We start from the raw sequence: 57,671 nt of genomic DNA, 5'->3' as shown, positions 1-57,671 counted from the left end.
ATTCTGGTGCCTCTCCTTTTAGAGCAGCACTGTAGGAACCCGTCACCATGAGAATACCTGTTCGGCTGGCTACCTCAGCTAGTTTTCGATTGACTGCACCACCTTTGGCAGAACCACCTGTCATGGCATTGATATAAAAAGGAAATTTCCAATCTCGTCCTGCAAAATGTGTGGACAAGTCAATCTGATCTAAATCATAAGTTGGTAGAGACTTGTGGATAAGTTCCATATCGTCAAAACTATTGTAGGGCGACTCGTACTTGAGGGCATAATGGATGTGATCGTCTTTACGATTTGTCATAGGCTACTTCTTTACTTTCTTGCGTGATTATATCTACTAAGCTGACCCTAAATCTCATACAAGAGCTCTATGCCTGCCTGTTTCCAGCGCTCAACTAGAGCATCTCGGCTAGCTTGGTCAAAGGCAAAAGCGATACCACAGTCACCACCTCCAGCTCCAGAGGATTTAGCGATAACATCAAGCCCTTGTTCAGCTTCTTTGAGTTTTTTCAGCTTGTCCACATAAATATTTGGACTCAATGATTCTAGCTGGTCACTGACAGTTTGAAGGCTGTTCTTAAGCAAATTCTTATTTCCTGTTTCCAGTGCCTTGATGGCATCTTGGACGGCAATTTCTGTTTCACTTAGATACTTGCTTGATATACGAGATTTGGCCATCTTAACCATGTCTTTTGAGATAGCAGCTTGCTTGGTCCACCCCACCAAAAAATGAGCTTTGAGGGCTGGCACTACAGGTATGATACAATATCCCCAGTCTTTCTCCAAAAGCTCTGATAGAGTCATTTGGTCTATAAGCTCTGCTATTTTTGCACGGTCAAAAGAGCGATAGGAAACCAGGTCCTCGTATACGATACAAGCTAGATCCCCCATAGAACCGTTGTCTCCCTGTTTGAGGAGGGTGTAACTAGCTAATTTAAAGAGACTGTCTTTGGATAAATCTTTCTGAAGGGCTGCTGCCAAGGCCTTGAGGGTCAATACCACAACTGAACCAGATGAGCCAATGCCAAATTTAACCCCATCTCGTTCCAACTTTCCAGTGATTGAAAGGTCCAGAGCGGGCAAGTTCTCACCACAATAGGCTTCAAAAGTATTCAAGGACTCTTGAATGAGGGCATAATTTTCGTCTGGCTCACGACCCACACTGTAGTCAAACATGTCTGAGTTCAGCTGGGTAGTTTGGGCTTTCTTGACCTCTGCTGTCATGAAGATAGGGATAAACTGAATGAAGGCTGTCTGTCCATGTGTTAAGACAGAATATTCTCCAGCAATGTAGAGTTTTCCACCGGTTTTTACTCTGGCCTGATTGACCGACTGCTTAAGCATCTGGCAACTCCTTGGTGCGTGAAACGATGACCTGATAGTCCTTACGGAAGTGGTCTGCCAGACGGTCCAGGTCTTCTTCCAGACAGAGCACCTTAACATTTGGTCCTGCATCCATAGTGAAGTAACATTGCTCACCAGAGGCTCGGAGAGCCTTAACCTTATCCATAGCCTGATAGGAAGCATCCGTCAGATATGAAAATGGAGGGTTGGCCGTACTTGTGGTTTGGTGCATACGAAGGGCATTGGCTTCAGTGAGCTCACCGACCGCTTGGAAATCATTAGCCTTGAGGTAGCCTAACATATCCTTGTAATCCTGCTCGGACTGTTTAATCCACTCTGGGAAGGATGTCGATGTTTCGGTACACAACTTCATACCATCACGACTTGATACGGGTTTCTTTTGATCTGTCAAAACCAGCATAATCATGGCTAATTTGAGGTCTGTTTCAACTTGATAAACCTCACCACTATCCTTGTCCCAAGCTGCCAATGGACCAAAGAAAGACCGTGATGATGAGCCTGAGGCAAACTTGGCAATTTGAGCTAATTCAGACTGCGTTTTTCCTACTTGGAAGAGTTCGTTAGACGCCTTAACTAGGGCAGAAAGACCTGAGGAACTTGATGATAAACCTGCAGCTGTTGGCATGTTGTTCCAAGTTTCAATCTTGACATGTTGGTTTGGATTGGTACGGAAGAGATCTAAGACCTTACTGGCCTTGGTTGTTTCTTTTTCCCCTTGGAGCTCATCATCGATATACATGACATCACTAGTCGCATCCTCAGGCAGAAAAGACAACTTGGTTTCCGTATACATATTTTCCAAAGTCAATGAAATACTACTAGTTGAAGGAATCATACGCTTGGCATCTGCCTTACCCCAGTATTTGACAATAGCAATATTTGCGTACGATTTGACGCTTACAGGCTTTCTATCCACGTGTTTACCGCTCCTTTTTCTTGAAGTTTTTTAGCAATCGTTTGGGCTTGATTCTTAGTACTTGTTAGGGCAATAATACAGCCACCCAGTCCTCCACCTGACATCTTGGCCCCGAGCGCACCCTGTTCCAGAGCAGTTGCTACTAGAAGGTCCGACAAATCACAGGACACCCCTAAAGATTTAAGATGATTATGGGCTTGCGACATAAGCTGACCAAGAAGCTCTTGATCCTTGGCCTTGAGGGCTCCTTCCGCCCTCTGACTTAATTCGCCTAGCTGATTTAGGTCTGATAAAGCATCTAGTCCGATAGCCTCAACCTTTTCCACGGCCTCACGGGTGTTTCCATGAATGCCCGTGTCTGCGATAACTAGATAGGCACCTAGATCAACCTCGATTCCCTTGAAGCCAATATTACGGGTGAAGCTGATGGCTCGGTCACTCAAGCAGGTCTTGGCATCTAAACCACTAGGTTTACTATGGGCAATGGTCTCCGCCTGATGGACCAGCATTTCCAAGGTCTCCTGGCTAAGCTCCTGGTCGAAATAATCAAAAACCGCACGAATAGCCGCAATGGCAACCGCTGCAGACGACCCCATGCCACGCTTTTCAGGGACGCTAGACGAAATATCATAGCTGATAGGCTGATTCTTGATTTCCAGATAATTAAGCGCTGAAAAAATCGCTGTCGTCAAGGGATCCTGAGCCTTGAGCGTCAAAGGAGTATCAGCCGCCTGAATCTGACAGACAACCTCAATATCCTTAAGAGGGAGAGCAAGGGCAGGATGGCCATAAACAACCGAGTGTTCCCCCATCAAAATAATCTTACTGTGGGCCTTGCCCACTCCTACTTTCTTAGTCATAAGTTACACACACTCACAGACCAACTGGCCAGCGAGTGTCTTTCTATGTTTTTCATACAGTTTCTAGCGGTTGCTCAAGGTCTATCAACCTCCCTGAGTGGATTAAGAGCACCAATCTAAAGAATTTTCTTATAGCACTTCTATCTTATCATCAAAGCGCAAAAAAAGCGACATCTAACCTAGAGTGTCGCTTTGCATTTGAGATATGGTACTAAATTGATATTTCTTTCTTAAACTAGTACAATGCCAATGAGGTTTTAAAATGTATGATGTCAAAAAACTAATTAAACAGAACTCCGAACTAATGGCACTATTAAAGATTATTCACTCTTTCCAACTTAATGACTGTTGGCTTTGTGCTGGAACTATACGCAATTATATTTGGGACTACTTAAGTACTGGAAATACATCTTCAAATATCAATTTCTCAGATATCGATGTCATTTTCTTTGATAAAAACATATCATATGAGCAAACTGTTGAAATAGAAAATCAAATAAAGAGAAGATATCCTAAATACAATTGGGAAATAAAAAATCAGTATTATATGAATATACATAGCCCTAATACTGAAAAATATATCAGCTCTACAGATGCTGTTTCAAAATTTCCCGAAAAATGTACTGCCATAGCTGCTAGACTAAATGACAATCAGGAACTAGAGGTATTTATTCCTTATGGAACAAACGATTTGATTAACTTCAGAATCTCACCCACACCACATTACTTTTCAGACAAGGACCGACAAAAGGTCTATAACGAGAGAGTAAAGAAGAAAAAGTGGAACACAATCTGGCCAAACATTTCTATAGAATTTATCGAATAGATTATCCTATGATTTGAGATCTACTTTTTATAAGACTTTCCGCCGTGGGAAAAGTGCCTGAGGTAATTTCAAGCACTCGGAATTTTTGAGAGTAAAACAGCTCGGGGAACTGTTTTAGCCTGAGCCTAGAAATTAAAAAGTGAAGGGGCTCAAAAATTAGTCATGAAACTTCTAAGAAGGTCGCTGACGACCGAACTCGCCTAAGGAAAGTCTTAAAAAAATTTTGCTACGTTAAAAAAGAGCCTCTCGGCTCTTTTCATTTTAAATCGCAAACAAATCGTTTAGGTTCTCAGCCATAGTTGGGTGAGTAAAGATTTGTTTAGCCAAATCTGTGTATGGAATATGATGGTTCATAGCAAGGGTAATTAGATTAATAATTTCATGAGATTCTTGACCAAAGAGGGTCACACCCAAGATTTCCTTAGTTTCAGGATTTACCACAGCTTTGAAGGCACCACGCAAATCGCCATTAACATGGCCACGAGGCATGCCAGCAACTGGAAGTTCCTTGACAGCAACCGGTCCACCTGCTAATCTGGCTTGATCTTCAGTAAGACCAACTTGAGCCAAAGGTGGGTTGAGGAACATAGCAGTTGGAACAGCTCCACGTGTTTCAAGGTTATAGCTGCCATCACCAGTTAGGTAATTAAAGACAATACGGAAATCATCTAGTGAGATGTAGGTAAATTGAAGACCACCATTAACATCACCCACTGCAAAGACACCAGGAACACTTGTTTCCAAATGTTTATTGACTTGGATACCACCGCGCTCAGTCAAGGCAATATCAGTATTTTCCAAGTGAAGAGGTTCGATATTAGGCTTGCGTCCTGTCGCATAGAGGAGTGCATCAAAACGGAACTCACCTTTGTCAGTAACAACGACAACTTCATCACCGTCATTTTTCACTTCGGAAGTTTTAACACCTTGCTCAAAGACAATGCCGTCCTCTTCCATGTATTCCTTGGCCAACTTAGCAATAGATGGCTCCACACGTGGCAAGAAGCTAGTCGCTGCATCTAAAACAGTCACTTGGCTTCCCAAACGGTTATAAAGGCCAGCAAATTCAAGACCGATATTACCACCACCTAAGACACCCAAACGTTTTGGCAAGGCTTCAAGGGTCTGAATACCAGTTGAATCGTAGACATGCTTAGTTGTTGTCAAGCCAGGAATAGGCAAGACATTAGACACAGCACCTGTATTAATGACAATAGTCTCAGCTGTAAGCTCTTGACGGTCATCACCAGCCACCACTTCGATAACCTTATTTGACACGAAATGTGCTTCTGCATCAATGACATCAACGCCATTGTCTGCCAACATTTTATAATTCTTAGCATTAAGACGACCAGTCACTGCACCACGTTCTTTCATGGTATCGTCAAATGACCAGCCCTTCTCAGCCGCAACAATCATAGTCTTGGTTGGAATACACGCAATATTGATGCAAGTACCACCATACATAGCTTTACTGCGCTCGATGACAGCAACTTTCTTACCAGCCGCATTCATCTTAGCAGCCAAAGTTTTACCGGCTTTACCAAAACCGATAACAATCAAATCATAGTTTAACATTTCTGTATCCTCCTATCTACTGCCATTCTATCATTTAATTTTTCAGACTGCACATATCTGAACTGGAAATAAAAAAAAGCTACAGCTTTTGCCATAACCGTTTTCATATCTTATGTTAATGGAGATATAAGCACCCTTTGAAAATTAGTTTTCTAACAAACTTATTACAGAAATTCTAATAAAAGTTTGTTGAATCATCTACTTCCAACATAAGCTGCGTGCACCAGCCCATCAAATTTATAATAGGAAGCACGGGGAATGTTGTTGGCAAGTTCTCTCGCACCATCCACTCATAGAACCAGATCTTTTTTTAGCTCCCATAATAAGAGTCGGACAAGCGATTGCGTTTTTCTTTACTCACAGACTTTAAAAGTAACCTATTAATCAGATATCATTTCTTTAAAACGGGATTTGACATGATGGCGCTTTCATTTTATCTAAAAAGCTCAAAAATAGCAAGTTAAAAATCTTCCCTCCTTTTTAAATCCTGAAATCTCGCTCCTAAAATACGACAAAAGAACCCAACCAAGCGGCTGGGTTCTTAAGTGTAAACTAAATGATCAAAAGAATATTTTTACTTAAGCACATCCTCCTTTTTATTTTCAAAAGCAGCACCAATTTAAAATCCTTAAGCTTTATGAAAGACTCTTAACAAAATAATCTAAGAGGCCTTGATCTGCTAATTGCTTATGCCCCAAGAGAAACTCTGGATGATTGGACTTCCTTCCGCAACAGCTTTTTCATTACTGGTAATACCAATTAAGGGAATAGTCATTTTTCTTGTTCCTTAAAATAATCAAGTAAGAAAAGAGCGTTTTCCACATAGTAATTGACAGCTACAGGCAAGGCTTCATCTTTCACAAGGAAATCATCATGATGCCAGTCTGGGGCATTTTCTTCACCATTTGAGCCGACAAAGGCAAAGACTCCTGGTATTTCCTTTTGATAAGCCGCAAAGTCTTCTCCACCTGTTGATGGCAAGGTTTCAATCACTTCTGCGAAGGCCTTAGAATTTTCAAATATGAAAGGTGTGAGCGTCTGGTCATTGTAGGTCACGTAAGGTGAATTGCCCCAAGTAATGTCAACTTGAGCACCGAACTGGTCTGCTGTCGCCTGAACAACCTTTTCAAAACGTGAAATGACATCTTCACGAACCTTAGGCTCAAAGGTACGAATCGTTCCTTCGAAAAAGCCGGCTGCCGGAAGGACATTCCAGGTATTTCCAACTTCGATATGAGTAACTGACAATACTGCTGATTCAAAGGGCGATACCGTACGAGCTACAATCTGCTGTAAATTGTTGATGATAGTCGTAGTGACCAAGACCGTATCTACGCCCAAATCAGGACGGGCAGCATGGGAAGAAACTCCCTTAACATCAACCCTAAACTGCTCCACACCAGCCATGATAGCCCCCGAACGAAGACCAATCTGACCAGGTTTCAAGTGAGGATTATTGTGATAACCGATGATAGCTGACACACCCACAAGACCACCCGCTTCGATGACCTGATAGGCCCCTTGGAAATTTTCCTCGGCTGGTTGGAAAATCAATCGAACGGTCCCCTTAAGCTCTGCTTCTCTTTCTTTTAAAAGCTGAGCAGCTCCAAGAAGAGAGGTCTGGTGAAAGTCATGACCACAGGCATGCATAGCCCCATTGTCGCTGGCATAAGGAAGTCCTGTCTTTTCCTTAATGGGTAGGGCATCAATATCAGCACGCAAAGCAATAATCGGATGACCTGACCCAATCTCAGCGATGAGTCCCGTCTTCAAGGGATAATTTAAAGGCTCAATACCTAGATTTTTCAAATAACCTTTCAAAAAGACTGTCGTCTCATGCTCCTCCTCAGAAACCTCTGGATGTTGGTGAATCTGATGACGCGTCTTTGCTAAATGATCATAAAATGCTTCTGTCATAATGAACCTCCCTCTCTGATTAGACCTGCTCATTGCTCCTAACTTGCTTAAGCTCTCAACCGAATTGATACCATCATACCACCAGAAACAAGGCTTGAGAAATTAAAAAAACTTATAGAATGTCATAAGTTTTACTTATACCCCTAGAAAAGACCGTCGTTATGGGCCTTAAAGTATTAAGCCTAGTGATAGGATGGACCTATCAGGAGATTGAAAGTTCCTATCATACTTTAGTAGGAAGAAATGACTAGCCCAGATAAGTACGCAAAATCACTTTTTCTGTTTCCGTTAACGCTCGGTAGGATCCTACTGCTATCCCTTCATCAAGCTTAAACGCTCCAAAAGAAATCCGCTTAAGATAGGTCACCTTGACCCCATAAGCCAAGAACATCTTTTTCACTTGATGAAATTTCCCTTCCGAAATCGTAATGTGAGCACAACTCTTGTCGCTCGCAGAACTTAGAATTGCTAGCTGAGCTGATTTACAAATAGTACCATCCTCAAAGACAACACCTGACTCAAAAAATGCAGGTGCATCAGGCCCAAGAATATCGTTGACCTCAACATAATAAGTCTTAGCCACATGATAGCGGGGGTGAAGCATGGCAAAGCCCAGAGGCCCATTGTTAGTAATCAGTACCAAACCCTCCGTGTCTCTATCCAATCGGCCCACAGGATAAAGACCGTCTCGCTGATCTTCAGGCTTAATCAAATCAATGACTGTCTGGTGCTCCTTGTCACTTCGAGCTGATACTACCCCTACTGGCTTATTCATGAGATAATAAACTTCTGGCGTATGCTCCAGTTCCTTACCAGAAACCGTGATAGTTTGAAGACTAGCATCCACATTAAGATTATCTCGATCCGCCAAGATACCATCCACATAAACTTGACGACTACGAATGAGCTTCTTAACCTGATTTCGAGAACCATAGCCTGCCTGTCCTAATAATTTGTCTAAACGCATAACCTTATTGTACCACGGATAAGCGTCGTCTAGCAGACTAAAACGAGAAGAAAGGTCTCAAAAGAATTCTGGATAAAACAAAAAGTCTACCTCAAAAGATAGACTTTTTCCATTATTAACACTTACACATTCACATGGAAAACATGACCGACCAAGAAAGTCACAAGCATAGTCAAGAGTCCTACTGTCAAGTTACGCAACATCGCTTGTTTTACAGGTGCTTTTCCAAGCTTAGCACTGATATAACCTGTCAAGAGCAAAGTAAGGGCAACCACGACCACTGTTACAGGAATACGGTAAGGCTCTGGAAAAAGCATGATGGCTAGTGTTGGTGGCAAGGAACCTACTGAAAAAGCAAAGAAACTAGAGATGGCAGCATGCCATGGATTGGTAATTTCATCCAAGTCCACCCCATATTTTTCTTCAACTAAGACCTTGATAGGATTCTTACTAAAGGCTTGATTAACCTTTACTTCGGCCGCCGTTTCGCAATCCCCCTGACTGAGGAAGGTTTGATACAAACTCTCTCTAGCTACCTCAGGAGAACGGTCCAAGAGGGCTTGTTCTTTAGCGATAGCAGCTTCTTCGGTATCTTTTTGCGTTGACACACTGACATATTCACCACCTGCCATCGAAAAGGCACCGGCAAAAATAGCTGACAAGGCAGAAATCAAAATAAACCAGATGTTAGATGTCGCACTGGCCACACCGATAACCACTCCCGCAATGGAAATAATACCATCATTGGCCCCCAAAACACCGGCTCTCAAAATATTCAAACGTTCTGCAAAATTCTTATCTTCCAATTCTCTTGCTCCTTATTTAGAATGATTCTAAAAAGTATTATATCAGTTATTTAGAATGATTACAAATAAGAAGTTTGAAAAAGCCGAGATTTCTCTCAGCTTCTTCACTATTTAAACTTAAGCAGGTGTTACATCCAAGCTTTCACCAATTGCCGCAAGACGTTCGACAACTTCTTCTTGGCTCAAACCATTTTCAGAGACATAACGGTTGCGTGGGTGAACACGGCATTCATGTGAGCAGCCACGGAGGTATTTATCTTCATTCTCCTCTGAAGCAAGGATACGACGGTTACAGAATGGGTTACCGCAATTGACATAGCGTTCGCAAGGCGTCCCATCGAACCAATCCTTACCGACAACGACAGGATCTACATGGTTGATGTCAACGGCAATACGCTCGTCAAAGACATACATCTTACCATCCCAAAGCTCCCCTTGAACCTCTGGATCTTTTCCGTAAGTTGCGATACCACCGTGCAATTGGCCAACATCTTTGTAGCCTTCACGAACCATCCACCCTGAGAATTTCTCACAGCGGACACCACCAGTACAGTAAACAACCACGCGCTTGTCCATGAACTCTTCTTTATGGTCGCGGACCCATTGTGGCAATTCACGAAAGTTGCGAATGTCTGGACGAATGGCTCCACGGAAGTGACCAAGGTCATATTCATAGTCGTTACGTGTGTCGAGGACAACAGTGTCCTCATCTAAGAGGGCGTCTTTAAACTCTTTTGGTGACAAGTAAGCACCCGTTGTTTCAAGTGGATTGATGTCGCTGTCAAAGTTATCATCCTCTAATCCAAGGTGAACGATTTCCTTCTTGTAGCGAACAAACATCTTCTTGAAAGCTTGCTCTTCTTCCTCATCAATCTTGAACCAAAGGTCCTCCATCCCTGGAAGGCTGTGAACATAGTCCATGTATTTTTGAGTGGTTTCATAGTCCCCAGAAACCGTTCCATTGATTCCCTCGTCAGCGACCAAGATGCGTCCTTTCAGACCGATTGACTTACAGAAAGCCAAGTGGTCTGCCGCAAATTGCTCAGCGTTTTCGATGGGAAGGTATTTATAATAAAGCAATACTCGAATAGGTTTTGCCATTGTATGTCCTCTTTCTTTATGAAATATCTATATCTGTTGTTTGATAGTCAAAGTCAACTTAACTATTATAGCGCTATCAAAGAGGGCTAGGCAATTGATTTGCTTGGAAGTGACTTTTCACAAAAGAAAAAGGCTGAGTGACAAATGACTCAACCTCTGTTTCGTGTGATTGTTTTTCCACAAGATAGTATTACAATTTCGCAGCAGCTGCCTCATCCAAGATAAGAGTCACATCTGGATGATTTTGTAGGACACTAGCTGGTACTTCCTCTGTTACTGGACCCTTGACCATCTTGAAGATAGCATCTGCCTTCTTGTCGCCATAGGCAAATAAAATAATCTTTTTGGCAGCCATAATGGAAGCAATCCCCATCGAAATAGCCTTCGTAGGAACTTGATCACGACTGGCAAAGAAACGGCTATTGGCTTCAATGGTGCTATCCGTCAAGTCGACCACATGAGTTTGACTATCAAAAGGCGTACCTGGCTCATTAAAACCAATATGCCCATTACTTCCGATGCCTAGGATTTGCAGGTCAATGATATGGTGTGCCAAGACATCATCGTAATCCTTAGCCGCCTGCTCCAAGTCCTCAGCCATGCCGTCAGGCAAGAAACTTTCCTTAAATGGCTTGGCATCAAAGAGTTGGGCCTTCATAAAGGCATGGTAGCTCTGCTCATGGTCTGGTGTTAGTCCGACATACTCATCTAAATTGACGCTGTAAAGTTCCGAAAAATCCACGTCACTCTCAACCATCTCTTGGTAAAGGGCGATAGGGGAACTACCTGTCGCCAATCCCAATGTCTGAGCACCCGCTGCAAGGCTCTCTTTTAGAAGTTCAAAGGCAACTTGGCCTCCCTCAACTTGATTCTTAACTAAAATCTTTTTCATTCTATTCACCTCGATATTGGTATATACCATTTTCTTTATTATCTCCTTTTTTATCTTTTTTGTCAAGCGCTTTCACTCAACTCCTTTAATGACTGTCATCCTATATCGTGCTATAATAAAAAGGCTGAAAATTTTTAAACGAGGAAAGAAATGAATACAAACGATTTTGATTTTGAACTACCAGAAGAACTGATTGCCCAAACCCCATTGGAACAACGTGACGCCTCTAAACTCTTGGTCATTGATCCTGTAACCAAGGAAATGACTGATACCCACTTCGACCACATCATTGACCAGCTTAACCCTGGCGATGCCTTGGTCATGAACAATACGCGCGTGCTTCCTGCCCGTCTCTACGGTGAAAAACCTGATACCCACGGCCATGTGGAATTTCTCCTTTTGAAAAATACACATGGTGATCAATGGGAAGTTTTAGCTAAGCCAGCCAAACGCCTTAAAGTAGGCGCTAAAGTCAGTTTTGGGGATGGACGCTTGGTTGCCACTGTCACTGAGGAACTAGATCACGGTGGACGAATCGTAGAATTTAGCTACGACGGTATCTTCCTTGAGGTTTTGGAAAGCTTAGGTGAGATGCCATTGCCACCTTATATCCATGAAAAATTGGAAGACCGCGACCGTTACCAAACGGTCTATGCCAAGGAAAATGGCTCTGCCGCTGCTCCAACAGCTGGCCTCCATTTCACACCTGAGTTACTTCAAAAAATTGAAGCTAAAGGCGTAAAATTGGTCTACCTCACCCTCCACGTTGGACTGGGAACCTTCCGACCTGTTTCTGTCGATAATGTCGACGAACATGAGATGCACTCAGAATTTTACACCCTCAGCCAAGACGCTGCCGATACACTCAATAGTGTCAAAGCCACTGGAGGACGCATTGTTGCAGTGGGAACAACTTCTATCCGAACTCTGGAAACAATCGGCAATAAATATGATGGCCAACTCCAAGCCGACTCAGGCTGGACCAATATCTTTATCAAACCAGGTTATCAATTCACAGTCGTAGACGCCTTCTCAACTAACTTCCACCTTCCAAAATCAACCTTGGTGATGTTGGTTTCAGCCTTTGCTGGTCGTGAATTTGTCCTTGATGCCTATAAACACGCCGTCCAAGAACGCTACCGCTTCTTCAGTTTCGGAGATGCCATGTTTGTCACACGACGTGCTGAGAAATAATATTGATTTTGAGACTTCTCTTTCCGGAGAAGTCTCTTTTATTGCTCGTCACATTCAGAAAAAATCCACCAGTTGTGAACCGATGGATTATTTTGTTTATTTCTCTGCAAACTGGCTATTGTACAAGTCGTAATAGAAACCTTTATCTGCAAGGAGGGATTCATGGTCCCCTTGTTCGATGATTTGACCATCTTTAAGGACCAAAATCTTGTCTGCTTCTTGAATAGTCGACAGACGGTGAGCAATGACAAAGCTTGTTCGACCTTGCATGAGGGTCTTCATAGCTTTTTGAATCAAGAGTTCCAGACGGGTATCAACCGATGAGGTCGCCTCGTCCAAAATCAAGATTTTAGGATCAGCCAAAAGCGCACGGGCAATGGTCAAAAGTTGCTTTTGTCCCAGTGAAATGTTACTTGATTCCTGGTTCATTTCCATGTTGTAACCACCAGGTTGTGTACGGATAAAGTGATCCACATTGGCTGCCTTAGCAGCTTCAACAATTTCTTCATCAGTCGCATCAAGATTACCAAAACGAAGATTTTCCTTGATAGTTCCTTCAAAGAGCCAAGCATCCTGAAGCACCATACCAAACTGTTTACGATAATCCTGACGAGACAGATTACGGATATCGTGACCATCAACTGAAATAGAACCAGCAGTCACATCATAGAAACGCATGAGGAGGTTGATAATAGTTGATTTTCCGGCACCGGTAGGACCGACAATGGCCACCATTTCACCAGGATTAACCTCAAGATTAAAGTCACGAATCAAAGGTTTATCAGCCACATACTGGAAGTCCACATGCTTGAAACTAACTTGGCCAGTCAAATCTCCCTCTAGCACTTCAGTAGCATCATTAGCCTCGTCTGGTTCATCCATCAGTTGGAAAATACGGTCCAAGGAAGATTTAGCACTCTGCAATTGCCCAGCCAACTGAGTCAAGTTCTGAATGGGTTGGTTAATCTGCCAAACATACTGAACAAAGGCCTGCATATTACCAATCGTCAAGCGACCAGCCAAAACTTGCAAACCACCTAGAACAGCAACAATGAGATAGGTCAAGTCAGATAAACCGTTAAGAACCGGCATCATGAGTCCTGAAATGAAATTAGCCTTAAAACCTACCTTCTGAAGGTCTTCTGTGATTTCTTTAAAATCATCCAAGGATCTATCCTCACGGCCAAATAGCTTAAGCACATTGAAGCCAGTCAGATTTTCCTGAACAAAACCATTAAGAGTACCTAGGGCATCAGCCTGTTGTTTAAAGTAAGGCTGAGACTTACTCATGATAAAGCGGGCACCAAAGAAAGTAACCGGAATAGTGATGACAACTATAGCTCCTAATTGAAGATTAAGGTAAAGCACTGTTCCAATAACCAAGGCTAGAGTAAAAACGGCATTAACAACCTGCAAGAATGACTGCTGCAAGGCATTAGATACTGTCTCGACGTCACTGGTAAAGCGTCCCAAGAGGTCCCCAAACTGGTGCTTATCAAAGTATGACACTGAAGTACGATTGATTTTCTCAGTCATCTCATTTCGCATATCTTGAACTGTTGCTTGCACGGCATTGGTCATAAAATAGTTGGAATAATAAGCAGCCAACTCATAAATGAGACCACGCAAGAGATAAAAGATCAGAACTACACCAACATAGGAAACGTTGATATGGGCACCTTCCACACCCTTGAACATGTCCAGTGTATTTTTAGTCAGTTCCGTAATGGCTAAACCAATGACCACAGGTTCGAGAACGCTCATGACGACACTAACAATTTTCAGGAAAATGGCTAGGTAAAGTGGCAAACGATAGGCCTGCAAGTAGGACCAAAGGCGGCCAAAACTTGAGGAATGATTTGTTTTCATTTTATTGTTCTTCATTTCGACCTCCTTCTAGTCTTCTGTAAGACACTTTTGATTTAGTTGAGAATTGGCAATTTCACGGTAAATCTCATTGGTTTCCATAAGCTCTTCGTGACGGCCACGACCAACGATTTCACCCTTTTCAAGAACGATAATCTGATCGGCATCCATGATAGTCCCCACACGTTGGGCCACAATCAAGACTGTCGCGTCCTGGGTCACTTCTTTCAGACGACGGCGCAAGGTCGCATCAGTCTTGTAGTCCAAGGCAGAGAAGGAATCATCAAAGATGTAAAGGGCAGGACGTTTGACCACCGCACGAGCAATTGACAAACGCTGCTTCTGTCCCCCAGAAAGATTGCTACCACCCTCAGCCAAGTGAGAATCATAGCGTTCTTCCTTACTTTCGATAAATTCCTTGGCTTGAGCGACATCCGTAGCTTGATTCAATTCTTCATGACTGGCATTTTCCTTACCATAACGGATATTTTCACCGATAGTTCCAGTAAAGAGCAGGGCTTTTTGTGGAATAAAGCCAATCTTACGACGCAGAGCCTTAAGATTATAGTCACGGACATCCACACCATCTACAAGAATGCGTCCAAGTGTTACATCATAAAAACGTGGAATCAACTGCACAAGTGATGATTTTCCTGAGCCCGTAGACCCAATAAAAGCAATGGTTTCACCAGGTTTAGCCTTGAAGGAAATATTGTGTAGAACAGGACTCTCAGTTTCACCAGGATAGGCAAAGGTCACATTGTCAAACTCCAAATATCCCTTAGTCTCGGTTTCTGTCACCCCATCTTCATTTGGATTGATAGAAATAGGCATATCCATAATTTCCTGCAGACGTTCACTAGATACCGCCGTACGAGGATACATGGTAAAGAGGTTGGCTAGGAAAAGGAAAGACAATAGCGCATGGAAACTGTACTCAATAAAGGCAACCAAATCCCCGATTGCCAACGTCCCAGAACCTAGTGGCTCAAGGGCAAACCAAACAATAGCCACAATCATGGCAATGATGATTTGCACAAAAAGTGGCTCGGTCAAACCAGTCAATTTAAAGAGCTTGCTTGAATTATCCGCATAGACAGCATTTTCAGAAGCAAACTTCTTCTCTTGGAAATCTTCTCTAGTAAAAGCACGAATGACACGAAGTCCAGTCAGATTTTCACGAGCATACTGGTTAATCTTGTCGAGAGTTGCCTGTTGCTTCTCAGAAAGCGGACGCGTTTTTACCGCCACATACCAGACAACTACGGCTAGGAAAGGCAAGGAAATTGCCACAATCCAAGCCAGAGATGGACTTGTCGTCAAAATCAAAAAGATACTGGAAACCATCATCAAAGGAGTGATAACACCCAACTTGAGAACTTGATCTGCAAACTGCATGAGAACAAAAGCATCCGACGTGATACGAGTCACCAAAGAAGATACCCCAATTTGTTCGTACTCATGGTGTGAATACTCCTGAAGCTTAGCATAAATGTCATTACGCATGACCTGCACCATAGTAGTCGTCAACTTACCAACCGCATAGGCCAGAAGCACACGACCAACAATACCAGTTAAGACCACACCAAACATGACCCAAGCATAGGTATAAAGCTTGTCCGCATCCCCACGGTTAATTCCCTCATCAATCATTCTGGCAAGTACCGTCGGCAAACCCAAGTTAGCAATAACAAATAAAATGGCTGCCGTAAAATTCATTGCTAACCACTTAGGATAACGTCTGAGATAAGACCAAATATAAGCCATAAATTTCTCCTTTTCTTTTTAGCATTTACCATGCCTTTAGGATTTTTATAGTTATTGACAACCACTAAAGCTGAAAAAGACACAGAAAAAGGGCGTGACAAGCACGCACATTACCTACATTCTAACAAATGAGAATATTAAAAGCAATAGGAAAAACCAGAGCTTTTGCCCTGGTTTCTTTATTAAGCGACTTGAGTCGTTACCTTATTATTTAAGAGTAACTGAAGCAGGTTTATGCTAACTACTGATATTATCTAGTTTATTTAGTTGATTTACATTTGGGCAGTTTTTTTGGCAGGATACTAAAAAATTTTTGATTGTAAAATATTCTGAGTGATTTTGTCAGAAATCCCGATTACATCATTATGATACCAATGACTGTAAACATTTAAAGTCGTTGATCTATCAGCATGACCTAGTCTATGTGAAACATACAGGGGATATATCTTAAGAACATTAAGAAGATAAGATGAATGACTATGACTCAAGCCTTTTCCAGTAATCCTGGGAACATCCACAATCTCAGCCTGTCGTTTAATAATACGGCAAATAATTGATTTAAATAACGGATTGCCAAATCGAGCTAAAACATAATCATCTTCGTCATTTTCCACTTGCACTCACGCCAATTAGTTAATACTTCTAAAGTTACATCGTCTAAATCAATTTTACGCAATCCAACAACCATCTTTGCTGGCTACTTAGAATACTAATTTTCATATTCAACTTTTTAAAGTGTTTCATGGGCGTTGAGAAGCTGTTTATAAGGACGGATTTCGTCCTTTCGAAAACTTAGCTTTTCGTCACCCACTATAGTTGACAAAGAGATCAAAAAACTGATGAATCATTCGATTCATCAGTTTTAAGGAAGATATGTTCATTGCAAACAAATCGTATCAATTAGAAAGATTAGTCTTCTTTCTTCTTACGAGCTACAAGACCAAATCCACTCAATACTCCGAGAAGTCCAAGTGCTGCTAGGCTAGCATTGTCTTCTGTACCTGTATTTGGCAACTCTTTTTGACCTTCAATATATTTTGGTGTTGCTGGTTTAGCAGCTGTATCAGTTGCTACTGTTGCACTTGCTTGAGTTTGTGGAGTTGGTTTGTAGTTGCTACCACCATTGTTCTGTTGTGAATCAGAATCACGTTTAGGTGTAACTTTTACTGGTACTTCTAGTTCAACTACTTCTCCAGTTGGTAATTTCACCTTAACTTTAACAGCTGTTTTATCACCTGGTGTTTCTGTTGTTGGAATTTCTCCAACTTCAACAATTTCCCATCCTGATTCATTAGGAATATCAACGTGTTTCTTAACATCATCTGGTGTAATTGTTGTTCCTTGAGGTACAACGATTGGTGTTCCAGTTGGGGTAGCAATTACTGGTACTTGTACTTTCATTGTTTTACCATTTGGCAATTTAACTGTAACTGTTGCTGATGGTCTTACACCTGCAGGGAATGTTTCAGGAAGTTCTGGTTCCCCTACGATTTCCCATCCATCTACTCCTGGAATTTCGATGTGTTTTTGTACATCTTCCTTAGTAAGTTTAGTTCTTTCTGGAACGATAATTGGTGTAACTTTTGGTTCTACCACATTTACTACTACAGGAACTCGTACAATTTCGTTACCATCTTTATCTTTAACGATGACAACAGCTTCTTTTTTACCTGGTTTAGAAGTATCTACTGGTGTATCGTATTCGAATGTAGCTCCTTCTGGGTAATCTCCTGGTGTAATGTTATCTTTTGGATCTGGAGTATCACCTTTTGGTACAAGTTGTTCTTTACCTTCAACAACTGTTACTGGTACCTTAACTGTTGTTTTGTACTCTTTACCATTGACAGTGTAAATAACTGGTACTTCTACTTCTCCAGCTTTTCCTGGTGTTGAAGTTTTCGGTAATGTAACATTTGTTAAATCAACTTTAACAGTTGCTCCTTCAGGAAGTTTCTTCTTAAATTCTTCGTTGTTGATTGCATTTTCTGCATCTTTACCAACTTTATCTTTCAATTCTTTCTCTGAAAGGTCTTTTGGTACAATAACTGAATCTGCTGTTGGTTTTGGTAATACTGTTACTGGAACTTTAACGTTTTCTTTGAATTTACCATTTTCGTAAGTTACTGGCACTTCAACTTCAACGTCTTTGTCCCCTGCTTTTCCTACTGTAGATGGAACGTTTGTAGGATCTCCTACTGTTCCACCTTCACCTGGTGTAATACCTTTCTTAACGTCTTCAGAATTTGGTGTATCACCTTCAAATACTACTACTTCTGGTGGAGTTGAAGATACAACATTTACTGGTACTTCAATCACTTTAGTGATTTTGTTTCCATCTTTATCTTTATATTCAACTATTACAGTTGCTGGCGTTTGTACACCTGTTTTATCAGTTCCAGGAGTTGTTTCAACACTTGTTACTGTAACTGTTACACCGTCTGGAAGTCCTTCAAGTTTTTTAGCTGCTTCTTCTGCTTTTTCTTTAACAACTTTTGCTAATTCAGTCTTATCAGCATCTTTTGGTACTACAACACCTTCTGGTTTAACTTTTGGTAATACTGTTACTGGGACTGTTACTTTTTCTTCAACGTTGTTAGGATATGTTACTTTTGTCGTAACAGTAACATCGCTTGATCCAACTTTTCCTTCAGTTGTTGGGATAGCATTGTTGATGTCATCCTCAGTTACAGGTGTTGTAGTTCCATCTGTATCAGGAGTGATTGATTTATTGACATCATCAGCTGTTGGTTTGTCGCCTTCTACAACGTATACAGGTTTAACATCTGAAGCTTTAACATTTACTGTTACTGGGATTGTAGTTGTGTAGTCTTTTCCATCAACTGTGTATGTTACTGGTACATTAACAGTTCCTGTGTTTGTACCTTTATCAGCTGTTAATTTAGCTAATACTTCTTCAGTTACATCACCAACAGTTACTGTTGCACCTTTTGGTAATTTAGATGTGAAGTCTGTTGCTTGAACTGCTTCTTTAGCTTTATCTTTTGCTAATTCTTTCAGTTTATCTGGAGTAGTATTTTTAGCTACTGTTACTTCACCTTTTGCTACTGGTAATACTGTTACTGGTACTTTAACTGTTTCAGTTACTTTTCCATTATCGTAAGTTACTGGTACATCCACTGATACATCTGTAGCTCCAGCTTTATCTTTTGTAGATGGAACTGATGTTGGTTCTCCAACTGTTCCACCTTCACCTGGTGTCACTGAATCTTTGTCTAATTTTGGTGTTTCACCTTCAAACACTACTACTGGTTTAGGTGTTGAGCTTACTACTTTAACTGGTACTTTAATTGTATCTTCACCAACTACATTACCTTTAGCATCTTTATATAATACTTTTACAGGAACTTCATCTTTGTCCCCATTTGAATCTGTTTTTGGTAATGTGTAAGAAGTTTCTGTCTCATCTAGTGAAGCAGTAATTCCATCTGGTAAGTTTGTTAATTTACTTACTGCTTCATTTGCTTTTTCTTTTACAGCGTTTGTTAGAGCTGTATCATCAGTATCTTTCAATACTGTCACACCTGTTGGTGTTGCTTTTGGTAATACTTTCACTGGAACATCTACAGTTTCATCACCTGTTGGATATTTAACAGTTGCTTTAACAGTTAAATCAGTTGCTCCTACTTTAACTTTATCTGCAGGAACATCTTTATTGATGTCAGCTTCAGTTACAGGAGTTAAATCTCCACCTTTATCAGGTGTAATTGCTTCATTAACATCTTCAGGTTTTGGTTGATTTCCTTCCACAACGTATACAGGTTTCACTTCTGAACCTTTTACGTTAACTGTTACTGGAATGTATGAAGTATAAGTGTCACCTTCTGGAGATGTAAATGTTACTGGAACTTTTACAACTACTGGTTCACCGTTTTTACTTGCTACATCTTTTGGTAATTCTGGAATCTCACCTACAGTAACTTTATATCCTGCCGGTACTTCTGCAGGGAAGTCAGGAGTTTCAATTAACTTTTCTGCTTTAGCTTTTAGAGTATCTTTAACTTTGTCTGGAGTAGTTCCTTTTGGTACTTCAACTTCTCCGCTTGTTCTAGGAAGAACAATAACTGGTACTGTTACATTTTCTGTAACTTCAGTTCCGTCTACATTGTGAGTAACTGTTGTTGGAATAGTTAATCCTGTTTGACCTGCTTTTCCATCAGTTTTGAAGATATCACTTGCTTTTGGTTCATTTGCTGTACCATTAGTAGTAGCTGGTACTACTTTTTCTTTAACGCTAGCTGGTGTAATTTCATCACCTTCAAATACTACAATTGGTTTAGTCTTAGATTTAACAACGTTTACTTCGATGTCAACTGTTGTTTCATAAGTTTTACCATCTACTGTATAAGTTACAGGTACTTTAACAACCCCACGATTATCTTCAGCAACTTTTGTAATTGCGATGTCATCTCTATTAACAAAAGTTGAACCATTAGTGTCACCTAATGTAGCTGTACCAGTAACGTCGTTTAATAATTTAGTAAACTCTGGAGATTTAATAGCTTCTTGAGCTTTTGCATAAGCAATTGCTTTTAATTGTTCATCAGTTGTGTTAATTGGTACTGTAATAACTGAGTCAGTTTGTAAACTATTAATAAAGATTACTTTACCATATTTGTAGTCAGGATCATCTGAATTTGCTAAACCATTACGGTTAAATTCATTTTCATAAGCTGGTTTTGGTCCATTGGCAGTATAAGAGTACAGTCTGTTACCTTCTGCATCTGTATCTCCAAATCCACTTTTAACCGTTACTTTAAAGTCAGCTGGTCCTACGAAGTTATCTGCCGCTGTAAATGGAATACTTGTTGTACGAGAGTTTGTCTCTGCAGCAGCCATACGGTTTCCTGCTGGTACGTTATAAGTTAATTTTCCACCTTTTGAGTTATCACTTGGATCGTTTGGAACCCATTTGATCGTATTTGCCCAAACATTTCCTAACCAGTTTGATCCACCATTTGCATTGTAGATTTTATCTTCTAATACTACACCTTTAGGAACTTCTACTGTTACTTCAACATTTGATGCAGCATAGTAGTCAATATTCATCCCACCAGTGTCTTTAATTGTAATGTCGAAATTACCTTTTTGACCTTTTTTGTAGATAGTATCTTTTGTATAACCATATTCACCAGTTCTGTTTTCTGAACGAACATTTGTAATAACTTCTGCCGCTGGTGCAGTTGCAATACCAATACCACCGATTAAGTAACCATCTTTAATATTGATCTTGTTATCATTAATTAAAGTATTTGTTCCTTGACTTCCTGCTTCAATTAACACTTTAATTTTAGTTGTTTCCGCTGGAATATCATAAATACGGTCTAGGTGGTTCCATCCATTAGCAGCTAAAGCCGGTTGTTCAGTTGCTAATGGACCATTTGTACCTTCAACTGGTTTAATCTCTTTACCAGTGAACGCATCAACAATTGTTAATTTGACTCTTTCACCTGCAGAAGTAGATGTACTACCACCATACGCTGCACTGTGAATTAAGTTAACGTTTAGACGAGAATTTCCATTTACATCGAATTCTTTAGAAAGTGTTGTACCTTTGCTTCCTAATTCAAGGTAGTAATCACGGTTTTTAACTTCACCAAACGCATTTGTTCTCATTACGTCAATAGTAGGAGTTACTGAAGGAACAACACCACTACCATTAACATAACTATTTTCACCTGATGTTTGGTATTTTTTCAATTCTCCATCGTTTGAATAGATTTTTGATTTTGGAACTTCACGTGTACTTGGTTGTCCATCTTTATCTGTAACATTAGTTACATCAAGAGGTTTAACCGCATTAACTTTGTCCCCTTTTTCAATTTTCCAGCCATTCAACATACCAGCTTCTGCATCAGCTTTTGTGATAGTTTTTTCTTGCCAGTTGTATGTTGCACTACCGATTGGATCTTTTGCGTCCGGTTTGTTATTTACTTTATTAGTAATGTCACGTCCATTTTCATATTGAGTGGCAATTGTTTCTGATTTTTTATCAGCATCAGTGAAAGTAACTTTATCTCCAAAACCTTCTTTTAAGCTTTCGAATACACCATTCTTAGGGTTGTTACCATAAGCAACGTGGTTTTCACTGACAGGAGCGCCTAATTCAGTTTTTCCTGCTAAGTAGAAAGCTAATAAGTCGCGTTCAGATTTAACTGCTTCTGCTTGTTGGCTCATTGCTTGAGCTGATGTTGCATCCGCAGCATTTGCAGTTGTAATAACATTTTCTGCTTTTTGTTTAATACCTTTTAAAACATCAATTTTAAATTGATCTTTTTTATTCGCAGGTAGCGCTTCTTGTTTTGCTATTTCAGCTTGAATTTTATCAATATTTGCTTGTAATTCAGGTAAAGCTTTATCTCTTTCACCTTTATATTTAGTTGCTTCTTCTGCTGAGTTAGCTGCACTTGTATCTACTGCTCTAAATCCACTTTCACCTTGTCCAGGAATCGCTTTACCATTACGAGGATCTTGGTTTTTGTTTTCTTTCTTATTAGTAGATGCTTTTGGCATGCTTTCTAACACGAAAGCTCTGTTTTTCAATGAACTTGTTGAATAATCAACTTCTAATTGTTTTTCTTTGTCGGTTAACAGAAGAGCTTGAGCCTTAGCAAGTTCTGCTTTTGCTGCTTCAATGGCTGAGGCAGTCTTTTCAGTTAGACCTGCTTTCTTAAGAGCTGCTTCCATACGAGTAATAGCTGCTTCCAACTTACTTGTATCAGCCTTTGCAGATGGTGCTTCTGCTGGTGCTGTTGGTTGTTCTACAGCTTTTGGTGCTTCTGCTGGTGCTGTTGGTTGCTCTACAGCTTTTGGTGCTTCTGCAGCTTTTGGTGCTTCTGCAGCTTTTGGTGCTTCTGCAGCCTTTGGTGCTTCTGCAGCTTTTGGTGTTTCTGCAGCTTTTGGTGCTTCTGCTGGTGCTGTTGGTTGCTCTGCAGCTTTTGGTGTTTCTGTAGCTTTTGGTGCTTCTGCTGGTGCTGTTGGTTGCTCTACAGCTTTTGGTGTTTCTGCTGGTGCTGTTGGTTGCTCAGTTGTTGGTGTAGCACTAGTTGATGACACTTGAGCATCCGCCTGAACAGTTGCTGCTCCGCCAAGCATCATATAGGCTGCTACAGCTACTGATGCTGCACCAAAACTATACTTACGGATTGAAAAGCGTTGAACCTTTTGTCCGTGGTACTTATCCATTCTTGAATACATATTATCTCCTTTTTAAACAAATGTTAATTGCGGAATTACGCCCAAGCAACTGAAAAATAGCATCCCTAACCTAATTTATAAATTAAAACGCTTACACTTAGGTGCTTAACTCCAATAATAATTATAACATTATTTACATTATAGTGTCTACTATTACATGCGTAATATGTAGTTATATATATATTAATCTGTATTTTGGGTAATATCATCCAAAAAAATAAAGCTCTTTAATATTTGTAGTGGGTAAAATTCTATAGATCTTATGGACCCTATTTGCTTGTAGGAAAAAGTCCCATAAGAACTATAATGAAAAGCGACAAAAACACCCATTAGACAGAATCATATGAAAGAATTACACTTTATCACAAAACCACTCGATATTTAAGACTCTAATATCCAGATTATAGACATCATCAAGAAGGATACACACAAGGAGATCATCGTTTAACTGGACTACGGCGCCCCATCTTGTCCTGATTGCGAAAGTCAAATGAAGAAATAGGATTTTCAAAAACCGTCTAAGATTCCTTACCTTGAAATGACTGCTATGCCCACTAGAATTCTGCTGAAAAAAGCGTCGTTTTAAGTGCTACTATTGTTCGAAAATGATGGTCGCTGAGACATCTTTCATCAAAAAAATCACCAAATTCCTCGTATCATCAATCAAAATATTGCCCAAAAGTTAATTGAAAAGAATTCTATGACCGATATTGCACATCAGCTTCTTAACTTTTCGTCACCCACTACAGTTGACATAGAGACCAAAAAACTGATGAATCATTCGATTCATCAGTTTTAAGGAAGATATGTTCATTGCAAACAAATCGTATCAATTAGAAAGATTAGTCTTCTTTCTTCTTACGAGCTACAAGACCAAATCCACTCAATACTCCGAGAAGTCCAAGTGCTGCTAGGCTAGCATTGTCTTCTGTACCTGTATTTGGAAGTTCACGTTGGCCATCCATATATTGAGGTGTAGAAGCTGCTGGTTGAGCTGGAGTTGTTGGAGTTCCATTATTATTTCCGTTGTTATCTCCATTATCTGTAGGTGTTACAGGTTGTGGAGTTTCTGGTTTTGGTTCCGGCTTAGGCTCTGGTTTAGGAGTTGGTGCTGGAGTTGGTTTTGGCGCTGGTTGTGGTACTGGAACGTAGTTGATAGGTGTGTCCTTAGTTGGATCGTTCGGCACGTTTGGTACTTCATATCCTTTAGTTGGATCATTTGGATCAACTGGTTTCAGTGGGTTTCCGTTTGGATCTACCGGAGTGAATCCTGGTACATAAGGTACATGTGGTTTATCACTTCCTGGTTTTGTCGGATCTTGTGGATCGTTTGGATATGGAATTGGATCTGTTGGTGTTCCTGGGATATTTGGTACCCATGAACCTAACTTATCGTAAACAACTGTTTCGTTGATATCTTTGATTGTATCAGGTGTTACTTTAACATCTTTAGTTGATGATTCTAGATCACCAGCTTTAGCAATGTATCCTTTAACTACTGGTACTGGATATCCGTTGAAGATATCGTCATTACGATCTGTTGTCCATTCTCCATATGTGATTTCTCCTGTTACTAAGTTAACTTTAGCATCACGAGTGAATTTGATTGTTTCTGTACGAGTTTCAGATACTTCTTTTCCGTTACGATCTACATACTTGATAGTACGTGTAGATGATTTCTCAGTTACAAGATCTTTCACAGTATTTGGCCATACTGGACTGTTTGGATCGTTAGGGAATACTGGTTTACCTGGTTCTGGTGTAGATGGTGTTACTGGAGTTCCATCTGGGTTCTTCGGTAAGTTTGGATCATTTGGATCTACTGGTTTACCTGGTGTAACTGGAATAATTCTTTCAGCTACTGTTACATTGAAGATTTGATCTACAGATTTATCTTTGTCAAATACTCTGTCTGTATCTTTAGATGGGAACTCGTTCTTAACTACTCTGTATCCAGCTTTTTCAAGTTTTTCAATAGTCTTAGTTACTTCATCAACTTTAGACTTAGTGAAGTTAGCTCCTGAATCACCTTCATCTACTACTGGAGTTGATACTACTTTACCAGTTTCAGTTACGAAGTTTGTGATAGCTTTTTGTTTATCAGTTACGTAAGTGATTGGTGTATCTGTACTTGGGTCTGTTGGTACCGGTGGTACTTCATATCCTTTAGTTGGATCATTTGGATCAACTGGTGTTAATGGAACTAGTGGGTTAGTATTTGGATCAACTGGTTTAGTTGGATCTTTTGGTACCACTGGTGTAGTCCCTGGTACGTAAGGAACGATTGGTCTATCATTTCCTGGTTTAGTTGGATCGTTCGGATCGTTTGGATATGGGATTGGATCGATTGGTGTTTCACCTTTCGGTACATTTGGTACCCATGAACCAAGTTTAGTGTATACAACTTCGATGTTTTCATCTTTAGAATCTGCAGTTAAGTTTTCTGTAGCTGCTACTTCTTTTTGTTGAGCATCTTTCAGGATGTAGCCTTTAACGACTGGTGATTCAACTTTATCGAATGTTGTATCTCCATCTTTAGCTGTCCAGTTACCGTAAGTGATTTCACCTGTTACAGAATTGATCTTAGCTTCACGAGTGAATGTAACTTTATCTGTTACTTTCTTAGCTACTTCCTCACCTTTTTCGTTAACGTATGTGATTGTACGGTTCACGTGGCGAGTTGTATCAATCTTCTTAATTAGATCTTCAGTCCATTTTGGTCCATCAGGGTTCTTAGGATCGATTGGATCACCTGGTTTTGGTTTATTTGGATCATTTGGATTTTCTGGATCTACTGGGTTGATTGGCTCAACGTGTGGTTTAACCGTTACTACGAAGCTTTGATCTACTGTCGTATCTTTATCGTAGTTCTTATCTGTAGCTGTTGTGAATCCGTCAGTTACTAGATCATACCCTAGAGCTTTAAGTTCAGCAAGTTTAGCTACTGTACTGTACTCGATTGGTTCTCCAGATTTACCTTCTAGGTTATCTGTATGAAGTACAGTTCCAGTTCCTTCTACCACATAAGTTACTTTCGCTTTTTGAGTATCTTTCTCATAAGTGATTTCAGTATCTTCTGTTGGGTTTTCAGGTGTTGGTGGAACATATCCTTTAGTTGGATCATTTGGATCTACTGGTTTCAGTGGGTTTCCATTTGGATCTTTTGGCGTTGTTCCTGGAACGTGAGGAATCACTGTTGTTGGTGTTCCTGGTTTTGTTGGATCTGTTGGATCGTTTGGATATTGAGGTTTGTCAAGTTTTGGCTCTTCAAATCCTTCTGGTACTTTTGGTACATATTTTCCAAGTGGTGAGTAAACTACGTTTACTACTGAGTCAGCCGCATCGTGAGCAACGTTCTCTACTTTTTCAGCTGCTTTAATATCTGCAACATATCCTTCGATTACTGGAGATGTTACTTCAGCTAATGTTTGTGGTTCTGTCCAATCAGAAGTATAAGTGATTTCACCTGTTACTTTGTTTAGATCACCTTTACGAGAGTAACGAAGTTTTTGTTCTACAGTAGCTGCAGCTTCTTGACCACGTTTAGCTTCTTCTACTTTATCAGTATTAGCGTATCTGTAGTTGATTGTACGATTTACTTCATCTAATAATCCAAGTTGTTCGTAAGTACGTTGTTTTGGATCTCCAGGTACTTTGTCTCCTGGTTTTGGAGTTGTGTTTGGATTGTTTGGATCTAGCGGTTTATCTGGATCGATTGGTGTAACACCTTCTTTAACGATCACATAGTAAACTTGGCTAACTCCACTTTCACCTTTATCATCTTTATCATCGTATGTACGGTTTGCATCAGCGTAGAATGCTACACGTTCTGCTGTATAAGCTGGATCAGTTGGTGCAACAACTTCATAACCTTTAGCTTCTAATTCAGCTTTAACGTTATCAATGTTTGTTGTCTTGATTGCTTTACCTGTGTCTCCTGCTTCCGCAACTGATACGTGAACTGCCGTTCCATCCTCTTTAATGAAGTGAACTAGAGCTACTTGAGAACCATCTTTAACATACGTAATTGTAGTGTTTTGAGTTGGGTCTTCTGGTACTTTCGGTACTTCATATCCTTTCGTTGGATCGTTTGGATCTTTCGGAGTTAATGGTTTACCGTCTGGCCCTACTGGTGTTGTTCCAGGGATGTATGGTACTACTGGAGTTTCAGTAGGTGTTCCTGGTTTTGTTGGATCTTCATTAGTTGGGTTTTCATATGGTTTTGGTGTGAGATCAGTTCCTTCTGGAGGTGTCACTCCTTCTGGAATTACCGGTACATATGAACCAAGTTTACGGTAGATAATTGTTTCTTCACTATCTTTATCCGTAGCTTTAACATTTTCACGAGCTGTAGATGTCGCAGCTGAAGCTACATATCCCGCTTTGTTTGGTGTTGTTACAGCATCGATTGTTGTATCATCACCTTTAGCTTTCCAGTCAGAGAAGTTAGAGATTGCTCCTGTTACAGGATCTAGGTCAGCTGTACGAGTGAACGTTAATGTTTGTACATTATCAGGGATACCTGCATCTGATCCGTCAGCTAGTTTGTAGTGAACTGTATGCGTTACTTCTTCGATTAATCCTAATTCTTTGTAAGTACGTCCTTTTGGATCGTTTGGTACTTTATCATCAGGTTTTGGAGTAACATCTGGTGTGTTTGGATCAACTGGCTTATTTGGATCAACATTCGTTGGTTTTGTAGTATAGATTACTGTTTCATTAATGTCTTCAGCAGTTGCTGTTACTTCTGCCGCTGGTACAGACTCTTTATCTGGAGTGAAGTTTGTAACTTTTGGTGAAGTTACAGCTTCAAATGTTTGAGCTGGTGACCAGTCTCCGAATGTAATCTTACCAGTTACTGGGTTGATTGTTGCTGAACGTTTGAATTCTTTAGTTTCTTGAACTGTATCAGCAGCTTTTGATCCATCTGCGTAAATATACTTGATGGTACGTTTAACTTCTTCTTTACGTCCATCTTCTAACTCTTTGATTAACTCTGGAGTCCATTTTGGTCCTGTTGGATTATTTGGATCGATTGGTTGATCTTTAGTTGGAGTTGGATCGTTTGGATTTACAGTAATTGGCTTAGCAGTTACTAAAACTTTGTATACTTGGTTAGTCTTAGCGTCTGCATCAAATTTACCATCTGTTGGATAGTTATTTTCAACAACTGTGTATCCTTTAGCTTTAAGTGCTTCAATTGTTGATGTTACATCAGCAGCCTTAGTGAATGCTTTACCTGTATCACCTGTATCTACTACTGATTCTGCTACTGCACCTTTTTCAGTCTTATCAGTTTCACTGTTTACTTCGATGAAGTGTGTAACAGCTACTTGTGATCCATCTTTAACATAGGTAATTGTAGTGTTTTGAGTTGGATCTGTTGGTAAGTCTGGTACTTCATATCCTTTAGTTGGATCGTTAGGATCTTTCGGTGTTAATGGTTTTCCGTTTGGTCCTACTGGTGTTGTTCCAGGGATATATGGTACTACTGGTTTTTCAGTAGGAGTTCCTGGTTTTGTAGGATCTGCTGGAGTTGTATTTGGATATGGTTTTGGATTTAGATCAGCATCTGCTGGAGGTGTGATTCCTTCTGGTACTACTGGTACATATGATCCAAGTTTACGGTAGATAATTGTTTCTTCACTATCTTTATCCGTAGCCACTACATTTGTACGTTCTGTAGATGTTTTCGCTGAAGCCACATATCCATCTTTATTTGGTGTTGTTACAGCATCAATTGTTGTGTCTCCACCTTTAGCTTTCCATGTACCGTAGTTAGAGATTGCTCCTGTTACTAGATCTACTTCTGCAGTACGTGTGAATGTTAATGTTTGTACATTATCAGCGATACCTGCATCTGATCCATCTTCAAGTTTGTAGTGAACTGTGTGTGTTACTTCCTCAATTAATCCTAATTCTCTGTAAGTACGTCCTTTTGGATCGTTAGGTACTACATCATCAGGTTGTGGAGTAACATTTGGATTTGTTGGATCTGTTGGTTTGTTAGGGTCTACAGTTGTTGGTTTTGTAGAGTAGATTACTGTCTCTTCAAAGTCTTTATCTGTAGCCGCTACAGTTTTCGCTGGTACATCTGCAACTGTTGGAGTTACACCTGCAACTACAGCAGTGTATTTCTCAAGTGTTGGAGAAGTTACAGCTTCGAATGATTGATCAGCTGACCAGTCTCCGTATGTGATTTCTCCTGTCGCTACATTAATCTTACCAGAACGAGTGAATTTAAGTGTTTTTACTTTCTTATCAGCTACACTTGTTAAATCAGATTCTGCTACTGGAGTACCATCTTCGTATACATACTTAATTGTACGTGTTACTTCTTCTTGTACTTTTACAGCATTGATTAATGCTTCAGTCCATTTTGGTCCATCCGGATTATTTGGATCGATTGGCGTTACACCTGGAGTTGGTTTTGGATTATCGTTGCTTGATGGTTTAGTTGGATCGAATGATGGAATATCAACTACTTTAGCTTTGAATTTCACAACATATTCTTGATCAACTGCAGCATCTTTATCGAATTTATCTGTTGATACAAATCCGTTATTTACAAGTTCATAACCTTTCTTAACAAGCTCAGCAATCTTATCAGTTACTGAAGTTGCTGTTGTAGCTGGGTAAGCTGCTTCTGATTTACCTGTTACTGTGATTGGATCTGCAAGACCTGGAGTAATGACTTTATCTGTATTAGTAGGATCTACTTCTACGAATTTAACTACAGCTTTTTGAGCAACTGGAGTGTAAAGTACTGTAATCTTGTAGTCATCTGCTTCTGCATCGATTGCTGCAGTCGCTTCTACAGTAGCGTTATCTGGAGTGTATCCAGTCACTTCTGGAGAGTTAACAAGGTTGAATTTATCATCTTTTGCTTTTTCTGCATCAGATAATGTAATTGCATCGTTAGATGTTCCACCTAATGGAGTCCATGGTCCAAATGTAACGATTGCTTTTTGAGCAGCTGTTGCATCTGCTGCAATTGCTTTGTTTGTGATGTGATCGTAGTAAACTGTACGAGCTTTGTACTCTTCAGGAGAATCATATCCGCTCTTATCTAACACTGCTTTATAAGTAGCGTATTCTGTTGGATATTCTTTAGCTGCTAATGTGTAGTCAATTGTACGGTCACGTTCAAAGTGAAGTGTTTCAGTCACTGTTGGTGCCGCTGTTGTTCCACGTTTATCTGCTGGTACATCATCTGTACTTGCATATTTGTACTCAATTGTACGTGTTACTTCTTGAGTATCTTTAATTTGACGAATAACTTTCTTGTGACGTAGGTAAACATTGAATGCTTGGTCTACTTCTTTATCATCATCAAACTTACGTCCACCTTCTATAGCTGTACCTTGAGAAGTATTTGTATAGTCGTCTGTTACTAGTTCATACCCTTGGTCTTCATATTTCTTGATTGTTTCAGCTGTTAAGTAAGGAATCGTCGTATGAGATTTACCTTGAAGTGTTGTAACCCCGTAAGTTGTTTTCGCATCCGCACCTGTTGTAGGAGCAGTTGCTGCCGTTTGAACTTCAAGAATACGAGCATCACCTGTAGCGTCTAAGTCAATGTATGTGACTTTAGCTTTTTGAGTATCAGCTTTGTAAACAACATACATATCGAAGTCATCTTTATCGTCTGAACGAACTTCTGATACTAATGGTTCGTATGCACCAACATCTCTAGTATTGTCAGCTACTGGAGTATACAATCCAACAGGTTGTTTACCATTTAGGATGTGTCCCATCTTACCGTCAGTACCAGGACTTGTGAAGTCAGCTGTCACTACTTCAGCAGTGTATCCTTTAACTGTAGGTGAGATAATTTCTTTGAATTTAGAATTTTCATCACTTGAAGCTGTCCATTTACCGATGATAATTGAACCTTGATTGAACTTAGTTCCTGCCGGGATAGTATCTCCAACTTTATAAACATGTCCTGAGGCATCTGTAACTTGGTTGGTAGTTACCATTTCTTTATCAGTCGTACCGGCTTCAGAGAAAATCTTATAATCACGAGTATAATCAATCGTTTGTGTACGAGTAACTGGCGTATTATCGATTGCTAGGATTGGATTATTATCTTTATAAGAATCTTGACTTGATGGATTGTCATTATCGTTTTCGTATACATAATGAATGGTACGAGTGATTGAAGCTTTTGATTGAGGTTTTACGATTGGTGTATACGTTGCTTTACCGTAATCTGTACCATATTTACTTGTTACAGAATCCCCTGCTACTTTATCGTTATAGTCGACATCCGGTTGTTGTTTTGTTACACCTGTACCTGTTCCTACGAACTTAGGATCTGGTGTGAATGTAATTTCACCAGTATCTTGGTTTAATGTGTAGGTACCTTCATTTTCAATGACGATTTCTGTGTCAGTTACTTTAGTATAACGACGAGGAACACTTGTCACTTCTCCTGTTTGTGGATCTATATGAACTGCATTTGGAAGAGTTACATTCATTAAATCTTCATATGTCGAAGCAGTACGAGTTCCTTTTGGAATCACATCATTATTTGCGGTGTAAGTTGTTCCATTAAGTGTAATACTTTCACCTTTTGGAACTAACTGATCTGCAGAAGTTTCATTTACAACTGATGCTTCAAATCTTGCTTGAGTCCCTGCTGGAATAGTATCTCCCTTAGCAAAAGTTGTTTTCCAAGTTGTGACTTGGGCTCCACCTGCTATTTTAAGCGGTGTAACAAGCTCATCTCCTACTTGAAGTTTACTTCCTGCTGGTACAACTACAGTAGCCCCATTACGAATTACTGTTGTATCCTCTGTTGCTGTTGGCTGGGCTCCTTCTAATACTGAACCTGCTGGTACTGAACCACTTGTAAATCTTGCATTACTTACAGTCACGTTTCCTGTACCATTTACAGTAATTGGTGATGAAACATTCCCTAACTTAGTTCCTGCTGGAATCTTATCTGCTGGTTTATAAGTAACAGTTGTTCCATCTGTTAATGTTAGAGTTGTTTCTTTATCAACTGTTGTATCTTCTGTATATAATTTTCCAGGAGTTTCTTTTCTTGTTGCAAAAGTTGGCTTCTTCGTTTTATCTAGTATTACATAGTCAGCTGTATATCTGACATCTTCAACTTTGTCATTTGTTGCTGTTTCTACAGTACCATAAACAGGGATTGTTGGATTAGATTTTTGTGTAGCACCTTGAACGTCCTCTGTAATAGTATCTTCTCCTACAGGTCGTACATCGATGACTGTTGGAATGTATACGGCATCCATAGTACGATTACCATTATATTCCTTATTAACATTTTCTGTTAATTTATCCTTATCGGCTAGTCGATCTGATGCTAATGCTTCTTTAAGAGTTGCATCTGTCAAGTCCCAACCAGTTGAGTTACGGTTTTGGTCCCAACCACGAATAACAGCCCCACGTGCAGTACCTACATAACCTGGCTCTGGATGGAAATCAACTGTTGTTCTATAATTACCGGTAGCATCTTTAATATTTTGGCCATTCTGACCATTTTTATTTAAAGTATATTCCCCTACTTTGTTTCCAGCTGTATCATACTCTGCATATTGAGACAAGTAGTACTCAGTTTTACCTGTTGCAGGGTTAACTACTTTAACCGCTGTTCCTAGAGTATTACCTCTTTTATCTTTTACTACTACTTCTGCTCCTTTATAAACAGTTGTTCCTTCTGGATCGGTAACATTAACAGTTGTATTAGCTGTTGGTTCTTCACTAGCAACTATTGAATCTGTTAATACAAACTTTGGAGCTACAGTAGGTTCCATTTGGTTCCATGCTGAATATTTAGATGACTCTGTTTTACCTGTTGCAGTAAATAACTCAGTGGTTCGGATATCTAATTTTTGATCTCTTCCTTGGAAGTCTTTAGATTCATTTCTTGTTCCACGAGGTGGATGAATTACGTGCGTTTGGAAGTCTTCTACTTCCCCAGATGCTGCAACACCTGTTGGTAAATCAAGATCTCCTTTATCTAGCGCAATACGTAAACGTACACCCAAACTATCTACAGACGTATCTAATAATTGAGGTGTATTTTTCCATTTCAAAGTGTAAGTTCCTTCTTTTGAAACTTCTACTAATTCAGAAGCTTCATAAAGGTCAAATTTACCATTATTATTAAAATCAACCCATCCACGAACATAAGCCTTCTCATTGTTTGTTCCTGGATTTGCACGAACTCCCTTCAATTCATATTCGTTTGCACCACCTTGTCGTAATGAATAACTCGTCGCTACAGCCGGATCTAGTAGTTGGCCTTCTCCTTCATCGGCTAATACACCAACACCAATAACGCCTTCAGCTTTGTTGAAAATACCCTTGATTGGTAAATGTGAAGTAGGATCCGAAATAGTTAAAATATCATCTTGGCGAAGAGCCACGGTTGTTCCATCTGTTTTACGGATAACAGTATTACCATTCTTTTGAACTTCGTAAATACCTGTGTCACCTTTTTCATTTGTAACAGTAGAAGTGCCACTCTTAAGTTCAACCTTTTCGTATTTATCTGTATTGACTAAATCATCTAATACCCAAGCACCACTTGGCTCTTTTTCAGTAGTACGGAAGTCAGGGTCACCTTTTTGTGAACCTAAATATGGTTGAGTAGCTACTGTACTACTTCCGTCAGAATTCGTTCTCACAAGATTTCCAATGAAGTGTTGAGCTGAACCATATGAAGCTGGAGCATCCCCACCGTCATAAATAACAAAACCTATCGTACCAGCTTGAGAACCTTGAGTATTCATATAAATAGATAAATTAGAAACATTTTGACTTAACCCTACCGGCAAATCATTTCCACTATTAATAGTAGTCCATGCTGGACCAAATAATTTTGTTCCATACATAGAAACATTTCCGTTTTTATCTGTACTTAACCATTCATTTCTCTTATATCCAGGTTTCTCAAATGAATTACTATTTCTTCCTAATAATTCTGAATTAATTGGTACAACACCATTTCCACCTTTAGGGTTTTTATTCAATGTTAAAAATTGTTCCCAATTTGTTCCATCCGTTTCAAATTGAAGTACTTCAATTTCCCCAGCTTCCTCAGCATCTACCGCAATTGCATTTACTGCAACAGGACGGCTATTGTATGTAGCCGAAAGGGAGAAATTCACCCCTACATTAGCACTATCATATGCTGCTGTGAAAGCAGTCATCTGAGGAGTTCCATCTGCATTATCAGTAGATAGACCCACATGCTTCATATGAGAATAATTTTTATCTTGATAGGCCAAGACAACATCAACGGGATCACCAGCTTTTCTACCTGTAGCTGATTGATCTTGATTCATTACGTTATAAGCTTTACCATTTGAATCTTTGAATGGATTTGTTGCTACATTTTTAGGTGCTAATGATGTTACAGTAGCTGTTAATTCGTACCCTTCTACTGAAGTTTTAACTGTAAACTTCATTCCTTCTTGAAGAGCTTCAAAAAATTCTCCCTTAGAGCTATCAACACGTCCATCCCTACTCTGTGCATTACCACCACTATAGAAGTGTTTTGAATAACGAGCTGGACCATTCGCTAACCATTCATCATCTAAAGTTGTTCCTTTACGACCATCAGGATATGTTACTTCTCGATAGTATGTAAACACCCCTGTTTGAGCAACTCCATAACGGTCTTTAACTACTTTAGTAACTGGCGAAGATAAGTGTTTAACCTCACCTACTTTAGTCCCATCCGGATATGTAATTTTAGATGAGCCAAAGTCAAACCAGTTAATAGATTTCTTCAATTGTTCAGTATTACGATTAGCTGTATACCCTTTAATTACTTCTGATGTTGGAAATGTAAATTTTTGACCATTTGCCAGAGTAACTGTTGTTTCTCCAACTAAGTTACCATTAACATTTACTTGAATTTTATCAGCATCTGTCAAATCAGGGTTCGCAATACGGAATTGACGGATGATTTCTGCTATTTCTTCTTCTGTAACATGTTTATAATTTGCTACTGGCGTAACTTGAGCAGGTTTAACGACTAATTTGTTATTATTTGCAGCAACATCATCTAATACTGCCTCAACTTTACCTACGTGTCCTGCACGTTTCATCTCTGCGTAGACTGCTTCGATGGCAGATGAAATACGTTGGACTTGGGCATCCAATTCCTCTTTAGTGATTTCTCCTGCTAATAAAGCTATCTTAGAAGCTTTGATTTGAACCTTAGCTGAAGCTACTGCACTTGCGATAGCTTCCTTTCCAGCTTTTTCTTCTACTTTTTTATCCGCAAAATTTGAGGCTGTTGTGTTCAACACTTCTGCTTCAGATGTCAACTGTTCAAGGACAGTTTTAGTTGCAGCAACTGGATCTTCTGCTTTCTTTTCATCCTCTTTGGCAGCTTTTTCATCAACTGCTTTATCAGCTTTTTTGTCTGTTGAAGGAGTAGTTAGTGTTGATTTTTCTTTGTCAGCTGCTTCTGTTTTTTCAGTTGTAGCTGGTTTAGATGCTTTTTCATCTTTCTTAGATGCTTCAGCAGCTAATTTTGCAATTTCATCATCACTCAAGGTTGGCTTTTCTACTACAGTAGCTTCTGTCGTAGCAGAAAGGGCTGGTGTCGTCACATTTGCGACATTCTTATTAGTCTTATCATCTTTTGGAGTAGTTGCAACAGCTTCTGTTTTATTTTCAGCTGTTACTTCTTCTGCTTTAGCAGTCGTTTGGGCAGCACCCACAATCAAGGCTGTCCCCAACAACACACTCGTAGCACCAAAATGATACTTACGAATAGAGAAACGTTGGCTTAAGCCATACCAATTGAAAGACTTCCTATGTTTAGGTCTTTGTTGTCTCGTCATACAATCCACCTTTTAACTTTTTTTCTCATTATATCAAATATATTGATGAGGTCAAATAAAAATGTACTTTTTTAACTCAATTATTTATATTATTTTTGTTCTCTAGATACTTATGATATAAACAGTTTTCACCCAAATTAATCGAATTTTTATGCAATATATATATATATATATTGCATAAAAATTCAAAAAAGGGCGGACTTCCTCCTTTCGAAAACTTAGCTTTTCTTCAACCCACTACAGTTGACAAAGAGCCCATAGAAACCAAAAAAACTGATGAATCATTCGATTCATCAGTTTTAAGGAAGATATGTTCATTGCAAACAAATCGTATCAATTAGAAAGATTAGTCTTCTTTCTTCTTACGAGCTACAAGACCAAATCCACTCAATACTCCGAGAAGTCCAAGTGCTGCTAGGCTAGCATTGTCTTCTGTACCTGTATTTGGAAGTTCACGTTGGCCATCCATATATTGAGGTGTAGAAGCTGCTGGTTGAGCTGGAGTTGTTGGAGTTCCATTATTATTTCCGTTGTTATCTCCATTATCTGTAGGTGTTACAGGTTGTGGAGTTTCTGGTTTTGGTTCCGGCTTAGGCTCTGGTTTAGGAGTTGGTTGTTCTGGAATCTTAAGTTCTGGTTTTTCCACAGTTGGCGGATCCAACGGAACTACTCCACCATCAAATTCTGGGACTTCCACTTTTGGAGCATCAATTTGCATTACATATTGGTAAACAATAGTGGTAACACCTTCTTTAACCAATCCTTTTTCTTCCACAGTATTTTTAAACTTATCTCCTGCTGGAAGAACACGTTTTAATCTAAATGTCACTCCATCCACTTCAATCGTTTCTGGTGGTGTAACAGCATACTCTTCTCCAGTAGCTTTGTAAGTCGTTTCTTCTTTATCACCAGTAATTGTAGTTGTTGCTTCAGCTACAATGACATTGTTCTTAGCAATTACATCATCCGCAAGGAAGTTTTCATTAATATCTACAAATTTAACGATAACTGTTCCTTTTTTATCTTTTGCGTAATCACGTTCGCTTACTGAAGAAACTTGAGAATACTTAACAACAACCGCTGAATCTTTTGATTCATGTGTTACGGCTAACTCATCTACTTTAGCTTTGTCTACAGTGTAGTCTTTTATTTCTGGTGATACTACTTCGGCAAGTTTTTGTTCTGGAGTCCAGTCACTTGTGTACGTCACTTCACCAGTTCTAGAGTTGATTTCAGCAGTTCTTGTAAAGCGTGCTTTTTGTTCAACTGGTGCACTTGCTTCTTGCCCTGCTTTTGGTCCATTTTCATAAACATAAGTAATGTTACGTTTCACTTCTGTTAGTAGACCTAGGTCTTTGTAGGTACGACCTTTTGGATCGTTAGGGATTTTATCTTCTGGTTTTGGAGGATTTTGATCACCATCGTTAGGTTTAGTTGGATCTACTGGAATTAAGTAGTCGTATTGATATACTACCGTCGTAGTTCCTTCTTTCACCTTACCTGTTTCTTCTAGTACGTTGTTGTATTTATCAGAAACTTCGTATACACCACTGTATTTATATTTCTTACCACTAACTTCGATAACATCTTTACGACTTGCTACAGTGCTGTATTCTTCATTTGTCGCTGTATAAGTAGTTTCTTCACGATCAGCGTAGACTTTTGTTGTAGCTTTTTCTACTACTACATTATCTTTAACCGTAACTGCTGTATCGATTTCATTTCCTTGACCATCAACATACTTAACAACTACAGACCCTTTTTTGTCTTTCGCTGCATCATGTTCGATAATTTCAGGATTTTCACGATATTTAACAACTTCACTACTGTCTGTAGATTCATGTGTTACTGGTAATTCAGCTACTTTCTCTTTATCAACTACATATTTATCGATTTTCGGTGATACTACTTCGGCAAGTGTTTGCTCTTTAGTCCAGTCACTTGTGTACGTCACTTCACCAGTTCTAGAGTTGATTTCAGCAGTTCTTGTAAAGCGTGCTTTTTGTTCAACTGGTGCACTTGCTTCTTGCCCTGCCTTTGGTCCATTTTCGTATACATAAGTGATGTTACGTTTAACTTCTGTTAAGAGACCTAAATCTTTGTATGTACGACCTTTTGGATCGTTAGGGATTTTATCCTCTGGTTTTGGAGGATTTTGTTCTCCTTCGTTAGGTTTAGTTGGATCTACTGGGATAACGTAGTCGTATTGGTAAACAACTGTTGTAGTTCCTTCTTTGACCTTACCTGTTTCTTCAATTGTATTGTTGAATTTGTCCGAAACTGCATACACACCACGGAAGGCATATTTCTTACCATCTTTAGTGATTGTATCAACTTTCTTCTCAGCAGCATTATAGTTTACATCATTTTCCGTTACTTCATCACGTGTTGATAAAACAACATCACCTGATTTTGTAGCGTATGTTTTCGTTGTTTTGACAACCGCATCTGTTATTACATTTTCTGCGTCTTTGATTTCATTACCGTCAGCATCAACGTACTTAACAACTACTGAACCTTTTGTTTCAACTACTTTGGACGGTGTTGTTTCCTCTTGTTTATCCAGAGTATAGCTGTAGATAACGTGTTTTTCACCTTCAGTTACGTCACCTGTTGCTGGAGCTGAATCAGATGTTTGCCCTACATATTTATAAACTAAACCTGTAGCTTCGTCTTTTAGAGTTGGGTATTGTTTATCAGTAGTGTCGTATTTTTCTGTAACGGTACGTTTTTCTTTACGTTCAGATACTTTTACACCTTTTGAGTAAGTTACGTACGTATCTTCATACTCTAGAGGAACATTGTTCTTCACTACTTCTGTTTCTTTTAATGTTTTTAACGTTCCATCTTCGTTGATCACAACGTGTTTCACATCAACAGAACCTGTTTTCGTCACTTCTGATTTAGACGGTGTTTTCTCTTCTTCACTTACTAGACGGTATTCATAAACAACTTCTGTTGTTCCTTCTACTACTTTACCACTAGCTGCTGGAGAACCTTGTTTTAGACCTACATACTCATATGTAAATCCAGTATCAGTATCTACTAATGTTGGATATTGTTTTGGAGTTGTATCATAGTTTTGTTCTACAGTCGCGATATCTGTACGTTCATCAACTTTTGTTTCTCCTGAATACAAGCTTACGATAGTTTTTGTTTCAAGTGTTACGTTGTCTTTATCAGTTTCTGATTTTAATTGTTTTCCATCAGTTGTGACGTACTTAATAACGACGCTACCTTGTTTAGTAGCTGTTGCAGTACCAGCTTCTTCTTTTGTGATTTTTAAGTTGTAGTAATGGGTTACAACTGGTTTTTCTTCACCCATTACTTTGTAAGCACGGATTGGCGTGATGATTTCTTTTTTAGTTACTGTAGCAGTATCCGTTGTTGTTTCATCAGAAGCTTCCCATTCATTTACTTCACGTTTAGATTTAGTCAACGTAGCTTGTGATTTATCATCTGATACTGTAACACCCCATGTTCCATTAGTTGTCACATTCGAAATATTAATTTTTTCTTCTGTATTTACCGGGTATTTATTCCAAATGACATCATGTCCATCATTTCTATCATACTTAGTATTTGTTGTTACTACTAAACCACCTACAGTTGTAAATTCATAAGTTTCAATAACATCTTTAGAAACAGGAAACAAATCACCGTCAACTGCTCCGTATTTTTGAGCTTCTTCTTTTGAAGCAACACCAGAAGTTTTTACTTTATCAATAATAGGTAAAGCATCTAAAACCGTACTTACTTCTCTAACTTTTGTTTCAAATTGATCTAGTTTAGATGAGTCATTGTCAGCTGAAGCGTCATTTACATAGAACCCAACTTTATTATTAGATAAACCAACTCGAATATTATTTTCTTTCATATAATTAACGAGTTCGTCTACTTTGTTATCTAAATTAGTTTTGACGCTATTAATTGCTTCAATATCCGTAGGTTTTGACGCATTACTAGTAAAGAAATCAACAAGTCGATATCCAGTTGCAAAAACATCTTTCAATATATCTTTCACTGAAGCATTTGACGTGTTTAAATCTGGTGTTTTTTGAAGATATTTAGAATATTTATCCTCTCTTCCTGACACATCGAAAACATCCATTGATTTTCTTGTTTGCGTACCATTCGAAGTTGCATTTCTTTCATTATCATCAGCAGTACCAAAGACGTTATCATCCCCTATATCTTTAATAGCTGTATAATTCTCTCTAAGAATTGCATAGGTCATACCCCAAATATCAGTAGAAGTTCCGTCATAAATATTTTCTTTTACGGCAACATAAGTGACAGGTGTTCCTGTTTTTTTACTTTTTCTTTCTACAGCATCTGTGATCGCATACGTATCTTTATCAAGGACAAGGACTGTATCTCCTTCTTGAAGTGTTACATTAGCTTTAGTGAAATCTTTAGCTGTAGCTTGACCAGCCTTCCATTTTGTTACTGCATCTTCATCACTAGTTACCCCACTCGCTTCTACGAATTTACCATATTGTCCATCGGCTGTTTCTTCTACTAGATAAACTTTACCTGTTGTTTTTGTATAGTCGATTTCTCCTAGTTTATTGTGCATTCCTTCTGGAGATACTGGAGCTTCGATATCATTGAAATGTGTTTTGTCATAAGTTGGTTTGTCAGTACCTTCAACTTCTGAACGTACATATTCATAAACTTTATTATTCGCTTCTACTGTATCTTTTTTCCCAGTAGCTTCACTAATAGCATCTCCAGTTTTAGCCACTGTTGATTCACGGTAGTCTTTACCATCTGTGTCATAAGCAAGACCTTTTTTATCATAAGGTGTTGTAACCGTACCTTTTCCAGCTTCTACTGTTTCTGTTTTTAGTAATGACTTATCAGAATCCAGTTTGTAATTTACAGTTGCTTCTGATTTGAAGTTCACTGTGTCATCACCGTCTTTATCACCAGTGTTGATATTAGCTTTTGTTGGCTCAGTTGCTCCTCCATCTAAAACTGCATCAACTTTGAAAGTTTTAGATGTATCTTTATCATCTGTAAAAGTTGTAGCCTTTGCAGATTCAACTTTAGATGTGTCGGTCACTACTGTAGGTTCATTTGTACCATTAGACACAACATCAGCTGACACAGTATTGATACCTGCCATTGATAAAATACCTGCTGCCAAAATCGTTGCCCCAATTAACTTAGAATCAGTTCGACCATCCTTGTACTTACGAAGTGAAAATTTCTCTTGTCGATCAGTATGAAACATAAAACATTACCTTCCTAAAACTTCTTTGTTGTTTATATTTTGAATCTATAAAATTTGCGATAAGAACTATAAAACTAGGACTGTTCTATACCTTCAATTATATCATTGTTCTAAGGATAATACATCCTTATACACTTTAATTGTTTCTTTTTTTTGATAAGCCTTAGCAAAGGTTGCAGATGCGTAACGGCCTTCTTTGTGATAAGTATTAAGCCACAAGATTAACTCTCCAATATCACCAAATGTTGTGACTCCTTTGGATTGGCTCTTATAGTACCTATGAGCTAAATCTGTATCAGACAAGAGACAGACCAAGCCCTTAGCAGATGCTTCCACGGCCGCATTGGCAAAGCATTCACTCATAGAACAAGAGAGATAGCCTTGGTGCTTCTCATAAGGAACCTCTTCTAGAAAGCCTGCATAGTGGACATTTGACGGCAAGTCTTTCTGGCTATAACCATCTGGCAAATTGCCATAAATCGTCAACTGACTATCTGACACTTGTCGAAAAGCCTCAATCGCCCAGGCACACCGTTTGATCATCGTCATATTGCCAACGATACACCAATCGGTAACTCTTGCATATTCTTTTTCCAAAACGCCATCCACAAACATTGGAGGTAAAAAGCGAACCTTATCTTTCCCTATTAGTTGTTCCAAAACTGGACTTGCAACGATATTTTGACACCACCCTTGTAAGACAAACTTCATCATCGGATCTAAGATATTGTAATGGGTATAAGCAAATAGCTTTCTTCCCGTATTTTGGAAAAACTTTCTCAATTGAAGAGGATATTCATTGACCATATCAATGATAAAGCAATCTTCCACTGTAGACTTGTTCGCTAGATAGAGACTAACCAGCTGCCATTGAGTGTAGGTTTCCCCACTTCTTAGATTTTGGTAAGAATGGTAATTTTCACTCACATCACCCTTCAGCAACTCCCCTTTACTGTCAAAAAGAGTAAAGAGATTTTCTTGATATTGGAAACGATACAGTAATTGAGAGGTATAGCATTCTACATCCCCATTTTGATAATGAACGAGACCTACATATCCCTCTTTTGTGTACTCGACTTCACTGACATGATCTAGTTCTTGAATAAATTTTTTGTCTACACTCGGCTTTTGTCTAGCCAGATCTGACTGGTCAAAAATAACATGATAGAAGTTTTCAAAACCAAGTTTTTCTAAGGTTTCTACAAAATTCGGTACAAAATTATCCAGATTTGTTATAACGAGTTTCTGTTCTAGGGATAGACTTTTAAAAATTTCTTGACGTGCCAATTGACTTCTTTCAAAGCCATAAGTGCTTACAGGAACGCCTTCCTTTATTGTAAATACTTTCACCATAGTTTAGTCCAATACATCTTCCAATCTTAATCCACGACTTCTTGCTAGTCTTGCTCGGAAAACCATCTGTCGTTTATAACGCTCCGATAAGCGATAGTAAGTTGTCATAACATTCAATACTAAAGCATTATCCTTTGTGACCATGCGAGACCACAAATGCCAATCTTCAAACCCATCACACTTAGCATCATAACCTCCTGCTTCATCATAGGCAGAGCGTTTAAAGATAACAGTTGAATGGTTAAATACATTTTGATAAGCAAGCTCTAACCACAATTTTTCTCCTGATAAATGATGAGATTGATTCCGTTTAATTTTATCTGTTACGGCATCTTCTTCTGCGACAACTCTAGCCCCGATAAGGTCTAATTGAGGATTTTTCTCTAACTCCTGCAAGAGAAAATCAAGATGCCAAGGCATCCATACATCATCTGCATCTTGTCTGGCTACATAAGCCGTTTGAGACAAACTAACTCCACGATTTAACGTTTCTGAAATACCTTTATGGCCTTCCCTGATATACTGTACTCGTTTGTCTACTAGATATGGCTTACAAACTTCCTCTGTATTATCTGTTGAACCATCATCCACAATTAGCAGTCGAAAAGATTGGTGGGTCTGATTTAAAACAGAGTCAATCGTTTGGCTAATGGTTTCAGCGCCATTATAGACAGGCATGACAATATCAACAGGTGTGTCCGATTGGGACACATTTTGATAGGGCACACCTCGTTTTGCAAAAACATTTGATTCATGAGTTGTTAAAAAAGTCCGATACCCCTGAACTGACACGCCCTCTATATTTTTGACCAACAAAAGCGAAGTTGAGTAAAAACCATGTACCTCAACAAACTCATATTCTTCTAACAAAAGATAAATTTCTTCTTCAAAGCAAAATCTAGTTTCTTTTAATTTATCTTGATAAGGATTCAAAGGTACTCTAGGATGGGGATAGTAGTAATCAATCTTCTGTTCATCTAAAACTTTAGCAGTCAATTTTTGAGTAAGTTCCAAATCTTCCTGATAAAGGAGAGAGCCTAGAAATTGCCCCAGAAAAACGCTTATTTTCTTACCATTTTTAGCCCTATGAAAATGACTTGGTTCAAGATGAAGCCTTAGAAAAACTTGCTTCTCCTTTGGGAAAAGAAGGCAGTCCTCAAATACCGTATAATGTCTATTTGACAAAGACATAACCTCTCTTAAGGTAAAGTTTGTATACGGAATGCCCCTCTCAAGATTTTGTGTATAGAGATTAAGAGGTACAATGGAAGTACTACCATCATCAAAGGTGTACAAATTCATTGTACTTGGATTGAAGATACTAAGAGCTACAGGATTGTCCAAGCTGGCTAAATAGAGATTGCGAATTGACTTGTCTTTCAAAACCTCCTGAATATCATTGAAGACTGTCTTTCCTTCTAAAACAAGGACTTCCTTACAAAATTCCTCCATCCGTTCAGCATAGTAATTCTGTCTCGCATCATTTGACATCTTTAGATAAATCCCGATAAAGTCTGCTGAAACAGTCCGAATAATCTCTCTAGCAACCAAGACCTGGAAGGGAGATGAACAAAAAATTATATTCTCCACATTTAGCTCCTCATAATATTCTTACAAACTCTTACTTAGCATCTTACTTTTGCGTAATCATCTCTTGCCACCAATCTTCATGTTCTTGATACCAATGAATAACTTTTTTACTCCCTTATCAAAATCCACGTAGAGAGGTGTAAAACCTAGCTCAGTATATAACTTACTAGCGTCTATTCCATAACGAAGATCGTGTCCTGGTCTATCTGCTATATACTTAAAATCCTACTGAGATTTTCCTAACTGTGGCAAAATTTTTTGTAGAAGTTCAATATTCGTTCGCTTATTTAACACATGTTACTCAAAGCCAGTACGATCAACACTTACAACTTCCCATTCTCTTGTATCCGCAATTTGTTTTCCATTTTGTTCAAGTAGAGTATTAAAATCCGGAACAAACACTGTTACAAAAGGTTTTGTTAATCTTAAAATATAGCCTACCCAGTAACAATAGGTCGAATTGGGACAAATAAAATACTTGTTGCAGCTATATAATTGTAAAAAGTTATCTTGAATATCCTGCTCCTCAACTATAATCGGGTTTTCAAAATGATACTGAGACTGTAGAAAAGGTACTAATTCTTTCTGACACCAGTCAACATCGTCTGAAGTAATTCGGATGGTCAAATGTTGAAAATCAGCCCCTTCAATGTCTGCTATCTTGTCTAAACAAGAACCGATATACAACTGAGAGTTATAGCCGTAATTTTTTCTATTTCGTTCATTGAGAAAATCCGTTCTTCTAATGGCAATTGTCACATTTTTCTCTTCAAATCGAGCGGAAGCTGCTACTACTGGTTCAATCAAATATTCTCTACAAAAAGAGTCCAATTCTTCTGAAGAATAGTCAACACCTGCCTCTTGAAAATAACCAAAATCTTCTAATTCAATACCATTTGCTTTTGAAAATAAGACAGTAGTTTTTGGAAAAAAGGTCTGGGCAAACTGAAAATATCCTGTTCGTAAGACATAACTTTCCTCATAACCCATCATTCGATCTCTGTGAGCCTGTAGTAGAAGATAAAGCAAATTTCCTAGTTGAAAACCTCTATTATTTTCATAAATTTTCAAGATTAAAATCTCCTTTTTGCTTTTTAAAGTATTGCCCTAAAGTAGAATTGTCTGGTGTTTTTAATAAATCCTTGATTTGTTTACCTGTAAAAATTTCAGACTGATTAATACCCAGTTTCACTCCATCGATTCTATTTAAATTCGCCACCAGATGACCAACTAAATCATTTATTGCTGTTACTTGATAGCACATCTCATCAGGATAAATATCAGAAATTGGTTCTAAAGCCCTCAACAATTCATCTGTAAGAGGCTCTACTAAAACCCACAACTGGTTATTTACTTTTTTATAATATTTTTCTAACTCAGGATTATCCAAAACAATATCATTTGAAATATAAGTCCATTGTCTAGAAAGTAAATCGTTGATAAAGCCCTTTTTCAGTGTTTTTCCATATAAGGTGTCCATAATATAAATAGTGTTCTTATTTTGATGATTTTCAATCACGCTATTATAAATCTTTTGATGAATAGTGCTATATCTGGTACCACTTTCAAATACAGATTTAGTAGACACTAAAATCATATGATTTGTCTGAATGTTTTTTAGGACATTTAATAATTCCTCTATTTCCGAGTCATCGTTTTTCAAACCTAAATTAGTTAATAATTTTTCTGATGACGGAGCAGTACAAATAACCACATCATAAACATCTTTCAAAGCTTCTTCAACATTATTTCTATTGAAACAACTTAAATCAATATCAGATAGCTTCCTTAATTTATCACATAAAACTTTTCCAACTGCACCCGTCGAGCCGATTAAGGCAACTTTCTTCTTGCTTGATTCAATTAGTTCAAGAACTTCCTTGAAAGTTTTAGAAGCTTGGTCTTTTTCAGAAATGATTGGTTTTAAAAGAGAATTCCACGACAAATTAGCGTCCTTGTCTAGGGGTGTCATTCCTAGATAGTTTTTGTGTGGATCATAATAATCAGTAACCAGGTAATTCAATATCCCATTGTTAACTAGCGACTGTGCTCCATTAGCTACTCCACCAGGAACAAAAACAGCCCTACCAGGTTTGACATCTATCACATCCACAGATTTGTAAGTTGGAGAATCTATCCGTAAATCGATAAAAATCATTTTGAAGGTACCATAGGCTACTGTCATAAATTTTTCATAGCCCTGACAATGCATCCCTCTGATAACTCCCTGATTTGAGACAGACACATTATTCTGAAGTTTGTGGTGAAAGAATGAATCTGGTACTCCATTTGCAACTAAATCTTTTTTTCGCCAATTCTCTAAAAAATAGCCACGCTCATCATGATGAAGAGGGCTTTCAAAAACCAATAAACCTTGAATCCGTACTGAAATAGTTCTATCTATATCCATCTTTTCCCCTCCATCATTTATACAAAAAACCATTAACTCAGCCAAACTAAAGTAAGATCATTATGTTTCTTAAATTATAACACTATATGAGATCTCTAACCAGATGAAGTTAATTCTTTTTAAACATCCATATCTACAAAAAACATTTTTATTAGCACAAAAGAAAAACGGAGCTATGATATTTGTAATGGATAAAAACTTATAGATATTATGAAGCTATTTGCTTGTAGAAAAAAGTCCCATAATATCTATAATGAAAAGCGACAAAACAACTCATTAGAAAAAATCATAATGATTGCTCAGAAGCTGATTGAAAAGACTTCTACGCCAGACATTGCTCATCAACTAGCCATTTCACATTCTCAAGCGCAATGACTTCAACTTTAAGCATGATTGTTCTCGTCTTCCTAAGATTATGTCCTGGGACGTTTAGACAGTCAGGGAAGTGACTGTTTAAATTGAGAGATGAAGATGAGTTTCATTGATCAAGATTTTGATCTATTCAGAAGACTTGAAACACCACTATTATCTCTATCAACTTTTGCTTTGCCACTTTCAGAATTAAGAGTCTGACAATTTTTAGGACTCTTTAAGGACAATCTATAGCAGCTTCATCCGCTTGTTTAGACTGTCTTTAAAGCCTTTCTCAAAGGCAGAAACAATTGTCAACACCCTTCAGTTACCCTATTCTAATGCAAAATTAGAAGTAACAAATAATCTCATCAAACTTTATTAAACACAATGCCTTTGGTTTTCGGAACTTTGAAAACCTCAAAAAACAGATTGTCACCTCTCTAAACATCAAAATACCTCTTAAGTAGATTTTAGGTATTTACCTTGTCTACTTAAGAGGTATCATATCAGAACGGGTGGCTTGCTCTTCGGCTTTAGGCCTCTGCTACCGGCCGATGTCTATAGGTCTACCGAATGGTTTCCCTTCAGCACCACCTTTACTAGCTGACCCGTCTAGCGGGTCTCTTTAAGATTACTTTCTTTTATTCTTCTCACCTGTAAACGGATCATACTCCTCAAATAGACTTAGCTGATCTGCTATCACGTCTTCTTGTAATTGATTACGAATATATTCTTCAATTCGCTTCTGATTTCGCCCAACCGTATCAACATAAAAGCCTCGACACCAAAATTTGCGATCCCCATATTTATACTTTAAATTAGCGTGTCGGTCAAATACCATTAAGCTACTCTCACCCCTTAAATATCCAATAAATGAAGAAATAGCTAATTTAAGTGGTATACTCACCAACATGTGAATATGATTTTAGAAAACATCTGCTTAATGTATTTAAACACCTTTTCTTTCACATAATAAACGTAAGATTTGACCAATACTTGCTTTGTATTTCCCATAAATTATCTGACGTCAATATTTGGGTGCGAAAACAATATGATACATAGAATTCCATGTAGTATGTGCTAAACTATTATTCTGTCTCATCAGGGGTCCTCCTTTTGTATATTAATTAGTGGTCGGGAAACCTTATCTAATAAAACACTTTAGGGGGACTTTTTTGATATATCGCTAAAAGCTTTTCGGAACCACTAGCATAGCTAGTGGTTTTCGTGATACAAAAAGAAAGGAAGAATTTCGTCCTTTCGAAATCCTAGCTTTTCTTCAATCCACTACAGTTGACATAGAAACCAAAAAAACTGATGAATCATTCGATTCATCAGTTTTAAGGAAGATATGTTCATTGCAAACAAATCGTATCAATTAGAAAGATTAGTCTTCTTTCTTCTTACGAGCTACAAGACCAAATCCACTCAATACTCCGAGAAGTCCAAGTGCTGCTAGGCTAGCATTGTCTTCTGTACCTGTATTTGGCAACTCTTTTTGACCTTCAACATATTTTGGTGTTGCTGGTTGACTTGATTCAACTGGTCTTGGAGTTGGCATCTCAACTTTCTTGAAGATATGTCTGATATTTCCATTTGGATCAGTCACAGTCTTCACATATTCGTAACCTGAAACCGTTCCCGGTTCTTTAGAACCTGACTCAGTTGGTTTCAATGGATTTCCATTTTCATCAGTCCAAGTAGTTGTATTTTGCTTACCTGGAGTTGGTTGAGGAACAGGTGAAGGTGTTGGAGCTGGTGTTGAAACTTTCTCATATACGTGCTCTACATCGCCATTTGGAAGAGTCTTAGTTTCTACGAAGCGGTAACCTGGAATATCTTTCTTAGGAGTTGTACCTTCTTCAGTAGTTGTTCCTGGGATGACATTTCCATCTTTGTCTTTAAACACTGTTGTTACTTTTTCGTAGATGTATTCTGTGTCTCCGTTTGGAAGTTTCTTAGTATCTACTAGTTTGTATCCTGGAACCTCTTTTGGAGTTTTAGCTGAAGTTGTTCCTTCTTCTGTTTCTGTTCCTGGAATTGGGTTACCGTTTTTATCTAAGTGTTTTGTAGTTACTGGTTCGTAAACGTGTTCTGTGTCTCCATTATCTAGAGTCTTAGTTTCTACGAATTTGTATCCTGGGATATCTTTCTTAGGTGTTGTACCCTCTTCTGTTGAAGTTCCTGGGATTGTGCGTCCTTGTGAATCTACGAATGATGTCGTTACTTTTTCGTATACATATTCTGTATCTCCATTTGGAAGTTTCTTAGTATCTACTACTTTGTATCCTGGAATGTTCTTAGGATCTTTTGTTCCTTCTTCTGTTGTTGTTCCTGGGATTAGGTTACCATTCTTATCTACGTGTTTAGTTGTTACTGGTTCGTAGATGTGTTTAGTATTACCCTTTTCATCAGTTTCGGTCTTAACAAGCTTGTATCCTGGAATAGTTTCTGATGGGTTCTTACCATCTTTAGATGGAACTAACTCTTTACCATTCTTATCAACAAATACTGTGTCAGGACGAACTGTTGGTGTGTAAGAAGCTTTGATTGTCTTACCGTTCTTATCTTTACGTACAACTTCTACTGGAGTAGCAGTTCCTACGAAGTCTTTTTCTGGAGTAAATGTTACTTTACCATCTTTATCGATAGTGTAAGTTCCTTCTCCTGGTACTTCTTTAGTAGTTGTTCCATCCGCGAATGTTGGAGCTACTGTTGTGTCTACATCACCTTTGAATACTGGAGTATTAGATTGTGGTTGGTTCTTAGCACCTTCAGAAACTACGTTTTCTGTAGATGTTTTACCTAATACTGTTGGTGTGTATTTAGCTGTTACTGGTGTTCCGTTTTCGTCAACACGTTTAACTGTTACACCTTTAGCTGTTCCTACGAAGTCTGGTTCTGGAGTAAATGTTACTTTACCGTTCTTATCGACTGTGTAAGTTCCTTCTCCTGGTACTTCTTTAGTAGTTGTTCCATCTTCGAATGTTGGAGCTACTGTTTCATCGATTGGCACTGTTACAGTTTTACCGTTTACTTTAGTAGTTCCAGCTGTGAATACTGGTGTTTCTGATTGAGGTTGTCCTTTTTCACCGATTGATGTTACGTCTTTACCTGTTGGAGTTACTGGTAATACTACTGGAGTGTACTTAGCTGTTACTGGTGTTCCGTTTTTATCTTCACGTTTAACCGTTACACCTGTCGCTTGACCAGTGAAATCTTTATTTGGAGTAAATGTTACAGTTCCATCTGGAGCAACTGTGTAAGTTCCTTCTCCTTCGATAGTTACAGAATCAACTGGATCTCCTGTTTTCGGATCTACTAGTTTAGCTGGTTTATCAGATAATTCTACAGTTTTTTCTACACCGTTAACTGTTGTTTTACCTGCTTCAAAGGCTGGTTTACCTTTTTGAGTTGCACCTTGTACATCAGTAGTTACTTCATCATCTGATGTTGGTGTTACTGGTTTAACTGTTGGTGTGTATTTAGCTGCTACTTCTGTACCGTTTTTGTCAACACGTTTAACTGTTACACCGCTAGCTTTACCAGTGAATTGTGGGTCTGGAGTGAATGTTACTGCACCATTTTCATCGATTGTGTAAGTTCCTTCTCCTGGTACTACCACTTTACCTTCTTCATCAGCACCTTCTAATGTTGGTTTAACTGTTTCGTCGATTTCTACAGTTACTTCTTTACCGTTAACTGTTGTTTTACCTGGTGTGAATACTGGCGTTCCAGTTTGTTTAGCACCTTGAATATCTTCAGATACTACGTCATCTGATGTTGGTGTTACTGGTTTAACTGTTGGTGTGTATTTAGCTGTTGCTGGAGTTCCGTTTGTATCTTTACGTTGAACTTCAACACCTTCAGCTTTACCTGTGAAGTTTGGTTCTGGTTTGAATGTTACTTCGCCAGTTTCTGGATTGATTGTGTAAGTTCCTTCTCCTGGTACTGTTACTGAAGTTTCATCAGTTGGTTCACCAGTTTCTGGATCGATTAATTTAGCTGGTACAGTTGGATCGATTGGAGCTTTTTCGTGTCCTTCAGTGAATGTTGGAGTTCCACTTTGCTCTTGACCTTGTGCACCTTCAGAAGTAGCTGATTTCGCAGTTGGTTTAACAGGCGTGATATTTGGAGTGTAAGTTGTTGTTACAGCTATTCCATTTGTATCTTTCGCTTGAACTGTTACTGGTTGAACTTCTCCTGTGTAAGATTTGTCCGTTGGAGTGAATACTGCAACTGGATCTTTACCATCTTCTTTAACAAGAGTGTATTCACCGATTACATTACCTTTTGGATCTTTAGCTGGTACTTTATCAACTGGTTGTCCGTTTTCATCTAATAATGTGTAAGTTGTTGGATCGATTGCTACAACTTCTTCAGTCTTAACTTTAGTCATTGGGTCTTCAACTTCAACTACCCCACCTTTGAATTTAACTGGTTGGCTTTGAGTTTGACCTTGAATGTCTGAAGTTACTGATGGTTCTGCAGTTGGTTTAACACCGATTACTACTGCTGAGTATTTACCAAGTGCTGGAGTACCATTTTTATCAACACGTTTAACTGTTAATTCAGTACCTTTACCTTTGAATTGTGGGTCTGGAGTGAATGTTACAGTTCCATCTTCAGCAACTGTGTAAGTTCCTTCTCCTGGAATTGTTACAGTTGTTACTTCTTGACCTGTCTTAGGATCAATTAGTTTCGCTGGTACAGCTTCATCGATATCTACAGTTTTTTCAACTCCGCCAATTGTTACTTTACCACCGATGAAGTTTGGTTTACCACTTTGTACTTTACCTTGAACACCTGCAGTTTCAACTTCTGTTCCTTCTGGAGATGCTGGGTGTACAACTGCTGTGTATTCTGCAGTTACTGGAGTTCCGTTTTGGTCTTTACGAACAACTGTCATTGTTGTTCCTTTACCTTTGAATTGTGGGTCTGGAGTGAAGTGTACTGTTCCATCAGGATCGACTGTGTACGTTCCTTCTCCTGGAATTGTCTTAGTAGTCGTTCCATCTTCAAACGTTGCTGGTACTTTATCATCCATTGGTACTTCTACTTCTTCACCGTTGATTGTAGTTTTACCAGGTTTGAATTCTGGTTTACCGCTTTGTGGTGCACCTTGAATATCTTCAGTAAATGTATTAACACCTACTGGAGTAACTGGTTTAACAGTCGGAGTGTAAGTAGCTGTTGTTGGAGTTCCATTCGCATCTTTCGCTTGAACTGTTGCTGGTACTGGAGTACCTACGAAGTCTTTGTTTGGTGTGAATGTTACTTTACCTGTTGTTGGATCGATTGTGTATGTTCCAACTTCTTTTCCGTTAGCGTCTTTCGCTGGGATTGTTGTTGCGTCAGTTGGTTGTCCAGTAGCTGGATCGATTAATTTAGCTGGTTGAGTAGCATCGATCTTCATAGGAACTTTAGCGTCACCTTGAGTGAATGTTGGAGTTCCTTCTTGTGGTTGTCCTTGAGCACCTTCAGATGTTACAGGTTTTCCTGTTGGTTCTACTGGTATGATGTTTGGAGTGTAAGTTGTAGTTACTGGAGTTCCATTTGTATCTTTAGCTTGGATAGTAACTGGTTGTACTTCACCTGCATATGTCTTATCAGTTGGTGTAAATACCGCAGTTGCTTTACCGTCTACTACTTTAAGTGTGTATGTACCGATAACATCTCCTGCTGGGTTTTTAGCTGGTACTGATGTAGCTGGTTGTCCATTTTCATCTAATAATTTGTATGAAGTAGTGTCAATTGGCACTTCTTTTTCAACACCGTTGATTGTTGCTTTACCAGGTTTGAATGTTACTTCTTTAGATTGTTCAACACCTTGTACGTCTGTTGTTTCAGCTGGTTCTGCAGTTGGTGTTACACCTACGATTGTTGGAGTGTAAGTTGTTTTAACTTTAGTTCCGTTTTCATCTTCTGCTTGAACGTTAGCTGGTTGTACTTTACCTTTGTAAGCTTTGTTAGTTGGTGTGAATGTTACTTTGTTAGTAGCTGGGTCAATTGTGTATTCCCCTACTTTGTTTCCTTCTGGATCTAAAGCATCTACTGGAGTACCTGCCGCTACTGGGTTACCTTGTTTATCAAGAAGAACCGCTGAGTTAGCTTTGATTGGTACTGATTTTTTAACACCTTCGATTGTTGTATCACCAGGTGCAAATGACACAGTTCCTTCTTGAACTTCACCTTGGATACCTGAAGATTCCGCTGGTGTAGCCGTTGGTGTGACACCTACGATGTGTGGAGTGTAAGTAGTGTTTACTTTCGTTCCGTTTTTGTCTTCTGCTTGAACTTTAGCTGGAGTTACTTTACCAGTGTAAGTTTTGTCAGTTGGTGTGAATGTTACTTCACCTGTTGCTGGATCGATTGAGTAAGTACCTACTGGAGTTACTCCGTCTTCAGCGTATGCTGGAGTTGTTTGTCCAGGTTGAACTTCATTTCCTTCTTTATCTAGAAGTTTGTGAGAGTTTTCTTTAATTGGTACTTCTGCATTTCCTGCTGTGAATGTTGGTGTTCCTTTTTGAGTTTCACCTTGTACTCCTGCAGAGTCTGCTGGTTTAGCTGTTGGTTCTACAGCTGTTACTGTTGGAGTGTATTTTGTAGTAGCTGTAGCTGTTACATCTTGTCCATCTTTATTTTGACCTACTGGTGCTGTTAATGTTACGTCAACACCTGTTGCAGTTCCTTTGAATGTTGGAAGTGGTTGGAATGTTACTTCACCTGTTGTTGGGTTGATTGTGTAAGTTCCTTCTCCGTCTACTGTTACAGAGTCAACTTTAGCTCCAGTTTTTGGATCTACTAGTTTAGCTGGGTACTGTGCACTTGGTGTTACAGGGTCTGGTGTTGTACCATTACCATCTTTATCTACATCAATTGTGAATTTAGGTGTTTTCTTCTGTTCTTTACCTTGAATATCTGTTGATGTTTCAGGTGTTCCAACGATTTCTTTTGGAGTTACGTTTGGTACATAAACTGCATCCATAGTTTTTGTAGTAGTTGTATGTGTACCATCATTAACATTAGCAAGTTTATTTTGATCTGTTAATGCAGTCCATCCAGTTGATTGACCATTAGTATCTACAGCACGAAGTACGATACCATCAGCTTTACCTACGAAGTTAGCTTCTGGAGTAAATGTAATTCCAGTGTCAGTTACTTCATAAGTACCTTGACCCGCTTTAGTATATGATTTAACTAGATTTCCATTAGGATCTACGATCATAACACCTTCAGTTTGAACTTTCTTAGTTGATGCTAAACTAATTGAGTTACGTTGTTCAGTGTAATTAATTTTACCATACGCGTTGAATGTAGTTTTACCATTGTTAGAACCTAATTCAGCTGCATCAGCTTCTACACGGTTAATAAATTCAATACCGATATTTTGTTTTTCACCTTGTTTACCAGTAGTTTCTTCATAGTCTCCACGTGGTGGATGAGAAATTTGAATTTGGTTATCTTCAACTTCTCCTGAATAAGCAATTCCTGTTGGATTTACGATTTGGTCTTTATCTTTAGCGATACGAACACGGAAGTTAGCAACGTCTTTACTTGTATCGATTATTTGAGTATTTGAGAATGTTAACTCTACTTCTTGACCGTTTCCTGTTACTTCTGCAATAGTTGATTCTTCACCTTTATCAAATTTACCATTTCCATTAAAGTCGATAAATCCACGGACATATGCAGTTTCAAGAGTTCCAGTATATCTGTCGTTACCATTAGCAGAAGCAATAACTTTCACTTTATAAGTATTATCTGGACCTTTAATTAAATGAACTTCTGGTTCACCAGTATCTTTATTATTTACTACATTATCAGGTGCAATAAGTTGATCAACACCCTCATCTGCATTATCAGTTGCATCATCCGAACCTTTACCACGAACACGTTCTCCATTAACCGCTTCAGGGTCGGCTTTTACTTTACCTAAGTATGGTTGTTGAATTTGTTCAATTCCATTTGTTTTATAGTTCACTGTTTCAGTTCTAAGAAAGTGTTCTGCAGTACCATATGACGCTGGAAGATCTCCAAAATCAGATAACTTAATACCGATCATAGATGATTGGGCACCACCAGAAATCATGAACATACCTACTTCTGTTGCACCTGCTGTCGATACAATTGGAGTCGCACGTGGTGTACGCTGTCCATTACTATCTTGATACCCTCCGAACACTTGTGAACCAAGACCTGCTGTAGCAGCATCTGGTGTTGCAAATAATTTATTAGCTAATGCTTTTTGTAACCCAGCACTTGCTTGTGAGAATGATTGTGGACTTGTAACATTATCCATTCTACTTTTAGTAATTGGATCATATGGATTTACTTCATCTTCCTTACCTACCATGGCAACTAAATCCCATGGAGTACCATTTGTTGTATAAATCTCAGATTCTTTTTCTCCAATATCTTCCCCTGTAGTCATTACGATACCAGGTTTTGTTTCTTTACCATTATATGTAGCTTCTACAGTAAATACAACCCCACCGATAGTTCCTACTTTTTGATTTGCTTTGTCATCTGTTCCTGCAATAGTTGTTTTATGTGGAGTTGAGTCTAGTCCAGCATTTTTAATGTGTGACCATGTTGTTTGAGCAGATCCACCGATACCATTTGCTTGTCCATCTTTAAATACGTTTTGTGCAGCCGCATCATAAGTATCTTCATTTGCAGTTCCTGCCACACGATTTTTATAAACTTCTGTTGCGTGGAATGGTTTCAACTCCTTAACAGTCATTTTAACGATATAACCAGGTATTAGTTGTTTTGTAAATACAGAACCTACTTGTAATTGACCATTAGATTTTAAATTAGTCCATGCTGCTGTATCAGAGAAATCAAGCCATTGAATTTGTTTCCCTAAGTTACTTATAGCTTTATCATCTTTACCTTTGTTTAGAATTGGAATATCTCTTAATGAAGAATATCCATGGTCTTCTAACCATTTTTGACCTGTTTCAGTACTTGCATCTTTAAGTGCTGTTGTTTGTGCATCTGCCAAGTTAACTGAAAACTTCCCGTCACGGCCAATTCCTGCATTTTTTAACTCATTGTAAACTGCAAGGATTGACTCGTTAAGGCGTTCCAATTGAGCATCTACTTGCTCTTTTGTCACACTCTCATCAGCTAGAAGAGTCTTAGATTTAGCAAGAACTTCTTTGTTTTTAGCGACTGCTTCTGTAACTGCTGCCTTGTTTTCTTCTTTGACATCAGCCTTAGCTAGTTCAGTCTCAGCCAATTTGTTAGTTACTTCAGCTTCTGATGATACTTGTGTTAAAGTTGTTTTTGCTACTGAAAGTTCTTTTTCAGCTGGAGTAGCTTTCTTTTCAGCTTCAGCTTTTGCTACTTCTTCTTCAGCCGCTTGTTTCTTATCGAAACCAGCAGTATTCGACTCAGTTACAACTGTGCTCAATGCTGATACAGTTTCTGCTTGTGCATCTACATCTGCTTGGCTAGCATCTCCCTTAGCTAGAGTTGCTTTAGCTGTTGCCAACACTTCCTTAGCTGAGTTTACTACTGTAGCATCTGCGTATTTAGCAGTTGAAAGTTTAGACTCCAAAGTAGCAATACTTGCTTCAAGGATAGCTTTGTTTACTTTCTTAGTTTCTACAGTTTTTCAGTTTCTGATTTTGTTTCTACAGCTTTTTCAGTTTCTGGTTTTGCAGTTTCTACTGTTTTTTCAGTTTCTGATTTTGCAGTTTCTACTGTTTCAGCTTTTTCCTTCTCCTTATCATCTTGACTAGGAGCAACCGCTGAGATAGCTGTTTCAGCTGATTGTACTTCAGTCGCTGATACCGAACCGTTACCAAGGAACATCAAACCAGCCGCAATCGCTACTGATGCTGCACCAAAGCTATACTTACGAATACCGTAACGAATGTACTTCTCCGTTCGAAAATCTTGTTGTTTATTGTTCATTTAGAATGAAATCCTCCTCATTTTTTGTCTGCTCCAATTTAATTGATAGTAAAGCTTCTTACAAAAATAAATTTATTAATATAAGAAATAATCTATATCAAAAAAATGTTTTCGACAGTCAAATTAATAGTACCATTTTCATCTTCTTAAATCAATTAAAGTGACTATTTATTTGGATCTATAATTTCTGTAGTGGATAAAACCACCGTAGAGATTATAGAGCTTTTTAAGTGTACACAAAAAGTCCCATAAAGTCTATAAATAAAAGCGACAAAACAACTCATTAGAAAGAATTACACTTTATCACAAAACCACTCGATATTTAAGACTCTAATATCCAGATTCTAGACATCATCAAGAAGGATACACACAAGGAGATCATCGTTTAACTGGACTACGACGCCCCATCTTGTCCTGATTGCGAAAGTCAAATGAAGAAATAGTATTTTCAAAAAGAGTCTAAGATTCCTTACCTTGAAATGACTGATATGCCTACTAGAATTCTTCTGAAAAAGCATCGTTTTAAGTGCTACTATCATTCGAAAATGGTGGTCGCTGAGACATCTTTCATCAAGAAAAATCACCAAATTCCTCGTATCATCAATCAAAATATTGCTCAAAAGTTAATTGAAAAGACTTCTATGACCGATATTGCACATCAGCTTCTTAACTTTTCGTCACCCACTACAGTT

General features: G+C 38.7%; 23 protein-coding genes and 4 pseudogenes (1 of these 27 running past the window's edge). 5 read left to right on the top strand and 22 right to left on the bottom strand.

Annotation, left to right across the window (positions count from 1 at the left end):
- The 4 genes in view from fni to mvk are tightly spaced (at most 47 nt apart) and all read right to left on the bottom strand, a layout consistent with a single transcriptional unit that may run on beyond the window.
- Positions 1–301 carry the 5' portion of a type 2 isopentenyl-diphosphate Delta-isomerase gene (fni, locus tag RDY04_RS00130; RefSeq protein WP_303952562.1) on the bottom strand. 707 nt of this gene lie to the left of the window's left edge, so only the first 301 of its 1,008 coding nucleotides appear in the window; its start codon is at positions 299–301; its stop codon lies beyond the left edge, outside the window.
- Between the two features lie 47 nt (positions 302–348).
- Positions 349–1,344 carry a phosphomevalonate kinase gene (locus RDY04_RS00125; RefSeq protein ID WP_303952560.1) on the bottom strand — a complete coding sequence of 332 codons (996 nt, stop codon included), beginning with the start codon at positions 1,342–1,344 and terminating at the stop codon, positions 349–351.
- Positions 1,337–2,281 (bottom strand): diphosphomevalonate decarboxylase, encoded by a 945-nt coding sequence (gene mvaD, locus RDY04_RS00120; RefSeq protein WP_303952558.1) that lies wholly within the window; start codon positions 2,279–2,281, stop codon positions 1,337–1,339. Before mvaD ends, RDY04_RS00125 begins: the two co-directional genes overlap by 8 nt.
- Positions 2,263–3,141: a mevalonate kinase gene (gene mvk / locus RDY04_RS00115; RefSeq protein WP_303952556.1), complete on the bottom strand. Its 879-nt coding sequence runs from the start codon at positions 3,139–3,141 to the stop codon at positions 2,263–2,265. Before mvk ends, mvaD begins: the two co-directional genes overlap by 19 nt.
- A 262-nt stretch (positions 3,142–3,403) precedes the next feature.
- Between mvk and RDY04_RS00110 the strand changes: the two genes are divergently transcribed.
- The gene (locus RDY04_RS00110) at positions 3,404–3,967 is read left to right on the top strand and encodes a nucleotidyltransferase family protein (RefSeq protein WP_303952554.1); all 564 of its coding nucleotides are present in this window, start codon (positions 3,404–3,406) and stop codon (positions 3,965–3,967) included.
- A 261-nt stretch (positions 3,968–4,228) separates the two neighbouring features.
- On the opposite strand, the gene RDY04_RS00105 is transcribed toward RDY04_RS00110, so the two are convergent.
- The 6 genes from RDY04_RS00105 to RDY04_RS00080 form a co-directional block, all read right to left on the bottom strand.
- Positions 4,229–5,545 carry an FAD-containing oxidoreductase gene (locus RDY04_RS00105; protein WP_295495814.1) on the bottom strand — a complete coding sequence of 439 codons (1,317 nt, stop codon included), beginning with the start codon at positions 5,543–5,545 and terminating at the stop codon, positions 4,229–4,231.
- 771 nt (positions 5,546–6,316) lie between these two features.
- Positions 6,317–7,462 carry an amidohydrolase gene (locus RDY04_RS00100; protein ID WP_303952552.1) on the bottom strand — a complete coding sequence of 382 codons (1,146 nt, stop codon included), beginning with the start codon at positions 7,460–7,462 and terminating at the stop codon, positions 6,317–6,319.
- Positions 7,463–7,709: 247 nt separating this feature from the next.
- Entirely contained in the window at positions 7,710–8,429 is a 720-nt protein-coding gene (locus tag RDY04_RS00095; RefSeq protein WP_303952550.1) for a 16S rRNA pseudouridine(516) synthase, read from the bottom strand.
- A gap of 122 nt (positions 8,430–8,551) precedes the next feature.
- Entirely contained in the window at positions 8,552–9,235 is a 684-nt protein-coding gene (locus RDY04_RS00090) for a VIT family protein (RefSeq protein WP_303952548.1), read from the bottom strand.
- A 117-nt stretch (positions 9,236–9,352) separates the two neighbouring features.
- Positions 9,353–10,336 carry a rhodanese-related sulfurtransferase gene (locus tag RDY04_RS00085; protein WP_002889116.1) on the bottom strand — a complete coding sequence of 328 codons (984 nt, stop codon included), beginning with the start codon at positions 10,334–10,336 and terminating at the stop codon, positions 9,353–9,355.
- A 190-nt stretch (positions 10,337–10,526) separates the two neighbouring features.
- The gene (locus RDY04_RS00080; protein WP_295495823.1) at positions 10,527–11,228 is read right to left on the bottom strand and encodes a glucosamine-6-phosphate deaminase; all 702 of its coding nucleotides are present in this window, start codon (positions 11,226–11,228) and stop codon (positions 10,527–10,529) included.
- 150 nt (positions 11,229–11,378) lie between these two features.
- Here RDY04_RS00080 and queA point away from each other — a divergent pair, with 150 nt between their 5' ends.
- Positions 11,379–12,422 carry a tRNA preQ1(34) S-adenosylmethionine ribosyltransferase-isomerase QueA gene (gene queA, locus RDY04_RS00075; protein ID WP_303952544.1) on the top strand — a complete coding sequence of 348 codons (1,044 nt, stop codon included), beginning with the start codon at positions 11,379–11,381 and terminating at the stop codon, positions 12,420–12,422.
- Between the two features lie 96 nt (positions 12,423–12,518).
- Here queA and RDY04_RS00070 read toward each other — a convergent pair whose 3' ends face one another.
- The 3 genes from RDY04_RS00070 to RDY04_RS00060 all read right to left on the bottom strand — a co-directional run bounded on the left by RDY04_RS00070 (position 12,519) and on the right by RDY04_RS00060 (position 23,270).
- The gene (locus RDY04_RS00070) at positions 12,519–14,306 is read right to left on the bottom strand and encodes an ABC transporter ATP-binding protein (RefSeq protein ID WP_303952542.1); all 1,788 of its coding nucleotides are present in this window, start codon (positions 14,304–14,306) and stop codon (positions 12,519–12,521) included.
- Positions 14,307–14,318: 12 nt separating this feature from the next.
- On the bottom strand, positions 14,319–16,055 hold the full coding sequence (locus RDY04_RS00065) for an ABC transporter ATP-binding protein (protein ID WP_303952541.1): 1,737 nt from the start codon (positions 16,053–16,055) through the stop codon (positions 14,319–14,321).
- Positions 16,056–16,964: 909 nt separating this feature from the next.
- Positions 16,965–23,270 carry a YSIRK-type signal peptide-containing protein gene (locus RDY04_RS00060; RefSeq protein ID WP_303952539.1) on the bottom strand — a complete coding sequence of 2,102 codons (6,306 nt, stop codon included), beginning with the start codon at positions 23,268–23,270 and terminating at the stop codon, positions 16,965–16,967.
- Between the two features lie 394 nt (positions 23,271–23,664).
- Here RDY04_RS00060 and RDY04_RS00055 point away from each other — a divergent pair.
- Positions 23,665–23,994 (top strand): annotated as a pseudogene (locus tag RDY04_RS00055) (transposase family protein); the annotation flags it as partial.
- 118 nt (positions 23,995–24,112) lie between these two features.
- On the opposite strand, the gene RDY04_RS00050 reads toward RDY04_RS00055, so the two are convergent.
- The 6 genes from RDY04_RS00050 to RDY04_RS00025 form a co-directional block, all read right to left on the bottom strand.
- A complete protein-coding gene (locus RDY04_RS00050; protein ID WP_303952537.1) occupies positions 24,113–36,106 on the bottom strand; it encodes a GEVED domain-containing protein in 11,994 nt (3,997 codons plus the stop codon).
- A 346-nt stretch (positions 36,107–36,452) separates the two neighbouring features.
- Positions 36,453–41,345, bottom strand: a complete 4,893-nt coding sequence (locus RDY04_RS00045) for an SIALI-17 repeat-containing surface protein (protein ID WP_303952535.1) — start codon at positions 41,343–41,345, stop codon at positions 36,453–36,455.
- Between the two features lie 102 nt (positions 41,346–41,447).
- Positions 41,448–42,698 carry a glycosyltransferase gene (locus RDY04_RS00040; RefSeq protein ID WP_303952533.1) on the bottom strand — a complete coding sequence of 417 codons (1,251 nt, stop codon included), beginning with the start codon at positions 42,696–42,698 and terminating at the stop codon, positions 41,448–41,450.
- A 3-nt stretch (positions 42,699–42,701) separates the two neighbouring features.
- A complete protein-coding gene (locus RDY04_RS00035) occupies positions 42,702–44,288 on the bottom strand; it encodes a glycosyltransferase family 52 (RefSeq protein ID WP_303952531.1) in 1,587 nt (528 codons plus the stop codon).
- A 297-nt stretch (positions 44,289–44,585) separates the two neighbouring features.
- Positions 44,586–45,359, bottom strand: coding sequence for an alpha-1,2-fucosyltransferase (locus RDY04_RS00030; protein WP_303952530.1), 774 nt, complete (start codon positions 45,357–45,359; stop codon positions 44,586–44,588).
- Positions 45,346–46,698, bottom strand: a complete 1,353-nt coding sequence (locus tag RDY04_RS00025) for a dTDP-4-dehydrorhamnose 3,5-epimerase family protein (protein ID WP_303952528.1) — start codon at positions 46,696–46,698, stop codon at positions 45,346–45,348. Before RDY04_RS00025 ends, RDY04_RS00030 begins: the two co-directional genes overlap by 14 nt.
- Before the next feature lie 481 nt (positions 46,699–47,179).
- On the opposite strand from RDY04_RS00025, the pseudogene RDY04_RS09495 reads away from it, so the two are divergent.
- A pseudogene (locus RDY04_RS09495) lies at positions 47,180–47,519 on the top strand (transposase); the annotation flags it as partial.
- A 164-nt stretch (positions 47,520–47,683) separates the two neighbouring features.
- On the opposite strand, the pseudogene tnpA reads toward RDY04_RS09495, so the two are convergent.
- From tnpA to RDY04_RS09490, 3 genes and pseudogenes are all read right to left on the bottom strand, one after another.
- Positions 47,684–48,154 (bottom strand): annotated as a pseudogene (tnpA, locus tag RDY04_RS00015) (IS200/IS605 family transposase).
- A 285-nt stretch (positions 48,155–48,439) separates the two neighbouring features.
- A complete protein-coding gene (locus RDY04_RS00010) occupies positions 48,440–56,620 on the bottom strand; it encodes an Ig-like domain-containing protein (RefSeq protein WP_374110354.1) in 8,181 nt (2,726 codons plus the stop codon).
- A 47-nt stretch (positions 56,621–56,667) separates the two neighbouring features.
- Entirely contained in the window at positions 56,668–56,979 is a 312-nt protein-coding gene (locus RDY04_RS09490) for a YSIRK-type signal peptide-containing protein (RefSeq protein ID WP_374110353.1), read from the bottom strand.
- Positions 56,980–57,314: 335 nt separating this feature from the next.
- Between RDY04_RS09490 and RDY04_RS00005 the strand changes: the two are divergent.
- Positions 57,315–57,671: pseudogene (locus RDY04_RS00005) on the top strand (transposase family protein); the annotation flags it as partial.

Source organism: uncultured Streptococcus sp. (assembly GCF_902463925.1).
In the GTDB taxonomy this organism is placed as follows: Bacteria; Bacillota; Bacilli; order Lactobacillales; family Streptococcaceae; genus Streptococcus.
Note: the sequence above shows the minus strand (reverse complement) of the source record. Positions and strands in the feature narration are given on the sequence as shown.

Bases quoted from the DNA above. Each gene is read 5' to 3' on its own strand.
- RDY04_RS00095 (WP_303952550.1), bottom strand. From the start codon at position 8,429: ATGCGTTTAGACAAATTATTAGGACAGGCAGGCTATGGTTCTCGAAAT.
- RDY04_RS00110 (WP_303952554.1), top strand. From the start codon at position 3,404: ATGTATGATGTCAAAAAACTAATTAAACAGAACTCCGAACTAATGGCA.
- RDY04_RS00105 (WP_295495814.1), bottom strand. From the start codon at position 5,545: ATGTTAAACTATGATTTGATTGTTATCGGTTTTGGTAAAGCCGGTAAA.
- RDY04_RS00040 (WP_303952533.1), bottom strand. From the start codon at position 42,698: ATGGTGAAAGTATTTACAATAAAGGAAGGCGTTCCTGTAAGCACTTAT.
- RDY04_RS09490 (WP_374110353.1), bottom strand. From the start codon at position 56,979: ATGAACAATAAACAACAAGATTTTCGAACGGAGAAGTACATTCGTTAC.
- queA (WP_303952544.1), top strand. From the start codon at position 11,379: ATGAATACAAACGATTTTGATTTTGAACTACCAGAAGAACTGATTGCC.
- mvk (WP_303952556.1), bottom strand. From the start codon at position 3,141: ATGACTAAGAAAGTAGGAGTGGGCAAGGCCCACAGTAAGATTATTTTG.
- RDY04_RS00065 (WP_303952541.1), bottom strand. From the start codon at position 16,055: ATGGCTTATATTTGGTCTTATCTCAGACGTTATCCTAAGTGGTTAGCA.
- RDY04_RS00125 (WP_303952560.1), bottom strand. From the start codon at position 1,344: ATGCTTAAGCAGTCGGTCAATCAGGCCAGAGTAAAAACCGGTGGAAAA.
- RDY04_RS00050 (WP_303952537.1), bottom strand. From the start codon at position 36,106: ATGACGAGACAACAAAGACCTAAACATAGGAAGTCTTTCAATTGGTAT.
- RDY04_RS00045 (WP_303952535.1), bottom strand. From the start codon at position 41,345: ATGTTTCATACTGATCGACAAGAGAAATTTTCACTTCGTAAGTACAAG.
- RDY04_RS00060 (WP_303952539.1), bottom strand. From the start codon at position 23,270: ATGTATTCAAGAATGGATAAGTACCACGGACAAAAGGTTCAACGCTTT.
- RDY04_RS00100 (WP_303952552.1), bottom strand. From the start codon at position 7,462: ATGACAGAAGCATTTTATGATCATTTAGCAAAGACGCGTCATCAGATT.
- RDY04_RS00085 (WP_002889116.1), bottom strand. From the start codon at position 10,336: ATGGCAAAACCTATTCGAGTATTGCTTTATTATAAATACCTTCCCATC.
- RDY04_RS00080 (WP_295495823.1), bottom strand. From the start codon at position 11,228: ATGAAAAAGATTTTAGTTAAGAATCAAGTTGAGGGAGGCCAAGTTGCC.
- RDY04_RS00025 (WP_303952528.1), bottom strand. From the start codon at position 46,698: ATGGATATAGATAGAACTATTTCAGTACGGATTCAAGGTTTATTGGTT.
- RDY04_RS00070 (WP_303952542.1), bottom strand. From the start codon at position 14,306: ATGAAGAACAATAAAATGAAAACAAATCATTCCTCAAGTTTTGGCCGC.